This is a genomic window from Rhizobacter sp. (assembly GCF_032229685.1).
Taxonomy (GTDB): Bacteria; Pseudomonadota; Gammaproteobacteria; order Burkholderiales; family Burkholderiaceae_C; genus LMDS01.
The window spans coordinates 221,655-274,014 of record NZ_JAVTWP010000020.1 but is presented as its reverse complement, the minus strand read 5'-3'; the positions used below and the strand labels follow the sequence as shown (position 1 = coordinate 274,014).

General features: G+C 67.3%; 50 protein-coding genes, 1 other RNA gene, 1 pseudogene and 1 riboswitch (1 of these 53 running past the window's edge). Of the genes and pseudogenes, 31 read left to right on the top strand and 21 right to left on the bottom strand.

Going from position 1 to position 52,360, the window contains the following annotated elements; genetic code table 11:
* From AC30PD_RS09620 to kdpE, 8 genes are all read left to right on the top strand, one after another.
* On the top strand, positions 1–484 hold a 484-nt coding region (locus AC30PD_RS09620; RefSeq protein WP_489535432.1), incomplete at its 5' end, for an ABC transporter permease subunit.
* 18 nt (positions 485–502) lie between these two features.
* Positions 503–1,303, top strand: a complete 801-nt coding sequence (locus AC30PD_RS09615) for an ABC transporter ATP-binding protein (protein WP_489535431.1) — start codon at positions 503–505, stop codon at positions 1,301–1,303.
* A gap of 244 nt (positions 1,304–1,547) precedes the next feature.
* Positions 1,548–1,637, top strand: a complete 90-nt coding sequence (gene kdpF, locus AC30PD_RS09610; RefSeq protein ID WP_489535430.1) for a K(+)-transporting ATPase subunit F — start codon at positions 1,548–1,550, stop codon at positions 1,635–1,637.
* Positions 1,637–3,424 (top strand): potassium-transporting ATPase subunit KdpA, encoded by a 1,788-nt coding sequence (gene kdpA / locus AC30PD_RS09605; RefSeq protein WP_489535429.1) that lies wholly within the window; start codon positions 1,637–1,639, stop codon positions 3,422–3,424. The genes kdpF and kdpA overlap by 1 nt, the downstream gene beginning before the upstream one ends.
* An 8-nt stretch (positions 3,425–3,432) precedes the next feature.
* Positions 3,433–5,535 (top strand): potassium-transporting ATPase subunit KdpB, encoded by a 2,103-nt coding sequence (gene kdpB / locus AC30PD_RS09600; RefSeq protein ID WP_489535428.1) that lies wholly within the window; start codon positions 3,433–3,435, stop codon positions 5,533–5,535.
* 11 nt (positions 5,536–5,546) lie between these two features.
* On the top strand, positions 5,547–6,143 hold the full coding sequence (kdpC, locus tag AC30PD_RS09595; RefSeq protein ID WP_489535427.1) for a potassium-transporting ATPase subunit KdpC: 597 nt from the start codon (positions 5,547–5,549) through the stop codon (positions 6,141–6,143).
* A 9-nt stretch (positions 6,144–6,152) separates the two neighbouring features.
* Entirely contained in the window at positions 6,153–8,885 is a 2,733-nt protein-coding gene (gene kdpD / locus AC30PD_RS09590) for a two-component system sensor histidine kinase KdpD (RefSeq protein ID WP_489535426.1), read from the top strand.
* Between the two features lie 5 nt (positions 8,886–8,890).
* Positions 8,891–9,601, top strand: a complete 711-nt coding sequence (gene kdpE / locus AC30PD_RS09585; protein ID WP_489535425.1) for a two-component system response regulator KdpE — start codon at positions 8,891–8,893, stop codon at positions 9,599–9,601.
* Here the strand turns inward: kdpE and fdx are convergent.
* From fdx to uvrB, 8 genes are all read right to left on the bottom strand, one after another.
* Positions 9,595–9,933 (bottom strand): ISC system 2Fe-2S type ferredoxin, encoded by a 339-nt coding sequence (gene fdx / locus AC30PD_RS09580; protein WP_489535424.1) that lies wholly within the window; start codon positions 9,931–9,933, stop codon positions 9,595–9,597. The two genes, kdpE and fdx, sit on opposite strands and share 7 nt — an antisense overlap.
* Positions 9,934–9,948: 15 nt before the next feature.
* Positions 9,949–11,805 (bottom strand): Fe-S protein assembly chaperone HscA, encoded by a 1,857-nt coding sequence (gene hscA, locus AC30PD_RS09575; RefSeq protein WP_489535423.1) that lies wholly within the window; start codon positions 11,803–11,805, stop codon positions 9,949–9,951.
* A 4-nt stretch (positions 11,806–11,809) separates the two neighbouring features.
* A complete protein-coding gene (gene hscB, locus AC30PD_RS09570; RefSeq protein WP_489535422.1) occupies positions 11,810–12,328 on the bottom strand; it encodes a Fe-S protein assembly co-chaperone HscB in 519 nt (172 codons plus the stop codon).
* A 54-nt stretch (positions 12,329–12,382) separates the two neighbouring features.
* The gene (gene iscA, locus AC30PD_RS09565) at positions 12,383–12,706 is read right to left on the bottom strand and encodes an iron-sulfur cluster assembly protein IscA (RefSeq protein WP_489535421.1); all 324 of its coding nucleotides are present in this window, start codon (positions 12,704–12,706) and stop codon (positions 12,383–12,385) included.
* Positions 12,707–12,710: 4 nt separating this feature from the next.
* On the bottom strand, positions 12,711–13,127 hold the full coding sequence (gene iscU, locus AC30PD_RS09560; RefSeq protein WP_489535420.1) for a Fe-S cluster assembly scaffold IscU: 417 nt from the start codon (positions 13,125–13,127) through the stop codon (positions 12,711–12,713).
* 22 nt (positions 13,128–13,149) lie between these two features.
* On the bottom strand, positions 13,150–14,370 hold the full coding sequence (locus AC30PD_RS09555; RefSeq protein WP_489535419.1) for an IscS subfamily cysteine desulfurase: 1,221 nt from the start codon (positions 14,368–14,370) through the stop codon (positions 13,150–13,152).
* Positions 14,371–14,421: 51 nt separating this feature from the next.
* On the bottom strand, positions 14,422–14,955 hold the full coding sequence (locus AC30PD_RS09550) for a Fe-S cluster assembly transcription factor (protein WP_489535418.1): 534 nt from the start codon (positions 14,953–14,955) through the stop codon (positions 14,422–14,424).
* Between the two features lie 166 nt (positions 14,956–15,121).
* The gene (gene uvrB, locus AC30PD_RS09545) at positions 15,122–17,227 is read right to left on the bottom strand and encodes an excinuclease ABC subunit UvrB (RefSeq protein WP_489535417.1); all 2,106 of its coding nucleotides are present in this window, start codon (positions 17,225–17,227) and stop codon (positions 15,122–15,124) included.
* A 99-nt stretch (positions 17,228–17,326) separates the two neighbouring features.
* Here uvrB and AC30PD_RS09540 point away from each other — a divergent pair, with 99 nt between their 5' ends.
* From AC30PD_RS09540 to AC30PD_RS09520, 5 genes are all read left to right on the top strand, one after another.
* Positions 17,327–18,529: an amino acid aminotransferase gene (locus AC30PD_RS09540; RefSeq protein ID WP_489535416.1), complete on the top strand. Its 1,203-nt coding sequence runs from the start codon at positions 17,327–17,329 to the stop codon at positions 18,527–18,529.
* Positions 18,530–18,729: 200 nt separating this feature from the next.
* On the top strand, positions 18,730–20,079 hold the full coding sequence (locus AC30PD_RS09535; RefSeq protein ID WP_489535415.1) for a polyhydroxyalkanoate depolymerase: 1,350 nt from the start codon (positions 18,730–18,732) through the stop codon (positions 20,077–20,079).
* A 4-nt stretch (positions 20,080–20,083) separates the two neighbouring features.
* Complete coding sequence (gene rsxB, locus AC30PD_RS09530; RefSeq protein ID WP_489535414.1) at positions 20,084–20,656, top strand: electron transport complex subunit RsxB; 573 nt, start codon at positions 20,084–20,086, stop codon at positions 20,654–20,656.
* Positions 20,653–21,315: an endonuclease III gene (gene nth, locus AC30PD_RS09525; protein WP_489535413.1), complete on the top strand. Its 663-nt coding sequence runs from the start codon at positions 20,653–20,655 to the stop codon at positions 21,313–21,315. The genes rsxB and nth overlap by 4 nt, the downstream gene beginning before the upstream one ends.
* A gap of 48 nt (positions 21,316–21,363) precedes the next feature.
* Positions 21,364–22,005 carry a GAF domain-containing protein gene (locus AC30PD_RS09520; protein WP_489535412.1) on the top strand — a complete coding sequence of 214 codons (642 nt, stop codon included), beginning with the start codon at positions 21,364–21,366 and terminating at the stop codon, positions 22,003–22,005.
* Here the strand turns inward: AC30PD_RS09520 and AC30PD_RS09515 are convergent.
* From AC30PD_RS09515 to AC30PD_RS09470, 10 genes and pseudogenes are all read right to left on the bottom strand, one after another.
* Positions 21,962–22,528, bottom strand: a complete 567-nt coding sequence (locus AC30PD_RS09515) for a histidine phosphatase family protein (RefSeq protein ID WP_489535411.1) — start codon at positions 22,526–22,528, stop codon at positions 21,962–21,964. The genes AC30PD_RS09520 and AC30PD_RS09515 overlap by 44 nt on opposite strands.
* Positions 22,528–23,325 (bottom strand): adenosylcobinamide-GDP ribazoletransferase, encoded by a 798-nt coding sequence (locus AC30PD_RS09510; protein ID WP_489535410.1) that lies wholly within the window; start codon positions 23,323–23,325, stop codon positions 22,528–22,530. The genes AC30PD_RS09515 and AC30PD_RS09510 overlap by 1 nt, the downstream gene beginning before the upstream one ends.
* On the bottom strand, positions 23,322–24,365 hold the full coding sequence (gene cobT / locus AC30PD_RS09505) for a nicotinate-nucleotide--dimethylbenzimidazole phosphoribosyltransferase (RefSeq protein ID WP_489535409.1): 1,044 nt from the start codon (positions 24,363–24,365) through the stop codon (positions 23,322–23,324). Before cobT ends, AC30PD_RS09510 begins: the two co-directional genes overlap by 4 nt.
* Positions 24,362–25,828, bottom strand: coding sequence for a cobyric acid synthase (locus AC30PD_RS09500; protein WP_489535408.1), 1,467 nt, complete (start codon positions 25,826–25,828; stop codon positions 24,362–24,364). Before AC30PD_RS09500 ends, cobT begins: the two co-directional genes overlap by 4 nt.
* Positions 25,825–26,532, bottom strand: a complete 708-nt coding sequence (locus AC30PD_RS09495) for a Dph6-related ATP pyrophosphatase (RefSeq protein WP_489535407.1) — start codon at positions 26,530–26,532, stop codon at positions 25,825–25,827. Before AC30PD_RS09495 ends, AC30PD_RS09500 begins: the two co-directional genes overlap by 4 nt.
* Positions 26,532–27,245: pseudogene (locus AC30PD_RS09490) on the bottom strand (ABC transporter ATP-binding protein); the annotation flags it as partial. The pseudogene AC30PD_RS09490 and the gene AC30PD_RS09495, both read right to left, overlap by 1 nt.
* Before the next feature lie 53 nt (positions 27,246–27,298).
* Positions 27,299–28,315, bottom strand: a complete 1,017-nt coding sequence (locus tag AC30PD_RS09485) for a FecCD family ABC transporter permease (protein ID WP_489535406.1) — start codon at positions 28,313–28,315, stop codon at positions 27,299–27,301.
* Positions 28,315–29,190, bottom strand: coding sequence for an ABC transporter substrate-binding protein (locus AC30PD_RS09480; RefSeq protein ID WP_489535405.1), 876 nt, complete (start codon positions 29,188–29,190; stop codon positions 28,315–28,317). The genes AC30PD_RS09485 and AC30PD_RS09480 overlap by 1 nt, the downstream gene beginning before the upstream one ends.
* Entirely contained in the window at positions 29,187–29,756 is a 570-nt protein-coding gene (locus AC30PD_RS09475) for a bifunctional adenosylcobinamide kinase/adenosylcobinamide-phosphate guanylyltransferase (RefSeq protein WP_489535404.1), read from the bottom strand. Before AC30PD_RS09475 ends, AC30PD_RS09480 begins: the two co-directional genes overlap by 4 nt.
* Positions 29,757–29,759: 3 nt before the next feature.
* The gene (locus tag AC30PD_RS09470; RefSeq protein ID WP_489535403.1) at positions 29,760–31,664 is read right to left on the bottom strand and encodes a TonB-dependent receptor domain-containing protein; all 1,905 of its coding nucleotides are present in this window, start codon (positions 31,662–31,664) and stop codon (positions 29,760–29,762) included.
* Between the two features lie 72 nt (positions 31,665–31,736).
* Positions 31,737–31,987, bottom strand: a riboswitch (cobalamin riboswitch).
* 48 nt (positions 31,988–32,035) lie between these two features.
* Here AC30PD_RS09470 and AC30PD_RS09465 point away from each other — a divergent pair.
* The 5 genes from AC30PD_RS09465 to AC30PD_RS09445 all read left to right on the top strand — a co-directional run bounded on the left by AC30PD_RS09465 (position 32,036) and on the right by AC30PD_RS09445 (position 34,154).
* A complete protein-coding gene (locus AC30PD_RS09465) occupies positions 32,036–32,278 on the top strand; it encodes a cell division protein ZapB (RefSeq protein WP_489535402.1) in 243 nt (80 codons plus the stop codon).
* Entirely contained in the window at positions 32,275–32,592 is a 318-nt protein-coding gene (locus AC30PD_RS09460; RefSeq protein WP_489535401.1) for a cell division protein ZapA, read from the top strand. Before AC30PD_RS09465 ends, AC30PD_RS09460 begins: the two co-directional genes overlap by 4 nt.
* A 29-nt stretch (positions 32,593–32,621) precedes the next feature.
* A non-coding RNA gene (gene ssrS / locus AC30PD_RS09455) (6S RNA) lies at positions 32,622–32,802 on the top strand.
* Between the two features lie 60 nt (positions 32,803–32,862).
* On the top strand, positions 32,863–33,324 hold the full coding sequence (locus AC30PD_RS09450) for an EVE domain-containing protein (RefSeq protein ID WP_489535438.1): 462 nt from the start codon (positions 32,863–32,865) through the stop codon (positions 33,322–33,324).
* On the top strand, positions 33,321–34,154 hold the full coding sequence (locus tag AC30PD_RS09445) for a sulfite exporter TauE/SafE family protein (RefSeq protein ID WP_489535400.1): 834 nt from the start codon (positions 33,321–33,323) through the stop codon (positions 34,152–34,154). The genes AC30PD_RS09450 and AC30PD_RS09445 overlap by 4 nt, the downstream gene beginning before the upstream one ends.
* A gap of 38 nt (positions 34,155–34,192) precedes the next feature.
* Here the strand turns inward: AC30PD_RS09445 and AC30PD_RS09440 are convergent, their stop codons facing one another.
* Positions 34,193–35,242, bottom strand: a complete 1,050-nt coding sequence (locus AC30PD_RS09440; protein ID WP_489535399.1) for a sensor domain-containing diguanylate cyclase — start codon at positions 35,240–35,242, stop codon at positions 34,193–34,195.
* Positions 35,243–35,677: 435 nt separating this feature from the next.
* On the opposite strand from AC30PD_RS09440, the gene nirB reads away from it, so the two are divergent.
* From nirB to AC30PD_RS09380, 12 genes are all read left to right on the top strand, one after another.
* On the top strand, positions 35,678–38,146 hold the full coding sequence (nirB, locus tag AC30PD_RS09435; RefSeq protein WP_489535398.1) for a nitrite reductase large subunit NirB: 2,469 nt from the start codon (positions 35,678–35,680) through the stop codon (positions 38,144–38,146).
* A 34-nt stretch (positions 38,147–38,180) separates the two neighbouring features.
* Complete coding sequence (gene nirD, locus AC30PD_RS09430; protein WP_489535397.1) at positions 38,181–38,603, top strand: nitrite reductase small subunit NirD; 423 nt, start codon at positions 38,181–38,183, stop codon at positions 38,601–38,603.
* Positions 38,604–38,605: 2 nt separating this feature from the next.
* Positions 38,606–41,419, top strand: coding sequence for a nitrate reductase (locus AC30PD_RS09425; protein WP_489535396.1), 2,814 nt, complete (start codon positions 38,606–38,608; stop codon positions 41,417–41,419).
* 91 nt (positions 41,420–41,510) lie between these two features.
* Positions 41,511–42,464, top strand: a complete 954-nt coding sequence (ybiB, locus tag AC30PD_RS09420; RefSeq protein ID WP_489535395.1) for a DNA-binding protein YbiB — start codon at positions 41,511–41,513, stop codon at positions 42,462–42,464.
* Positions 42,461–43,237 carry a uroporphyrinogen-III C-methyltransferase gene (cobA, locus tag AC30PD_RS09415; RefSeq protein WP_489535394.1) on the top strand — a complete coding sequence of 259 codons (777 nt, stop codon included), beginning with the start codon at positions 42,461–42,463 and terminating at the stop codon, positions 43,235–43,237. Before ybiB ends, cobA begins: the two co-directional genes overlap by 4 nt.
* Before the next feature lie 54 nt (positions 43,238–43,291).
* Positions 43,292–44,422: a sterol desaturase family protein gene (locus tag AC30PD_RS09410; protein WP_489535393.1), complete on the top strand. Its 1,131-nt coding sequence runs from the start codon at positions 43,292–43,294 to the stop codon at positions 44,420–44,422.
* Complete coding sequence (locus tag AC30PD_RS09405; RefSeq protein ID WP_489535437.1) at positions 44,419–45,630, top strand: BaiN/RdsA family NAD(P)/FAD-dependent oxidoreductase; 1,212 nt, start codon at positions 44,419–44,421, stop codon at positions 45,628–45,630. Before AC30PD_RS09410 ends, AC30PD_RS09405 begins: the two co-directional genes overlap by 4 nt.
* Positions 45,631–45,752: 122 nt before the next feature.
* Complete coding sequence (rpsU, locus tag AC30PD_RS09400; protein WP_056468472.1) at positions 45,753–45,965, top strand: 30S ribosomal protein S21; 213 nt, start codon at positions 45,753–45,755, stop codon at positions 45,963–45,965.
* An 80-nt stretch (positions 45,966–46,045) separates the two neighbouring features.
* A complete protein-coding gene (locus AC30PD_RS09395; protein ID WP_489535392.1) occupies positions 46,046–46,492 on the top strand; it encodes a GatB/YqeY domain-containing protein in 447 nt (148 codons plus the stop codon).
* Positions 46,489–46,836 carry a protein tyrosine phosphatase family protein gene (locus AC30PD_RS09390; protein ID WP_489535391.1) on the top strand — a complete coding sequence of 116 codons (348 nt, stop codon included), beginning with the start codon at positions 46,489–46,491 and terminating at the stop codon, positions 46,834–46,836. The genes AC30PD_RS09395 and AC30PD_RS09390 overlap by 4 nt, the downstream gene beginning before the upstream one ends.
* 153 nt (positions 46,837–46,989) lie before the next feature.
* Positions 46,990–47,586, top strand: coding sequence for a TRAP transporter small permease subunit (locus tag AC30PD_RS09385; RefSeq protein ID WP_489535390.1), 597 nt, complete (start codon positions 46,990–46,992; stop codon positions 47,584–47,586).
* Positions 47,583–49,337 carry a TRAP transporter large permease gene (locus tag AC30PD_RS09380; RefSeq protein WP_489535389.1) on the top strand — a complete coding sequence of 585 codons (1,755 nt, stop codon included), beginning with the start codon at positions 47,583–47,585 and terminating at the stop codon, positions 49,335–49,337. The genes AC30PD_RS09385 and AC30PD_RS09380 overlap by 4 nt, the downstream gene beginning before the upstream one ends.
* A gap of 90 nt (positions 49,338–49,427) precedes the next feature.
* Here the strand turns inward: AC30PD_RS09380 and AC30PD_RS09375 are convergent, their stop codons facing one another.
* The gene (locus AC30PD_RS09375) at positions 49,428–50,510 is read right to left on the bottom strand and encodes a TRAP transporter substrate-binding protein (protein ID WP_489535388.1); all 1,083 of its coding nucleotides are present in this window, start codon (positions 50,508–50,510) and stop codon (positions 49,428–49,430) included.
* A gap of 102 nt (positions 50,511–50,612) precedes the next feature.
* Complete coding sequence (gene pmbA, locus AC30PD_RS09370) at positions 50,613–52,013, bottom strand: metalloprotease PmbA (protein WP_489535387.1); 1,401 nt, start codon at positions 52,011–52,013, stop codon at positions 50,613–50,615.
* 86 nt (positions 52,014–52,099) lie between these two features.
* On the opposite strand from pmbA, the gene yjgA reads away from it, so the two are divergent.
* On the top strand, positions 52,100–52,360 hold the 5' portion of the coding sequence (gene yjgA, locus AC30PD_RS09365; protein WP_489535386.1) for a ribosome biogenesis factor YjgA. 309 nt of this gene lie beyond the right edge of the window; only the first 261 of its 570 coding nucleotides appear in the window; it begins with the start codon at positions 52,100–52,102; its stop codon lies beyond the right edge, outside the window.

The window sequence follows — 52,360 nt, the reverse complement described above, 5'->3', positions numbered from 1 at the left end:
CAGCATGCTGTCGCCGTTGATCAGCCTGCTGCGGCCGGTGTCGCCGCTGGCGTGGCTGCCGATCGGGCTGCTGGTGTTCAAGGCCGCCAACCCGGCTGCCATCTGGACCATCTTCATCTGCTCGATCTGGCCGATGATCATCAACACGGCCGTGGGTGTGCAGCGTGTGCCGGCCGACTACATGAACGTGGCGCGTGTGCTGAACCTGAGCGAATGGAAGATCGTCACCAAGATCCTCTTCCCTTCGGTGCTGCCCTACATGCTGACCGGTGTGCGCCTGAGCGTGGGCACCGCCTGGCTCGTGATCGTGGCGGCCGAGATGCTGACCGGCGGCGTGGGCATCGGCTTCTGGGTCTGGGACGAGTGGAACAACCTGAACGTGATGCACATCCTGATCGCCATCTTCGTGATCGGCGTCGTCGGCATGTTGCTCGAGTGGCTGCTGGTGTCGGTCGCCAGGCGCTTCAGCTACGACGAAGTCTGACTTCAAGGAGCCCCCGCCATGAAAAACTTCATCGAAGTGCAGAACGCCGAGATGGTGTTCACCACCCGAAAAGGCCACTTCCACGCGCTGCGCGAGATCGACCTCACGGTCGCCCAAGGCGAGTTCGTCACCCTGATCGGCCACTCGGGCTGCGGCAAGTCGACGCTGCTCAACCTGATTGCCGGCCTGACGCTGCCGACCAGCGGCGTGCTCTTGTGCGACAACCGCGAAATCGCCGGCCCCGGCCCGGAACGCGGGGTGGTGTTCCAGAACCATTCGCTGCTGCCCTGGCTCACCTGCTTCGAGAACGTGCACCTCGCGGTCGAGCGGGTCTTCGGCCCGACCGAGAGCAAGGCGCAGCTCGACGAGCGCACCAGAAGCGCGCTCGGACTGGTCGGCATGGGCCACGCGCTCACCAAGCGCCCGCACGAGATCTCGGGTGGCATGAAGCAGCGCGTCGGCATCGCCCGTGCGCTGGCGATGGAGCCGAAGGTCTTGCTGATGGACGAGCCTTTCGGCGCGCTCGACGCGCTCACCCGCGCCCACCTGCAAGACGAGCTGCTGAAGATCGTGCTGCGCACACGGAGCACCGTGGTGATGGTGACGCACGACGTCGACGAAGCGGTGCTGCTCAGCGACCGCATCGTGATGATGACCAACGGGCCGGCAGCCACCATCGGCGAGATCCTGTGCGTCGACCTGCCGCGGCCGCGCAACCGCGTCGAGCTGGCCGAAGACAGCCGCTACGTGCACTTCCGCAAGGAGGTGCTCGAATTCCTCTACACCCGCCACGGGCACGTGGAAAAGCAGGTGGCTTGAGCGCCATGGTGGCGTGGTTCTTCTGATCGCGCTTCGTTTACGCCGCGTTTACAGCGCTGCGCCCCACATTTAGACCATTGTTTCGCGGCGGTTCCTAAGCTCTCTCCATCAAAAGGAGAGCTCGATGGACCTGGTCTGGATTCTTGCCTTCGTGGCCTTGTGCGCGTGCACGGGCGCCCTCGTGTGGGCTTGTGGCGTGCTGTTGCAGCCCGCCGCGAGCTCGCGTCACTGAACGGAGCCTGACATGGTCGGCATGTACTGGCTCGGCGCTGCGGTGACCTTGTTCCTGCTCGTCTACCTCGTCATCGCGCTGGTCCGCGCAGAGGAGTTCTGATGAGCACCCAGATGATTCTTCTGCTCGGCGGCTACGTGACCGCCGTGCTCTTGCTCGCCCTGCCCATGGGGCGGTGGCTGGCGGCAGTGGCGCAAGGCCGCCTGCCACGCCTGCAGCGTTTCGACACGGCTGTGCTGCGCGCCTGCGGCGCATCGCCCGAGCGTGAACAGGGCTGGCGTGACTACGCGCTGGCCCTGCTGGCGTTCAACATCGTCGGCGCGATCGTGGTCTACGCATTGCAACGCCTGCAAGGTGTGCTGCCGCTGAACCCGCAGGGCTTCGGCGCCGTCTCGCCGGACTCGTCGTTCAACACCGCGATCAGCTTCGTCACCAACACCAATTGGCAGGGCTACGCCGGTGAATCGACGATGAGCTACCTGACCCAGATGCTCGGGCTCGCGGTGCAGAACTTTCTGTCGGCCGCCACCGGCATGGCCGTGGCGTTCGCGCTGATCCGCGGCTTCGCGCGCCACGCGGTCGACACGCTCGGCAACTTCTGGGTCGACGTGACCCGCATTACCTTGTACGTGCTGCTGCCGCTGAGCTTCGTGTTCGCGCTCGTGCTCGCCGCGCAAGGCGTGGTGCAGAACTTCAAGCCCTACACCGACGTGGCCCTGACCGAACAGGTGGCCTACAGCGAAGCCGGCCAAGCGGGTGCCGACGGCAAACCGACGCAAGTTACCAAGACCACGAGCACGCAGACCCTGCCGATGGGCCCGATCGCTTCGCAGGAAGCGATCAAGATGATCGGCACCAACGGCGGCGGTTTCCTGAACGCCAACTCGGCGCACCCGTTCGAGAACCCGAACGCCTGGACCAACCTGCTGCAGATGCTGGCGATCTTCCTGATCCCGGCCGGCTTGTGCCTGGCGTTCGGCCAGATGGTCGGCGACAAGCGCCAGGGCTGGGCGCTGCTGATCGCGATGACGCTCATCTTCACGGCGGCTGTCGTCGCGATCATGTTGGCCGAGCAGGCCGGCAACCCGAAGATCGCCGCGCTCGGTGTCGACCAGGTCGCCAGCCACCTGCAGTCGGGCGGCAACATGGAAGGCAAGGAAACACGCTTCGGTGTCGCCGCCAGCGCCTTGTTCGCGGCCATCACCACGGCCGCGTCGTGTGGGGCCGTCAACGCGATGCACGGCTCGTTCACGCCACTCGGCGGTGCGGTGCCGATGTTGCTGATCCAGCTCGGTGAAGTGGTGTTCGGTGGCGTCGGCTCGGGCCTGTACGGCATGCTGGTGTTCGCCGTGCTCACGGTCTTCATTGCCGGGCTGATGATCGGCCGCACCCCGGAGTACCTGGGCAAGAAGATCACGCCGACCGACATGAAGCTGGTGTCGCTCGCGATCCTGGCCACGCCGCTGCTGGTGCTTGCCGGTACGGCCGTCGCCGTGTCGCTCGACGTCGGTCGCGCCGGCATGCTGAACCCCGGCGCGCAAGGCTTCTCGGAAGTGCTGTACGCGTTCTCGTCGGCCGCCAACAACAACGGCAGCGCCTTCGCCGGCCTGTCGGCCAACACACCCTTCTACAACGCGATGCTCGGCCTGGCGATGTGGTTCGGTCGCTTCGCCGTCATCGTCGCGGTGCTCGCCATCGCCGGCTCGTTGGCGGCGAAGAAGCGTGTTCAACGCATCGGTGAAGACGGCAACGTCACCGCCATGGCCACGCACGGCCCGCTGTTCGTCGTGCTGCTCATCGCGACCGTGATGCTGGTGGGCGCGCTCACCTACGTGCCGTCGATCGCGCTCGGCCCGGTCGTCGAACACCTGAACCTGTACACCCGCTGAAAGACGCCATGACAACCGCGACTGCGTCCCCGACAAAGCCCCGACACGCCGGCCTGTTCTCACCAGAACTGGTGAAGCCGGCACTGCGTGATTCGTTCGTCAAGCTGAACCCGCGCCTGCAATGGCGCAACCCGGTCATGTTCGTGGTCTGGATCGGCGCGTTGCTGATCACCGGTCTCTGGCTGCAAGCCTTGTTCGGTACCGGCGAAGCGCCCGCCTGGTTCATCGGTGCGAATGCGCTGTGGTTGTGGTTCACCGTGCTCTTCGCCAATTTCGCCGAAGCGCTGGCCGAAGGCCGCAGCAAGGCGCAGGCGGCGAGCTTGCGCGGCTTGAAGAAGCGCGGCATCGCCAAAAAGCTGCAGGAGCCGAGGCACGGTTCTTCGTGGATTCCGGTCGAGACCGACGAGTTGCGCATCGGCGCGGTGCTGTTGGTCGAAGCCGGCGACACGATGCCTTGCGACGGCGAAGTGATCGAAGGTGTGGCCTCGGTCGACGAGAGCGCGATCACCGGCGAGTCGGCCCCGGTGATCCGCGAGGCCGGCGGTGACTTCTCGTCCGTCACCGGCGGCACGCGGGTGCTCTCGGACTGGATCGTCGTGCGCTGCACGGTGAACCCCGGCGAGACCTTTCTCGACCGCATGATCGCCATGGTCGAAGGTGCCAAGCGCCGCAAGACGCCGAACGAGGTGGCGCTCACGATCCTGCTGGTCGCGCTGACACTGGTGTTCCTGATGGCCACCGTCACGCTGCTGCCCTACTCGCTGTATTCGGTCGACGCGAACAAGCTCGGTGCGCCGGTGAGCATCACCGTGCTGGTGGCGCTGCTGGTGTGCCTGATCCCCACCACCATCGGCGGCCTGCTCTCGGCCATCGGCGTGGCCGGCATGAGCCGCATGCTGGGCGCGAACGTGATCGCCACCTCGGGCCGTGCCGTCGAAGCAGCGGGAGACGTCGACGTGCTGCTGCTCGACAAGACCGGCACCATCACGCTCGGCAACCGCCAGGCATCGAGCTTCATCCCGGCGCCGGGCGTGCCCGACCGGGCGCTGGCCGACGCGGCGCAGCTCGCGTCGCTGGCCGACGAGACCCCCGAAGGCCGCAGCATCGTGGTGCTGGCGAAGAACAAGTTCAATATCCGCGAGCGCGAGATGGTGGGCAAGGACGCGAGCTTCGTGCCGTTCACCGCGCAGACGCGCATGAGCGGCGTGAACTGGCAAGGCCGGCAGATCCGCAAGGGCGCGGCCGACGCGATCCGGCGCTGGCTGGAAGCGAACGGCACGAACTTTCCGGTCGAAGTGACCCGCGCCGTCGAAGACACGGCTCGCCGTGGCAGCACGCCACTGGTGGTGGCCGAGATCGACGGCAACCGCGCCACCGTGTTCGGCGTGGTCGAGCTCAAAGACATCGTCAAGGGCGGCATCAAGGAGCGTTTCGGCGAACTGCGCCGCATGGGCATCAAGACGGTGATGATCACCGGCGACAACCAACTCACCGCCGCGGCGATCGGCGCCGAAGCCGGTGTCGACGACGTGCTCGCCGAAGCCACGCCCGAAGCCAAGCTCGCATTGATCCGCAGGTACCAGGCCGAGGGTTACATGGTGGCGATGACCGGCGACGGCACCAACGACGCACCCGCACTGGCGCAAGCCGACGTGGCGGTGGCGATGAACAGCGGCACGCAGGCGGCCAAGGAAGCCGGCAACATGGTCGACCTCGACAGCAACCCGACCAAGCTGATCGAGGTCGTCGAGATCGGCAAGCAGATGCTGATGACTCGCGGCTCGCTGACCACGTTCTCGATCGCCAACGACGTGGCCAAGTACTTCGCGATCATCCCGGCCGCCTTCGCCACCACCTACCCGCAGTTGAATGCGCTGAACGTGATGGAACTGGCTTCGCCTTCGTCGGCAATTCTCGCGGCGGTGATCTTCAACGCGCTGGTGATCGTGGTGCTGATCCCGCTCGCCTTGCGCGGCGTGGCCTACCGCGCGCTCGGTGCCGCGGCGCTGCTGCGGCGCAATGCGCTGGTCTACGGGCTGGGCGGGTTGATCGTGCCTTTCGTGGGCATCAAGATCATCGACCTCCTGCTCGTCGTGTTGCACCTGACGTGAGGAGACCTGCCATGAATCCCGTGATGCAAACCCTGCGGCCTGCACTCTCCGTCTTTGCCTTGCTCACAGCGTTGACCGGCGTCGCCTACCCGCTGCTCGTGACCGGCATCGCGCAGGCCGCGTTCCCGCACGAAGCCAACGGCTCGCTGATGCGCGTCGACGGCAAGCTGGTCGGCTCGTCGCTGATCGGCCAGTCGTTCAGCGCGCCGAAGTACTTCTGGGCTCGGCCGTCGGCCACTTCGCCGATGCCGAACAACAGTGTGGCTTCGGGCGGCTCGAACCTCGGCTCCAACAACCCGGCGCTGCTCGATGCCGTGAAGGACCGCGTGGCAGCCTTGCGCAGCGCCGACCCCGGCAACACAGGGCCGGTGCCGGTCGATCTGGTCACAGCGTCGGGCAGCGGCCTCGACCCCGAGATCAGCCTGGCCGGCGCGCTGTACCAGGCGCCGCGCGTCGCCCGCGCGCGCGGCATCGCTGAAGCCGCGGTGCGTGCGCTGATCGAAGCCCACGCGAACCACACGGCGCTGGGCGTGATCGGCGAGCCGCGGGTGAATGTGCTCGCGCTCAATCTCGCGCTCGACGGCAAGCGCGCCGAGCGCAGCCGATAGACTGGCTTCATGACCGAGGCTCGCCCCGACCCCGACGAGTTGCTCGCGCGCACGCAGGCCGCCGAGCAACGCGCGGCGCGGGGCCAGCTCAAGATCTTCTTCGGTGCCTCGGCTGGCGTCGGCAAGACCTACGCGATGCTCAAGGCGGCGCAGCGCCTGCGCGAGCAGCATGTGGACGTGGTCGTCGGCATCGTCGAAACCCATGGCCGCAGCGACACGGCAGAACAGCTGGTCAGGCTGGAGCAACTTCCGCTGCGCGAGGTGCCGATCAAGGGCCGGCTGCTGCGCGAGTTCGATCTCGACGCCGCCCTCGCCCGCCGCCCTGCTGTGCTGCTGGTCGACGAACTCGCCCACAGCAATGCGGCCGGCTCGCGCCACCCCAAACGCTGGCAAGACATCGACGAACTGCTCGCCGCCGGCATCGACGTGATCAGCACGGTGAACGTGCAGCATCTCGAGAGCCTGAACGACGTGGTCGGTGGCATCACCGGCATCCGCGTGCACGAGACCGTGCCCGACCACGTGTTCGACCAAGCCGAAGAGGTGGTGCTCGTCGACCTGCCGACCGACGACCTGTTGCGGCGCCTGAAGGAAGGCAAGGTCTACCTGCCCGAACAGGCCGAACGCGCGGTGCAGAACTTCTTCCGCAAGGGCAACCTGATGGCGCTGCGCGAACTCGCATTGCGCCGCACCGCCGACCGGGTCGACGACGAGGTGCGCAGCTACCGGCGCGAACAGGGTGGCGCCGAAAAGCGCCCGTCCGGTATCGACGCCGATGCCTTGCTGGTGTGCGTGGGGCCGCACCCCGGCGCCGAGAAGATGGTGCGCACCGCCAGCCGACGGGCAGCCCGCAGCGGCGCGCCGTGGCACGCGGTGTACGTCGAGACGCACAAGCTGCAGAGCCTGCCCGAAGCGCGGCGCCGCGGCATTCTGCGCACGCTCAAGCTCGCCGAGTCGTTGGGGGCGACGACCGCCACGCTCAGCGGGCAAAGCGCTGCGCAGGCCGCGGTTGCCTACGCGCGTGAACATCGGCTCGGCAGCATCGTCGCGACGCGACCACCCCACACGCCGAGTTGGCGCAGGCTGTGGCGCGGCAGCTTCGGCGATCAGGTCAGCGCTCTGGCGCCGGACATCGAGCTGACGCTGCTCGCCCCGGCCGGCGAAAGCCACGGCACGCCCGCCGCCCCGGCGGCGTCGGCAGGCCCGAACGAGCGCCCGAGCCTGTGGCCGGGCTACGCGTGGGCGTTCGCATCGTGCGCCGCTGTGACGGCCATCGCCACACCCTTGCTGCAGTACTTCGACGCGGCCAACATCGTGATGCTGTTTCTGCTCGCGGTGGTGCTGGTCGCGGTGAAGTTCGGCCGCCGCCCTGCCCTCGCATCGGCCGTGCTGAACGTGGTCGCCTTCGACTTCTTCTTCGTGCAGCCGCGCTTCTCGTTCGCGGTGCACGACGTTCAGTACCTGCTGACCTTCGCGGTGATGATGGTCGTGGGCCTGGTCGTGGGCCAGCTCACCGCGTCGCTGCGTTACCAGGCCCGCGTGGCGCGTTCCCGCGAAGAGCGCGCACGCAGCCTGTTCGAGATGGCGCGCGAGCTCGGCACGGCGCTGGTCGCTGAGCAGGTGGCGCAGATCGGCGACCGGGCGATCGAATCGGCATTCCGCGCCAAGGCCTGCGTGCTTTTGCCCGATGCGAACGAACGGCTCGTGATCGCTTCCGCGGGTGTCGGCGAGACCCCCGTTCTCGACCTCGGCCTCGCACAGTGGGCCTTCGACCACGCCGAAGCTGCTGGCAGCGGCACCGACACGCTGCCCGGCAGCAGCCTGCTCTACGTGCCGCTGAACGCACCGATGCGAACCCGCGGCGTGATCGCGATCGAAGCGGCGAACCCGCGGCTCTTGATGATCCCCGAGCAGCGGCAACTGCTCGACACCTTCGCCGCGCTCGTCGCGATCGCGATCGAGCGCGTCCACTTCGTGACCGTGGCGCAGGAAACGCTGGTCTCGATGGAGTCGGAGCGTTTGCGCAATTCCTTGCTCGCCGCGCTGTCGCACGACTTGCGAACGCCGCTCACGGCGCTCGTCGGCGCTTCTGAAACCTTGTCGCTCGCCCTGGCCCGCGAAGGCTCGGCGCGCGCCGGCGACGCACGCAGCATCGCCGAGCAAGGCTTGCGCACGGCGCAGTTGGTCAACAACCTGCTCGACATGGCGCGGCTGCAGGCCGGTGCAGTGGCCCTGCGGCACGACTGGCAGTCGCTCGAAGAACTCGCCGGGAGCGCCATTCGTTCGATCGAACCGGCGTTGGTCGCGCACCCGGTTCGGGTGCTCTTGCCCGATGACCTGCCTCTGCTCTATGGCGACGGCGTGCTGCTCGAACGCCTGCTGGCCAACCTGTTCGAAAACGCGGCGAAGTACACGCCCGCCGGAACACCGATCACGCTGACCGCACGCCACGCCGGTGCGCAAGTGGTGGTCGAGGTCGGCGACGAAGGCCCGGGCTTTCCGCCCGGCGACACCGAAGTGCTGTTCGAGAAATTCGCGCGTGGCGACAAGGAATCGCGCACGCCGGGCGTGGGCCTGGGCCTGGCGATCTGCCGCGCCATCGTGCAGGCGCACGGCGGCACGATCGGTGCGAGCAACCGGGCAGCGCCCGGGCACGGCGCCGTGCTGCGCTGGACGCTGCCGTTCAAGCCGGTGCCCGAGATGCACGAAGGCGCAGAAGCAGCGCCGCCGCCATCACAATGACGACGATGGACAACCCGGCCCGCATCCTCGTCGTCGAGGACGACCCGCTGATCATTCGCTTCGTGCGCCAGGCGCTCGAAGAAGAAGGCCACCAGGTCTGGGACACCGACACGCTCAAGCGTGGCCTGATCGAAGCCGGCACACGCCGGCCCGACCTGCTGATCCTCGACCTCGGCCTGCCCGATGGCGACGGCGTGAACCTGCTGCGCGACCTGCGCGGCTGGAGCAGCTTGCCCGTGATCGTGCTGTCGGCACGCGGCGGCGAGGCCAGCAAGATCGAAGCGCTCGACGCCGGTGCCGACGACTACCTCGTCAAACCCTTTTCAGTCGGCGAACTGCTGGCACGCGTGCGCGCCGCCTTGCGCCGCCGCGACCGCGCGGGCTCGCAGGCCACGAGCGTGGTCCAGTTCGGTGACTGCGAAATCGACCTCGCGCGCCGCCAGGTGCGCCGCAGCGGCGAGCACGTTCACCTGACCCCTGTGGAATACAGGCTCGCCGCGGCGCTGATCAGCCGCGAGGGCCAGGTGCTGACGCATCGGCAGCTTCTGCGCGAGGTGTGGGGCCCGGCGAGCGTGGAACACAACCACTACCTGCGCATCTACCTCGGCCACCTGCGCCGCAAGCTCGAAGCCGACCCGGCGCGGCCGGCGCACTTTCTCACCGAAACCGGAGTGGGCTACCGCTTCGTGGCACTACCGACGACCAAGCCTCAGTGATTTTCCTTGGCGTGGTTGATCGTGTACTTCGGTATCTCGATCGTCACGTCCTGCTGCGCCAGGATCGCCTGGCAAGAAAGCCGTGACTGCGGCTCCAGGCCCCAGGCGCGGTCGAGCAGGTCTTCTTCACTTTCGTCGGGCTCGCCGAGCGAAGCGAAGCCCTCGCGCACGACCACGTGGCAGGTGGTGCACGCACAACTCAACTCGCAGGCGTGTTCGATGTTGATGTGGTGCTCGAGCAGCGCTTCGCAGATCGAAGTGCCGGCGGGCGCGCTGATCTGCGCGCCGGCGGGGCAATACTCGGCGTGAGGAAGGATCTTGATGGTGGGCATGGGTCAGGGTCGGGTTCAGACGTCTTCGACGCGGCGGCCGGCGAGCGCCAGGCGAATGCTGCGGTTCATGCGCTCGGCCGCAAACGCTTCGGTGCCTTTGGCAAGTGCTTCCACCGCCGCGTCGATCTGGTGATGGTCGCTGCCATCGCGGCTCGCCTGCAGCGCCACCAGCAGCTCGGCCACCTGGGCCTGTTCGGCTTCTGACAGCAAGTCGCCATCGGCCGCCAGCGCGGCACGCGTGGCGAGCAGCATGCGTTCGGCTTCGACACGAGATTCGCGCAGGCTGCGCTCGACCATGTCTTGCTCGGCGGTGCTGAAACTCTCGGTCAGCATGCGCGCGATCTCGTCGTCGCCCAGGCCGTAGCTCGGCTTGACGGTGATCGCGGCCTCGACACCGGAGGTTTCTTCGCGCGCCGTCACGTTGAGCAACCCGTCGGCATCGACCTGGAAACTCACACGAACCCGGGCCGCACCGGCCACCATCGGAGGAATGCCGCGCAGCTCGAAGCGCGCCAGCGAGCGGCAGTCGCTCACGACCTCGCGCTCGCCCTGCACCACGTGGATCGCGATCGCCGTCTGCCCGTCCTTGAAGGTCGTGAAGTCTTGTGCGCGCGCGGTCGGGATCGTGCTGTTGCGCGGGATGATGCGTTCGACCAGCCCGCCCATCGTCTCGAGCCCGAGCGACAGCGCAATCACGTCGAGCAGCAGCAACTCGTCAGCCCCGGCGTTGCCAGCGAGCGCGTTGGCCTGGATTGCGGCGCCGAGTGCCACGACTTCGTCGGGGTTCAGGTTCGTGAGCGGCGCCTGCCCGAAAAATTCGCCAACCGCCGCCTGCACCATCGGCATGCGGGTCGAGCCACCGACCATCACGACGCCCTTCACGTCGGCCTTGTCGGTCTTCGCGTCGCGCAACACCTTGCGCACGCTGGCCAGGGTGCGTGCGATCAGCGGCTTCGACATCTCGACGAATTGCTCGCGCGTGACACGCTGCGAGAGTTCGCCGCCGTTCAGCGGGCAGGCCAGCGTGGCGTGGTCGGCGGCCGAGAGTTTTTCTTTCGCGGCGCGCGCGGCCACGAGCACCGCACGCTTGTCTTGCGGCGTGCTGGCCGCCAGGCCCGCCGTTGCCAGCGCCCAGTCAGCGAGCAGCGCATCGAAGTCGTCACCGCCCAGCGCCGAATCACCACCTGTCGCGACCACTTCGAACACACCCTTCTCCAGCCGCAGCAGCGAGATGTCGAAGGTGCCCCCGCCGAGGTCGTACACCGCGTACAGGCCTTCGGAGCCGTTCTCCAGGCCATAGGCGATCGCGGCGGCGGTGGGCTCGCTGATCAGGCGCAGCACGTTCAGGCCGGCGAGTTTGGCGGCGTCTTTCGTGGCCTGGCGTTGTGCGTCGTCGAAATACGCGGGCACGGTCACGACCGCACCGAACACGTCGTCGTCGAAGGTGTCTTCGGCGCGGAAACGCAGCGTGGCGAGGATCTCGGCCGACACCTCGACCGGCGACTTCACGCCGCCGACCGTGTTGATCTGCACCATGCCCGGCGCGTCGACGAATTCGTAGGGCAGCTTGTCGCGGCCTTCGATGTCGTGCAAACCACGGCCCATGAAGCGCTTCACCGAAACGATGGTGTTGCGCGGGTCGGTGGCGGCTTCGGCGAGTGCCGCCGCGCCGATCTGGCGTTGGCCTTCGGGCAGATAGCGCACGGCCGACGGCAGGATCACGCGGCCCGCGTCGTCGGGCAGGCATTCGGCCACGCCGTGGCGCACCGCAGCCACGAGAGAGTGCGTGGTGCCGAGGTCGATGCCGATCGCGATACGGCGCTGGTGCGGGTCGGGTGCGCCGCCGGGTTCTGAAATCTGGAGGAGAGCCATGGGGCTATTGTCCCAGCGCGTCGAGACGCTGATCGATGTCGTGCGCAAAGCGCTCGCTGAACATGAGGGCTCTGACCTGCTGCGCGGCGGCGGCGTGGTCGTGGGTGGTGTCGAGTGTCTGTTCGAGCCGCGCCAAGCCATCGCGGCGATGGCGCCTCAACTCTTCGTGCAGCGCCTCGACCGCGTCGACACCGCGCGCCTCGTCGAGCGCCTCGCGCCATTCCATTTGCTGCATCAGAAAACCCGCCGGCATGGCCGTGTTGCTTTCGGCTTCGATGGGCGCACCGTTCAACTCGCACAGGTAGGCCGCGCGCTTCAGCGGGTCCTTGAGGCGCTGGTAGGCCTCGTTCACGCGCACGGCCCACTGCATCGCCACGCGCTGCGCGGCCGCGCCTTGCGCCGCGAACTTGTCGGGGTGCACTTCGGTCTGCAAGGCGCGCCAGCGCGTGTCGAGCGCGCCCGGGTCGAGCGCAAAGCGCCGGGCCAGACCGAACAGTTCGAAATCGTCACTGTCGAGTTTCATGAACAAAAAAATGCGCGACCGTGGCCGCGCGTTTTCCTCGTTGAGGCAGCGTCGTCAAACGCGGAACGACTCTCCGCAACCGCAGCGGTCTTTCTCGCGCGGGTTGTGGAACTTGAAGCCTTCGTTCAGGCCTTCGCGCACGAAGTCGAGCTCGGTGCCGTCGATGTAGGGCAGGCTTTTCGGGTCGACCAGCACCTTCACGCCGTGGCCTTCGAAGATCACGTCTTCAGGCGCGAATTCGTCGGCGTATTCGAGCTTGTAGGCCAGGCCAGAGCAGCCGGTGGTCTTCACGCCCAGGCGCACACCCACGCCCTTGCCACGCTTGCCGATGTAGCGCGTGACATGGCGGGCCGCCGCTTCGGTCAGGGTAACGGCCATGGAATCAATGCGCCTTTGCTGCAGCGGCGCTGGCCGCCCCGGTCGTCTTGGCCTTGTAGTCGTTCACTGCGGCCTTGATCGCGTCTTCGGCCAGGATCGAGCAGTGGATCTTGACGGGCGGCAGCGCCAGCTCTTCGGCGATGTGCGTGTTCTTGATCGTCAGCGCTTCGTCGAGCGACTTGCCCTTGACCCACTCGGTCACGAGCGAGCTCGAAGCGATGGCCGAACCGCAGCCGTAGGTCTTGAACTTCGCGTCTTCGATCAGCCCGGTTTTCGGGTTCACCTTGATCTGCAGTTTCATCACGTCGCCGCACGCGGGTGCGCCGACCATGCCGGTGCCGACGGTGTCGTCGCCCTTGTCGAAAGAACCCACGTTGCGCGGGTTTTCGTAATGCTCGACCACTTTTTCGCTGTATGCCATGTCGTACTCCTGAACTATTTTTTTAGTGCTCAGCCCACTGGATGGTGCTGATGTCGATGCCTTCCTTGTGCATGTCCCAGAGCGGCGACAGGTCACGCAGCTTGGCGACACGGTCTTTCAAGGTGGTCACCACGTAGTCGATCTCTTCGACGGTCGTGAAGCGGCCGATGGTCATGCGCAGGCTCGAATGCGCCAGTTCGTCGCTGCGGCCGAGCGCGCGCAGCACGTAGCTCGGCTCCAGGCTGGCCGACGTGCAGGCCGAGCCCGATGACACCGCAATGCCCTTGATGCCCATGATCAGCGACTCGCCTTCGACGAAGTTGAAGCTCATGTTCACGTTGTGCGGCACGCGCTGCTCGGCGTGGCCGTTCAGATAAGTCTGCTCGATGTCTTTCAGGCCGTTGATCAGGCGCTGCTGCAGCATGCGGACACGGTCGCGCTCTTCGTGCATTTCGAGCTTGGCGATGCGGAACGCCTCGCCCATGCCGACGATCTGGTGCGTGGCCAGCGTGCCCGAGCGCATGCCGCGTTCGTGGCCACCGCCGTGCATCTGTGCTTCGATGCGCACACGTGGCTTGCGGCGCACGTAGAGCGCGCCGATGCCCTTGGGGCCGTAGGTCTTGTGCGAGGCCAGGCTCATCAGGTCGACCGGCAGGCTCGCCAGGTCGATGTCGACCTTGCCGGTGGCTTGCGCGGCATCGACGTGGAAGATGATGCTGCGCTCGCGGCACATCTTGCCGATGGCCACGATGTCCTGGATCACGCCGATCTCGTTGTTCACGAACAGCACCGAAACCAGGATCGTGTCGGGGCGGATCGCCGCCTGCAGCTTGGCCAGGTCGACGAGGCCGTCTTCCTGCACATCGAGATACGTCACCTCGAAACCCTGGCGCTCCAGTTCACGCATGGTGTCGAGCACGGCCTTGTGCTCGGTCTTCAGCGTGATCAGGTGCTTGCCGCGGGTCTTGTAGAACTGCGCCGCGCCCTTGAGCGCGAGGTTGATCGATTCGGTGGCGCCCGAAGTCCACACGATCTCGCGCGGGTCGGCCCCGACCAGCGCGGCCACATGCTCGCGCGACTTCTCGACGATGGCCTCGGCTTCCCAGCCCCACGCGTGGCTGCGCGACGCCGGGTTGCCGAAGTGCTCACGCAGCCAGGGGATCATCGCGTCGACGACGCGCTGGTCCACCGGCGTGGTGGCGCCATAGTCCATGTAGACGGGGAAGTGCGGGGTCATGTCCATGAGGGGGTCGCCCCGGCGAAGCGGCAAAGCCGCGCCGCCGGGCTGGCTGATTTACTTGTTGAAGGCTGCCCCGAGCGCGAACACCGAGTTCGGCGCGGTGATCTTGATCGGCTTGACCACGGGCTGCGACGAGATCGCGCGCTTGACGGGGTGCTCTTCGATCGACACGCCCTTGGCGATCTGCTCGTCGACGAGCTTGCGCAGCGAAACCGAGTCGAGAAACTCGATCATCTTCGAGTTCAGGCTCGCCCACAGGTCGTGAGTCATGCAGCGGCCAGAGTCGTCGCCCATGCAGTTTTCCTTGCCGGCACAGCCGGTGGCGTCGATCGGCTCGTCGACCGCCACGATGATGTCGGCCACGGTGATCTCTTCAGCCTTGCGACCGAGCGAATAACCGCCGCCCGGGCCGCGCGTGCTCTCGACGAGCTCGTGGCGGCGCAGTTTGCCGAACAACTGCTCCAGGTACGACAGCGAAATCTGCTGGCGGCCACTGATGGCGGCCAGGGCAACCGGCCCGGAGTGCTCGCGCAGCGCAAGGTCGATCATGGCAGTGACCGCAAAACGGCCTTTGGTGGTCAGACGCATTCAATTCTCCTAAAGCCTGGGTGGACAGAGCAGCTAAGAACACTTTCAGCCGCCCGACCATCTCGGTGAGGGATAACCCTCGAACTAACCCGAGTAGATTGGTCGAGTATAGCCGAAGCCGAGTAATTCGGTCGGGATGGGGCGGGTTAGTTCCCCTGACTTCGACTCAGGCTTGAATCGGCACCACGTTGTCGCCCCCTGCTGCACCGAACGCCTGCTCACGCAGCAGCGCCAGCTGGTCGCGTACCCGCGCCGCCTTTTCGAACTCGAGGTTCCGGGCGTGGTCGAGCATCTGCTTCTCGAGCAGCTTGATGCGCTTGCCGAGGTCTTTTTCGCTCAGCGCTTCGATGGCCAATGCTTCGTTGGTCGCCTTCAGGTCGTCCTTGGCGCCCTTCTCGCTGTACACGCCGTCGATCAGGTCACGCACCTTCTTCACCACGCTGCGTGGCGTGATGCCTTCGGCCAGGTTGTGGGCGATCTGTTTCGTGCGGCGGCGCTCGGTCTCGTCGAGCGCCTTGCGCATCGAGTCGGTCACCTTGTCGGCATACAGGATCGCGCGGCCGTTCAGGTTGCGCGCCGCGCGGCCGATGGTCTGGATCAGGCTGCGCTCGGAACGAAGGAAACCTTCCTTGTCGGCGTCGAGGATCGCCACCAGCGACACCTCGGGGATGTCGAGCCCCTCGCGCAGCAGGTTGATGCCGACGAGCACGTCGAAGGTGCCGAGCCGCAGGTCGCGCAGGATCTCGACGCGCTCGACGGTGTCGACGTCGCTGTGCAGGTAACGCACCTTCACCCCGTTGTCGCTCAGGTAGTCGGTGAGCTGCTCGGCCATGCGTTTGGTCAGCGTCGTGATCAGCACACGCTCGCCGGCGTCGACGCGGACGCGGATCTCCTGCAGCACGTCGTCGACCTGGTTCGTGGCCGGCCGCACCTCGACCTCGGGGTCGACCAACCCGGTCGGCCGCACCAGCTGTTCGACCACCTGCCCCGCGTTCTGCTGCTCGTAGGTGGCGGGCGTGGCCGAGATGAACATCACCTGGCGCATCTTCTTCTCGAATTCCTCGAACTTCAGCGGCCGGTTGTCGAGCGCGCTCGGCAGGCGAAAGCCGTATTCGACCAGCGTGGTCTTGCGCGCGCGGTCGCCGTTGTACATGCCGCCGAACTGGCCAATCAGCACGTGGCTCTCGTCGAGGAACATCAGCGCGTCGTCGGCCAGGTAGTCGACCAGCGTCGACGGCGGCTCGCCCGGCGCGGCGCCCGACAAGTGGCGCGTGTAGTTCTCGATGCCCTTGCAGTGGCCGATCTCCTGCAGCATCTCGAGGTCGAAGCGCGTGCGCTGCTCGAGCCGCTGCGCTTCGACGAGCTTGCCGTTGGCCACCAGCTCGGCCAGCCGCGTGCGCAACTCGTCCTTGATGGTGGCGATCGCATCCACCACCTTCTCGCGCGGCGTCACGTAGTGGCTGCTGGGGTAGACGGTGAAGCGCGGGATCTTCTGGCGGATGCGCCCGGTCAGCGGGTCGAAGAGCTGCAGCGACTCGACCTCGTCGTCGAACAGTTCGATGCGGATCGCGAGCTCGGAATGCTCGGCCGGGAACACGTCGATCGTGTCGCCACGCACGCGGAACGTGCCGCGGCTGAAGTCGGTGTCGTTGCGCTGGTACTGCATGCGGATCAGCTGCGAGATCACGTCGCGCTGGCCCGCCTTGTCGTGCACGCGCAGCGTCATCACCATCTGGTGGTACGCGCTCGGGTTGCCGATGCCGTAGATGGCCGAGACGCTGGCCACGATCACCACGTCGCGACGCTCCAGCAGGCTCTTGGTGGCCGAGAGGCGCATCTGCTCGATGTGCTCGTTGATCGCGCTGTCTTTCTCGATGAACAGATCGCGCTGCGGCACGTAGGCCTCGGGCTGGTAGTAGTCGTAGTAGCTGACGAAGTACTCGACCGCGTTCTTCGGAAAGAACTCGCGGAACTCGCTGTACAGCTGCGCCGCCAGCGTCTTGTTGGGCGCGAACACGATCGCCGGGCGGCCCATGCGCGCGATCACGTTGGCCATGGTGAAGGTCTTGCCCGAGCCGGTCACGCCCAGCAGCGTCTGGAAGCTCAGCCCGTCGTTCAGGCCTTCGACCAGTTGTGCGATGGCAGCCGGCTGGTCACCCGCCGGCGGGTAAGGCTGGTACAGCTGGAACGGGGAATCGGGGAAGCTGACGAACGTGCCTTCGGGCGCGGCCGCAGCGGCATCGGGTTCGATCACTTCGGACAGCTCGGCCATGGCAGATAAAATCTCCGGGTTACCTCTAGGTGCCAGCGCACAGCGCAACCGCACACGTTAACGCAAACGCTCTCGCCCATCTACTGACAAGGACTGACCATGTCTTCGCTCTTCGCCGCCGTTGAAATGGCCCCCCGCGACCCGATCCTCGGCCTGAACGAGCAGTTCAACGCCGACCCGAATCCGGCCAAGGTCAACCTCGGCGTCGGCGTGTACTTCGACGAAACCGGCAAGCTGCCGCTGCTCAAGTGCGTGCAGGAAGCCGAGAAGATGATGATGGAAGCGCCCAAGGCAAGAGGCTACCTGCCGATCGACGGCATTGCCGCCTACGACAAGGCGGTGCAGGGCCTCGTGTTCGGCGCCGACAGCGCGGCCGTGAAGGCCGGCCGCATCGCGACCGTGCAGGCGCTCGGCGGCACGGGCGGGCTGAAGATCGGTGCCGATCTGCTCAAGCGCCTGAACCCCGGCGCCAAAGTGCTGATCAGCGACCCGAGCTGGGAAAACCACCGCGCGCTGTTCGAAGGCGCCGGCTTCGCGGTCGAGTCGTACGCCTACTATGACGCGGCCCACCGCGGCGTCGACTTCGACGGCATGCTCGCCGCCCTGAACGGCGCGGCGCCCGGCAGCATCGTCGTGCTGCACGCGTGCTGCCACAACCCGACCGGCTACGACATCTCGCTCGACCAGTGGGCTCAGGTGATCAAGGCGGTGGCGGCACGCGGCCTGGTGCCCTTTCTCGACATGGCCTACCAGGGCTTCGGCGAAGGCATCGCGGAAGACGGCGCCGTGGTCGGCCTGTTCATGGCCGCCGGGCTCGACTTCTTCGTCGCCACCAGCTTCTCGAAGAGCTTTTCGCTCTACGGCGAGCGTGTCGGCGCACTCAGCGTGGTCTGCGCCTCGAAAGACGAAGCCGACCGCGTTCTGAGCCAGTTGAAGCGGGTGATCCGCACCAACTACTCCAACCCGCCCACCCATGGTGCACAGGTGGTGGCGATGGTGCTCACCACGCCGTCGCTGCGGGCGATCTGGGAAGAAGAACTCGCCGGCATGCGCGTTCGCATCAAGCAGATGCGCGTCGCGCTGCAAGACAAGCTGGTGGCCGCCGGCGTGAAGCAGGACATGAGCTTCATCACTCGCCAGAAGGGCATGTTCAGCTACTCCGGGCTGGGCAAGGAGCAGATGCAGCGCCTGCGCAACGAGTTCGGCATCTATGGCGTCGACTCGGGCCGCATCTGCGTCGCCGCGCTCAACGGCAAGAACATCGACGCGACCGTAGCGGCCATCGTCAAGGTCTCGGTCTGACCGGCAGCGCGGCTGCATTCCATTGCAGCCGCGCCACCCCGCCCCGCCGAAACAGGCACCAGAGTGGCCCGAATGTGCACTGATTCGGGTTTGCGCGGACTTTCGCGCGCCTGCAAGATCGTGCGCACCGACTAGAATGCTGCATTGCACCAATAGTCCGCCCGGCATGGCCGGCGCCGATTCACTCACCGGGTCTTCCGATGCTGTATCAGCTGTATGAATCGCAACGTGCGTTGCTGAGCCCGTTCGCGGAATTCGCGAGCGCCACCTCCAAGCTGTACAATCACCCGCTCTCGCCGTTCGCGCACACGCCCGGCGCCCAACGTGTTTCGGCCGGGCTCGACCTGATGCACCGGCTCTCGAAAGAGTATGAAAAGCCCGAGTTCGGCATCAACTCGGTCAAGGTCAACGGCGTCGACGTGGCCGTGCAGCAGCAGGTGACGATCGACAAGCCGTTCTGCCGGCTGCTGCGTTTCAAGCGCTTCACCGACGACCTGCCGATGCTCACGCGCATGAAAGACCAGCCGACGGTGCTGGTCGTGGCGCCCTTGTCGGGCCACCACTCCACGCTCTTGCGCGAGACCGTGCGCGAGCTGTTGAAGGACCACAAGGTCTTCATCACCGACTGGACCGACGCGCGCATGGTGCCCGTCGGTGCCGGCGCTTTTCACCTCGACGACTACATCGCCTACGTGCAGGAGTTCATCCGCCACATCGGGCCCGAGGTGAACGTGATCTCGGTCTGCCAGCCCACCGTGCCGGTGCTCGCCGCGATCTCGCTGATGGCGAGCAACGGCGAGACCACGCCACGCACCATGACGATGATGGGCGGCCCGATCGACGCGCGCTTGAGCCCCACCGCCGTCAACAACCTGGCCACGAACAAGCCCTATTCCTGGTTCGAGAGCAACGTGATCTACCGCGTGCCGACCAACTTCCCCGGCGCCGGGCGCGCGGTCTACCCGGGTTTCCTGCAGCACACCGGCTTCGTGGCAATGAACCCCGACCGCCACATGAGCTCGCACTACGACTACTTCCTGGATCTCGTGCGTGGCGACGACAGCAGCGTCGAGTTCCACCGCGACTTCTACGACGAGTACAACGCGGTGCTCGACATGCCCGCCGAGTACTACCTCGACACCATCAAGACCGTGTTCCAGGACTTCGCGCTCGTCAACGGCACCTGGAAGGTCGGCGGCCAGCTGGTGCGCCCGCAAGACATCAAGGGCACCGCGCTGCTGACGATCGAAGGCGAGCTCGACGACATCTCGGGCGCCGGCCAGACCCGCGCCGCGCACGGCCTGTGCACCGGCATCCCGAAAGAGCGCCAGTTCCATTACGACGCGATCGGTGCCGGACACTACGGCATCTTCTCGGGCCGGCGCTGGCGCGAAAAGGTCTACCCGACCGTGCGCGAGTTCATCGCCAACCACCAGGGCGCTGCGGCCGCGCCGAAGAAACGCGCGCCCAAGGCCATCGCCGCGCCCACCCCACGAAGCGCTGCGCCCAAAGCAGCGCCTGCCAAGAAGGCCGTGCGCCGGGCGCGATAAGGCCGTGACGCCGGGCGACATCGCTGCGCTCGCGGCGGCGCTCGACGCGGCGCTGCCGCAAACGCAGTGCACCCGCTGCGGTTACCCCGACTGCCGCCGCTACGCCGAGGCGATCGCTGCCGGCGAAGCCCCGATCAACCAGTGCCCGCCCGGGGGTGCTGAAGGCGTCACGCGGCTGGCGCGCATCGCCGGCCTGCCGGAGCTGCCTCTGAACCCGCAGAACGGCGTGGAAGCCCCGCGCCAGCTCGCCGTGATCGACGAAGCCTGGTGCATCGGTTGCACGCTGTGCATCAAGGCCTGCCCGGTCGATTGCATCGTGGGCGCACCGAAGCAGATGCACACCGTGATCGATGCACAGTGCACCGGCTGCGAGCTGTGCCTGCCGGCCTGCCCGGTCGACTGCATTTCACTCGTGCCACAGACCGGCTCGCGCACCGGCTGGGCCGCGTGGAGCGAACCGCTCGCGTTGGCCGCACGCGAGCGCTACGGCTTTCGTCAATTCAGGGTCGAGCGTGAAAGGACGGAAGCGGAACAGCGACTGAACCAAATGTCGCCCAGCCAGAGCCGACGGCCATGAACGACGCCAACGTCTACAACTTCTTCGCCACACTGCGCGCCGCGAACCCGAGCCCGCAGACCGAGCTCGAATACACCAGTGTGTTCGAGCTGCTGGCCGCCGTGCTGCTGTCGGCCCAGGCCACCGACGTGGGCGTGAACAAGGCGACGCGCCGGCTCTTCGTCGTCGCGAACACGCCGGCGCAGATCGTCGCGCTGGGGCTCGACGCGCTCACCGAACACATCCGCACCATCGGCCTGTTCCGCAACAAGGCGAAGAACCTGCTCGAAACCAGCCGGATCCTCGTCGAGCGCCACGGCTCGCGGGTGCCGCGCACGCGCGAGGCGCTCGAAGCCTTGCCCGGCGTCGGCCGCAAGACCGCCAACGTGGTGCTCAACGTGGCGTTCGGCGAGCCGACCATGGCGGTCGACACGCATCTGTTCCGCCTGGGTAACCGCACTGGGCTCGCACCGGGTGCGAACGAGCTGGCCGTCGAGAAGAAGCTGCTCGAGCGCATCCCGGCCGAATTTCTGGTCGACGCGCACCACTGGCTGATCCTGCATGGCCGCTACGTCTGCCAGGCGCGCCGGCCGCTGTGCGAACAGTGCAGCGTGCTGCGCTACTGCGACACTGGCCCGGCGTTTCTGGCCGAGCGTGGCGTCGAGCCAAGCGTGTCTTAGTGGCGCATAAATGCTGTTCGCCGCGCAGGTGCCGTTTCATAATTCGCCATGGGTGAGCAAGAAGACCTGCAGGTGATTTCGGGGCGCCTCGAACGCGGCGAGATCGACAGCGCGCAGTTCCTCGAGCAGTTCACCCGCTTCGTCGCCACCCAGATCGGCTGCTCGCGGGCAGGGGTGCGTGTTTTTGTCGACACCGCCGAAGGCCGCGCCTTGCGAAGCGTCGCGATGTTCGACGCCGTTCAAGACCGCATGGTCACGGCCGTCGACATGCTGGGCGCCGGCAGCGGCCCGTACTTCGAGCACCTGTTGCGCGACGGCTTCGTCTCGGTGCCCGAAGCGCAGGCCGATCCGATCACGGCCGTCTTCATGGCCGGCTACCTGGGGCCGTCCAACGTGGCCTCGTTGATGGACATGTGTTTCGCCGTCAACGGCGAACTCTTCGGCACCTTCAGCTGCGAGCAGACCGGTGCGCCGGTCGAGTGGTCACAGCGGCAGATCCAGTCACTGCGCAAGATCGCGGCGCGCGCCAGCCTCACGCTGATGCACGTGGTCAGCGCCACCGTCGACACTGCGCCCGGCGCGCTCTGGGAAACGAGCACGCCGAACCGGCTGACGACGATGCCGATGCCGCTCGACCTGATCGAGGTCAAGGACCCGGGCGCGCCAGCAACACCCGGGTCGAGTAGCTGACAGCGCCCGGCCACTCGGCAGCGCTCGGCGCGCGCGAATCGCAGCGCTGCAGCCAGAGTGCCGCGCTGATCCAGCCGGCGTGACCCACCACGCTAGTTGGCGCTGCAGCGGCGTGCAGTTCGGCCAGCAGCGTGCCGCAACGCGACAGTAGTGCCGAGACCGACTCACCGCCGCCCGGCGCGAGTTCTGCGAAGGCTTCACACCAGGCACCGACGGCATCGGCGCCGATCGTGTCCCACGCCCGCCCGTCCCACTCGCCAAAGTCCATCTCGTCCAAGCGTGCATCGACGCGGTGTTGCCAGCCCCAGCCCGCAAGAACGCGGCCGACGCTCACCGCGCGCTGCAGGCGCGAGGTGAGCACCACACGCGGCGCGCCCTGCTGGCGCGCCCAGCGGCGAATCCGGTGCGCCAGGCGCTTGGCCTTGCGGCGGTCGACGCGCGCGTCGGTGCGGCCGATGCAACGGCCTTGCACGTCGATCGGCTTCGGGTGCCGCCACACCGCGAGTTCTGCCGTGCCGGCCATCAGGCGCCTGCCACACCCAGCCAGGCCAGCAAGGCCGCCAATTCGGTGAGCTGCTGCGTGGCACCGAGCGTGTCGCCGGTGTAGCCGCCGAGGCGCTGGCGGAACCAGCGCGTGCACCAGGCCGCCACAGCCACCACCGCCATCAGCCCGATCACGACTGCCGCCGGCACCGCCGGCTCGTGCCAGCGCTGCGCCGCCCAGACCAGCACCAGGCACAGCATGAACACCCAGCCCAGGGCCACGCCGAGCCCGGCGGCCGAGATGCGCTGCGCGAGCGGCTTCGCCTTGGCATGCTCCACGTCGCCGGCATACGGCAAACAGCGGATCAGTGCGACCGCCGCGGCGCGGCTGGCCGTGTGCGCGAACAACAGGGCCGGCACGGCCAGCGCCAGCGGCAAGGCCGTCAGCGTGGCGGCCTTCAGGCCCAGCATCAGCACCAGCCCCGCCGCGCCGTAGGTGCCGATGCGCGAGTCCTTCATGATGACGAGCGCCCGTTCGCGGCTGACACTCGCACCACCGCCGAGCGCGTCGCAGGTGTCGGCCCAGCCGTCTTCATGGAATGCCCCCGTGAAAAGCAAGGTCGCCGCCATCGACAAGCCAACCGCCACGGCGGGCGTAAACAACACCTCGCCCAACACAAGCACGAGCGCCGCGAGGGCGCCCACCAGCAGGCCGACTGCCGGGAAGTGCCGCGCACTCTGGTTCAGCCACTCGGGTTCGAAGCCGACCCACGCCGGGCTCGGCACGCGCGTCAGGAACTGCAGCGCGACGAAGAAGAGGCGCAGTTCGTGGATCACGGGCTCTCGCGCTTCGACACACCGGCCGACTCGAAACTGGCCATCTCGTTCAGCAGCCGCACCGCGCTCACGATCAGCGGCCAGGCCAGCACCGCGCCCGAACCTTCACCCAGCCGCAGGCCGAGGTCGAGCACGGCCTGCACGCCGAGGTGCTGCAGCATCAGGCGGTGCCCCGCTTCTTCGGACCGATGCGCGAACACGCAGTAGCCCAGCAGCTCGGGGGTGATCGTCGCGGCCACCAACACCGCCGCCCCGGCGATGAACCCGTCGACGACGACGAACCGGCGTTCGCTCGCGGCCTGCAACGCGGCGCCGGCCATCATCGCGATCTCGAAGCCGCCGAACGCCGCCAGCGCTTCGAGCGGCGTCTGCGCCAGCGCGTGGCGGTCCAGCACCGCGCGCAGCACCTGGCGTTTGTGCGCCAGGCCAGCGTCGTCGAGGCCGGTGCCGCGGCCGACGCAGGCGCTGATGTCGGCGCCTGCCAGCCGGGCCAGCAACAAGGCCGCGCTCGAGGTGTTGCCGATGCCCATCTCGCCGAGCAGCACCACATTGCCGGGCAGGCCACGAACGACAGCGCCGCCGCTGCGGATTGCCGCTGCGCACTGCGCGTGGGTCATGGCTTCGCCCTTCGAGGCATCGGCCGTGCCGAGGCCGATCTTCCGGTCGAGCAAGCCCGGGCGTGCAGCGAAGGTGTGGCGCACGCCCGCATCGACCACGGTGAGGGCCAGGCCGTGCTGACGCGCCAGCACGCTGACGGCGGCATCGCCCGCGAGAAAGTTCTCGACCATCTGCCAGGTCACGTCGCTCGGGTAGGCCGACACGCCTTGGGCGGCAAGGCCATGGTCGGCGGCGAACACCAGCACCTGCGGTTCGCGCAAGAGGGGTTGTTCGGTCTGCTGGACGAGGCCGATCTGCAGTGCCAGCGTTTCGAGCCGGCCGAGCGCACCCAGCGGTTTGGTCTTCTGGTCGAGCCGATGTTGCAGGCGCCGTGCAAGCGCACCGTCCTCGACCGGCGCGATCGGCGCAATGAGATCGTTCATGTCGTGCCCTCGGCGAGACGCATCAACGAGCCGGGCTCGAAGCGGGCGTCGATGAAATCGGCGAGGCCATCGAACACGGCATCGAGCGGCCTGAACGTGGCGCCGAAGAGCACGCGCATCACGTCAGCCGACTCGAACAGACCATGCGCGTACACGCCCAGCACCGTGCCCCGTTGCCAGCCGATGGCTTCGCCTTCGTGGTTGCGCAAGGCCGCCACCGCGGCGGCGTGCGCCCGGGTCTGGCCGCAGCGGATCTCGTAGCCGTCGAACGCGACTCCGGCGAGCGCCGACCAGTTGCCCTCGGGCGCATCGAAGCGCGCACGCGTATGGCGCAGTGACTTTGCCGCCTCGAAGTGGGTGTCGATAGGCAGCAACGACAGCCCGTCGCTCCGGCCACCCGCGTGGCCTTCGATTCCGTGCGGGTCGAGCAGTTGGCACCCGAGCATCTGCAGGCCGCCACAAATGCCCAGCACCCGCCCTCCTCGCGCGGCATGGCGCTGCACAGCCTCGCCCATGCCAGTGGCGCGCAGCCACTCGAGGTCGGTGCCAGTGCGCTTGGAGCCGGGCAGCACGATCCAGTCGGCACCATCGAGCTCGGCCGCACTTCGTGCCCAGCTCAGACGAACACCCGTGCAGTGGCGCAGCGGCTGAAACTCGTCGAGGTTGCTGATCTGCGGGTACGCCACGACCGCAACTCGAACGCCGCCTTGCGCGACGCCGCTTATGCCGTCGAAGACGCCGTCTTCTTCAGGCAGACCGTGGCCGCGCCACATCGGCAAGACCGCGAGCGTGGGCACGCCCGTGAGTTGCTGCAACTGCTCGGGGCCGGGCGCGAGCAAGGCTGCATCGCCGCGAAACCGGTTCAACACATAACCCCGAATCAGCGCGCGTTCCGCCGCCGGCAAGAGCTGGTGCGTGCCGTAGAGGTGGGCGAAAGCGCCGCCACGGTCGATGTCGGTCACCAGCAGGCAGGCGGCGCGGGCGTGCAAGGCCGTTCGCATGTTGACGTAGTCGCTCGTGTGCAGGTTGATCTCGGCCGGCGAGCCCGCCCCTTCGATCACGACCAGGTCGTGTTCATTCCTCAACGCGTCGAGCGCGTCGCGTGCGTGCGGCCACAAGTGCTCGCTGCGCTCGCGCCAGGGCACGGTGGCGAGATCGGGGCGCACCCGGCCCATCACGACCACCTGGCTGCCCGTGTCGTTCTCGGGCTTGAGCAGGACCGGGTTCATGCGCACCTCGGGCAGCGCACGCGCAGCCAGCGCCTGGAAGTACTGCGCGCTGCCGATCTCGCCCAGCGCACCCTCGGTGGCCGGCACCACGCGCGCGTTGTTGCTCATGTTCTGCGCCTTGAAAGGCGCAACCTTCAACCCTTGCCGCGCGTACCAGCGGCACAACGCCGTCGCGAGCCAGCTCTTGCCGGCGCCGCTGGTCGTGCCCAGCACCATCACGACGCGCGCGGTCATGGCCAGCCCGGCGAGGCAACCCGGTGCCACGCGGGCACGAACGTCTGAAAGACGAACTCGGTCGGCGCCCAGGGTGGCACCGATCGCACACGGCGTTGCGCGGCGTTTTGAATTGGCAGCTCGTGCGCGAAACCGGGGCCACCGAAAACGAAGGTGTGGAACTCGCCGTCCTCGCCACACGGGCACACGCCTTCGGGCAGGCGAGCCAGAAAGGCGGCGTCGTAGTCGACACCACAGAAGCTCGCGTCGAGCCAGCGTGTGTCGACGCAGACGGTGCGGGCGCGAATGCCGCGCGCAACGATCTCTTCTGCCAGCGCAGCGCGCGGCTGCCCCCAGAGCGGGAACACGGCGAGCAGGCCGGCGCGTTCGCATTCCGGTTCGATCCAGTCGCGGTGGGCGGCGAGGTCGATGTCGCCGAACACCATGTGCGTGTGGCCGCTGTCGCGCAGGCTCCGCAAGGCCGAACCAAAAGCCTGCGCGTACTCGCCCGGGGCCACGTTCACCGGCAGCCATTCACCGCCGATGGCGCACAGCTGCGCTTCGACCAGCGCCGGCGGCAAGGCGTGTGACTTGCTTGTGCCGTCGGCATCGCACATCGTCACGAAGCTGGTCACGGCCAGCCCTTGTTCGCAGGCGCGCAGCCAGGCCAGGCAAGAGTCTTTGCCGGCGCTCCAGCTGATGGCGGCTCGGGCTTGTGTCTGCATCACAGCTCCAGATGCGGCACCGCGACCCAGCGCGATTCGAAAGGCACGATGCGGATCGCGCTGCCAAACACATTCACCAGCGCTGTGTGCAGCGCCGCGTGGTCGCGCGAACCTGCGGCGACGATGCGGCCGCGGTCCATCACGATCAGCCGGTCGGCGAGCAGCGCGAGCGACAGGTCATGCAACACGCTGACCACGGTCACGCCGGCGCGCACCTGGCGCTGCACGAGCCGCACCAGCGCCACCTGGTGGGGCGGGTCGAGGTGCGTCGTGGGTTCGTCGAGCAGCAGCCAGGGTGCGTCGACCGCGAGCGCGCGGGCCAACAGCACGCGCTGCCGCTCGCCGCCCGACAGCTCGTGCAGTCGGCGCTGTTGCCAGGCCGTGCATTCGGCATCGGCCATCGCCCGGTCGACACGGGCTTCGTCTTCGGCCGTGGGCGCCGTGAACAAGCCGAGCCGCGGCAAACGCCCGAGGTGCACGACCTCACGCACCGTGAGTTCGCCGCTGGCTTTGCCCTGCTGCGCCAGCCATGCCATCTGCATCGCACGCTCGCGCGGCGGCCACAGCGCGAGTGGCTTGCCGTTCAGCTGCACTTCGCCGGCATCGGGTTTCTGCAAGCCCGCGAGCACGCGCAGCAAGGTCGACTTGCCAGCGCCGTTCGGGCCGACGATGGCCGTCCAGCCGGGTTGCAAGGCCAGGCTGACACCGGCCAGCGCCTGCGTGCTGCCGAGCCGCACACTCAGGTGGTGGGCAGTCAACGAGGCCGTCATGACACCCGCCGGTGCAGCAGCCAAACCAGGTATCCGCCGCCCAGCAAGGCGGTCAGAACACCGACCGGCACTTCCTGCGGCGCGATCAGTGTGCGTGCGAGCACGTCGGCCATCAGCAGCAGCGTGCCGCCGGCGGCCGCACTGGCCACCAGAGTGAAGCCATGGGTGGCCGGCGCAAAGCGGCGCACCAGGTGGGGCGACACGAGGCCGACAAAAGCGATCAAGCCCGACTGCGACACCGCCAGCCCGGTCGCCAGTGCCAGCGCCGTCACGAGCGCCAGCCGAATGCGTGGCAGCGCCAGGCCGAGGCTGAGTGCGCTGTCGACGCCGAGCGTCAGCGCGTCGAGCGTGCGTGCGAGCCGCCAGCTCACCGGCAGCGTGAGCGCCAGGCCGATGGCGAGCGCGACACAACTGCTCCAGCCCAGAAAGCCGGTGGCGCCAAGCATGAACGCTTGTTTGCCGCGCAAGGCGTCGGGTGCGGCGGCGGTGACAAGATCGTTCACCGCCGAGAGCACCACGCCGACCACCACGCCGGCCAGCAGAAGACGCGAGGTCTGCTGCGCCCCACGAGCCAGCGCCAGCGTGAGCATGACACCGAGCAAGGCGCCCAAGAAGGCTGCGCCGACCAGCCCGAAGCGGGCCAGCGCGTCGGCCGTGGCCAGGCTGATGGCGTGGCCGCCGAGCGCGCTGGCGGCGAGCACCAGAACCACGCCGAGCGAGGCGCCCGACGCCGAACCGAGCAGGTACGGGTCGGCCAGCGGGTTGCGGAACAGGCCTTGTGCCACCGCACCGGCCAGACCGAGCAGCGCACCCGTCAACCACGCACCCAGGGTTCGTGGCGCGCGGATCTCGCCGATGATGAGCGCGCCGTCGGGCCCGCTCCAGGTGCGCAGCAGATCCCGCCACGACCAGCCTTCGCTGCCGGCCGCCAGGCCCGCAGCGAGCAGCAGCAACGTGAGCAACGCCAGCCCAAGGGCGAGGCGCTGGCGGCGCTGGCGGTCGGGCTCGTGCATCAGCGCACTTTCGAGATCGCGACCAGGCAGTCGGCCAGCGCGAGTGCGGCTTCGCCCATGCGCGGGCCGGGCCGGATCAGCAGTTCGTAGCGGTCGACGCCGAAGCCGCAGCTGTGCCCGGCCTTGAGCGCACGCAGCGTGGCCCAGCCCGGGCGGCGTGGCATGTCGGCGAGGTTGCGGTCGTTGGCCATCACGATGTCGGGCTGCAGGCGCACCACGTATTCCGGGTTCAGCTTGGGGAACGGCCCGAGCTCGGCCGGCACCGCGTTGGCCAGGCCGAGGCGGGCCAGCGTTTCGCCGATGAACGAGCCGGCGCCGGCCGCATAGGGCGTGGCGTCCACCTCGAAGTACACCTTGCGGCCGCGCAGCGCAGGCGGCACACGCTCGCTGGCGACCTGCATATCGCGTTCGATCGCAGACGACACCCGATCGGCTTCGGCCGGTGTGCCGAGCATCAGCGCCAGCAGCACGAGGGTGCGTTTCACGTCGGCGTGGTCACGCGATTCGAGCACCAGCACTTTCAGGCCGAGCGCTTCGAGCCGGTCGATCACGCGGGCGGACGCCGAGAGCAACACCACGTCGGGCCGCAGCGCCACGATGCGCTCGATCTGCGCGTCGTCGAGGCCACCGAGCTTGGGCAGTGCGATCACGCTGACCGGTGAATTCGAGAACCGGTCGGTGCCGACCAAACGCGCGCACGCACCGAGCGCACACACGCTTTCGGTGAGAGACGGCAGCAGGCTCACGATGCGTTGCGGAGGCGCCGGCAGCACGAGCGTGGCGCCGCGGTCGTCGCGCAATGTGATCTGGGCCACCGCGAGCATCGGAAACAGCAACGCAGCCAGCAGGGCGACAGAGGCAAAGCGCGTTTTCATGCGGCAGCTCGTTTGACCGGCACTTCGATGCCGGCCACCATCAGCGTCACGTTCGTGCAGGTGGCTGCCACCGACTGGTGCAACCAGCCGAGGCCGTCGACAAAGGCGCGCGCCTCGGGCGAGATCGGCGAGACGCCGAGGCCGATCTCGTTGGACACCAGCAGCACCGGGCCGCGAGCGGCCCGCAAAGCGGCGCAGAGCGACTCGCGCGCGTCGGCCCAGCCGGCCGGCGGCAACACGCTGCCGGCCACCGGCATCACGAGGTTGGTCCACCACAAGGTCAGGCAGTCGATCACCACCAGGCGCTGCGGCGCGCTGTGCTCGCGCATGGCGCCTGCCAGGTCGAGTGGCACTTCGAGCGTGCCGAGACCGGGCACGTGAGAAGCGCGATCGGCCTTGTGCCGGCCGATGCGCGCGCGCATCTCGTCGTCGAGAGCCTGCGCCGTGGCCAGCAGCAAGGCCGAGTGGCCGGGCCGCGCGAGCCACGCCACGGCACGCGCTTCGGCGCAGCGCGACTTGCCGCTGCGCTGGCCACCGAGGATCAACTCATGCGCGGCCACGGGCACCGCTCACAGGCCGCGGCCGTCGAAGCGCACACCGATCCAGGCCTGGCGGCCGAGCGCCTGGTAGTCGCGCGTCGGCTCGTAGTCGCGCCCGGTCGCGTTCAGCAGCTTCGCTTCCAGTTGCCATTGCGGTGCGAAGCGCCAGCGCGCGCGCAGGTCGAGGGTTTCGTAGCTGCCGAGCCGCCTGTTGCCTTCCGGCCGTTCGCCCACCGCGAGCAGCGCGGCGCCAAAGCTGTACGGTCCCATGTCGTAGTCGGCGCTGAGGCTTTCCTGGTGTGCCGCGCGGCGGGTCAGCCGGGTCTTCGCATCGGTGTCTTGTGCGTCGAGCACATCGAGCGTGGCGGCGACGCGCAGGCTGCCGAAGCGGTGCGAGCCCGACAGCGTGGCGCCCTGCATGCGCGCGTTGCCGATGTTGCGCGCACAACCGAAGGCATAGGCCGGGTCGGCCGGGCAGTTCGGCGGCGTGGGGTCGGGCTCGTAAGCGATCAGATCGCGCACGCGGTTGCGGTACACGCTGGCGGCGAGTTCGCTGCCGGCCTCGCGCCAGGTCAGCCCCAGCTCGATGCTGCGGCCACGCTCGGCGCTGACGCTGTCGACGCCGTAGCCGGGGTAGTACAGCTCGTTGAAACTCGGCGCGCGGAAAGTGTTGCCGGCCAGGGCGCGCACGCGCGTGTTCTTCGCGACCTCCATGCTCCAGCCAAGCCGCCCGGTGGTGTTGTTGCCGTAGACGGAGTTGTTGTCGTGGCGCACGTCGGCTTGCAGCACGTGCGCGCCGAACTGGCCGGTGTATCCGAGCACGAGCGCGTTGTTGTCACGCTTCACGTGGGCGACATAATCTTCGCCCTGGGCCTTCTCTCGCAGGTGTTCGTAGGCGAAGACGAGCTGCTGGCCGGCCAGGGGCGTCCAGGCGTTCTGCCAGGTGAACTGCTCGCGCTGGGTGCGATAGCGTGACTTCACCGTGCCTCCGCTGACCAGGTCGTCGTCGTTGTGGGCGAGTTGAGCACTGGTCGTCCAGGCCGGCGTGATCACGCCGCGGTAGTCGAGCGACACCACGTCGTTCTTCAGCTTGCCGCGGAAGTCTGGCGTGGCGTCCTGGTTGAAACCGTTGGAGGCCAGGAACTCGCTGGCGTCGTACTGCGAATCGAGCTTGGCGTGGTTCCAGCTCAGGCCGATGCGGTGACCGGCCGCCGGCGTGTAGCCGAGTTTGAACAAGGCGCTGTCGCGCTTGTAGCCGTCACGGTCGGGGTTGTAGTTGCCGAACTGATCACCCGGCCGCAAGGCGGAGACGCCGCGGCTGCTGTCGCGCGCCAGCGAGACGGCGTAGTCGAAGCCCTGCTGCGCGCCGCTGACCCCGAGGCCGGCTTCGTAGGAATGGTATGAGCCGACCGCTGCGTTGGCGTTGACGCGCGGGGCGCCTTCGCCCTGCGTGGTGAAGATCTGCACCACGCCGCCCACCGCGTCGGCACCGTAGAGGCTGGAGCCCGGCCCGCGCAGCACTTCGATGCGCTCGATCTGCGCGAGGCTGATGCCCTCGAACTGGGCCTGCCCGAGGGTGGCAGAACCGATGCGCACACCGTCGACCAGCACGACCACGCTGTTCGAGGCCGCGCCGCGAATGAAGGTGCTCGAACTCTTGCCGGGGCCGCCGTTGCGGCCGAGCTGCAGGCCGGCTTCGCGGCGCAGCAGGTCTTCGATGGAATCGGCGGTGCTGGATCGGATGCGCTCGGCATCGATCACGACCACGTCGGCGGTGACGCGGTCGAGTGGCTGCGGCTCGCGGCTGCCGCTCACGACGATGGGTTGCAGCGTGGTCTGAGCCGAAGCGGTTGCCGCAAAAGCGGCGAGCAGGCACAGGCAGATCGGGCTGACGGCAGCCCGGGGCGCGCGTGGCGCCGAGAGAATGGAACGCATGGATGAATGACCCGGAACAGATGCAAACCACCCGCTTCCCCGCGGGTGCCTGCGGTATGAACGCGGCCCGAGGGCAGCGTCCGCGTGTTGGCCGGTATCCGGGCTGGCGGAACGACCCTGGCGACCTTCCCGAAAGCGCGAGCCTTCAGTGGTGTGTGCGCAAGAGCTGAAGCGCGCTCCGCGAGGAGCTTTGCTTCGTCCGCCGTACCGTTGCGGGGGCAGCGCAGATTCGGTTGCCACGACTGCACGTGACTTCCTTCTGCTTCCCGTTTAACTGTGTCGACATGAACGCCGACACGGGCACCAACGCGCTCATTGTAAGCAGAGGCGACGCCTACAATCGCGGTTCTCGCCACGCCAGATCCCAAGCCATGTCGAAGATCGAAGAACTCGCCGACCGGGTCGAGCGCCTGCTTTTGCGCCACGAGGAACTGCAACGCACCAACGCGCTGCTCGAACAACAGCTCGGCACCGTGACCCACGAACGCGACAACCTGCGTTCGCGACTGAACGCGGCGCGCAGCCGGATCGATGCCCTGCTCGAACGCCTGCCCACCGAACAAGCGCCCGACGCCATGGCCACCGAACCCGACGGCACCGGGAGCAGCACATGAAGCAGATGGAAGTCACGATCCTCGGGCAAAGCTACATCCTGGGTTGCCCCGACGGCGGCGAGAGCGCCCTGCTCGAAGCCGTGAACAACGTCGACAAGGAAATGAGCGCGATCCGCGACGGTGGCAAGGTGAAAGCACGCGAGCGCATCGCCGTGCTGGCCGCACTGAACCTGGCGTACGCGCTGGCCGCCAGGCCGCCGGCGCGGGCCGCGGCGGCGGCAGCGAGCGGTGCCGGTGCCGGCAGCGATGTCGACGTCGACGCGCTGATCCGCCGCCTCGATCGGGCCCTCGGCGCCGATGGTCAATTGCTGTGACCGAAACAGCGCGCCCGCGTAGAATGAATTCGTCCGTCGCATTCGCGTGAGCTTTATATTTCCTTGAACCGATGCTCTTACGAGCAAGGGCTTGGAACATCGCTCGGCTGGTGTGATCGTCTCGCGTCAGATGAACCCGAAGCCCGGCTGACCTCGCCCACCTGAACTGCCTGGGTTCAGGAATGCGGCTCACGGCTCGCGGCGGACACCTTATTTGAACCAGACCAGAAGTTCCGAAGCGTGAACACACGCTCGCAGCAGGGGGCAACGATGTACTGGCTGATGAAGAGCGAGCCTTCGGAGTGCTCGATCGACGATCTCGCCGAAGCGCCGGCTCAGACCGTGCCCTGGGTCGGGGTGCGCAACTACCAGTCGCGTAACTTCATGCGCGACGACATGAAGATCGGCGATGGTGTGCTCTTCTATCACTCGAGTTGCCCAGAACCTGGCGTGGCCGGCCTCGCCACCGTGGCGAGTGCGGCCTACCCCGATGAAACCCAGTTCCAGCCGCGCAGCCCCTACTTCGACCCACGATCGGGCCATGCCGCGCCACGCTGGGTGCACGTCGACGTGAAGCTCGAGCGCAAGACGCGTCTGCTGTCGCTCGCGCAGATGCGTCTGGCGCCCGAACTCGCGACGATGCAGGTGCTGCGGCGCGGCAACCGGCTGTCGATCACGCCGGTCACGCCCGAAGAATGGTCGGCAGTGCTCGCGCTCCTGGGGCCTGGATGAGCTTTTTCGCCGAGGGTTCCGGGCTGGGTTGGCAGATCATCGTCGAGTTGTTGTTGCTGGGTTCGATCACCGGCTTCTTGGCCGGGCTGCTCGGCATCGGCGGCGGCATGCTGATGGTGCCTTTCGTGACGCTGCTGCTGTCGTCGAAGGCGGTTGCGCCGCAATACGTCGTGAAGATGGCGGTCGCCACCTCGCTCGCGACGATCCTCTTCACGTCGATCTCTTCGGTGCGCGCGCACCACCGGCGCGGCGTCGTGCGTTGGGACGTGGCGCGCCTGCTCGCGCCCGGCATCGTGCTCGGCTCGCTGCTCGGCGCGCAGGTCGCCAAGGCCCTGCCCGCGCAGGTGCTGGCCGTGCTGTTCGCGGTTTTCATCAGCTATTCGGCCACCCGCATCTTCCTGAAAAAAGCACCGAAGCCAACCCGGCAGTTGCCCGGGACGGCCGGCATGCTGGCCGCCGGCGGTGTGATCGGCACGCTCTCGGCGCTGGTGGGCGCCGGTGGCGCTTTTGTCTCGGTGCCGTTCATGACCTCACGCAACGTGCCGATCCACAACGCCGTGGCGACCTCATCGGCGCTGGGCCTGCCAATCGCCTTCGGCGGGACGGTCGGCTACGTGTACGCCGGCTGGTCGCTGCCCGACATGCCGGCCGGCACCCTCGGGTTCATCTACCTGCCAGCGCTGCTGACGATCGCGGCGGCCAGTGTGCTCACCGCGCCCATGGGCGCACGCGCCGCGCACCGGCTCGATGTGGGGCAACTCCAGCGGGCCTTCGCGGTGCTGCTGTATGCCCTCGCCGGCTACATGATCTACAAGGCTTTCAACGGCTGATGAGATGGGGCACCGGAAACCGGCGCTGGCCCGAGTGCTCAAGCCGCGCCGAGTTCGAAGCGGATGCTCGCCAGCGCCACGTGGTTGCCGCCCCGCTTGCGCGCCTCGGCAAGCGCCAGTTCGGCCGCGCCCATCAACTCGTCTTCGGTGTGCGCGGTGTGCGGGAAGCTCGCCACGCCCATCGACACGGTGAAGCCGAGATCGCGCCCGTCGAGCACGACGATCTGCGTGGCGCACTGCCGGCGCAGGCCCTCCATGCGCGAATGCGCGGTGGCCAGGCCCACGCCCGAGAGCAGCACCGCGAAGCGGTCTTCGTCGAGCCGGCACGAAGCGTCCATCGCCCGGGTGTTGCCACGCAGCAGGCGGCCGAGCGCTTCGAGCACACGGGTGCGCGCTTCGCTGCCGAGCGCGCGCACCGCGTCCGAGGCCGGGTCGAGCGCGATCGACACGAGCGCGAATTCACGGTGCTCTCGTGACGACAGGTCGACCTCGCGGCGCAGCTGATCGTCGAAGTGCAAACGCAGGTAGAGGCCGGTGGCGCCGTCACGCAGCGACTGGTCCTGGGTCTCGCTGCGCAGTTGTTCGGCCGCCACTTGCTGCGCTTCGATCTGCAGCAGCGCCTGCGCCAGTTGTTGTTCACGCTGGTGAGAGGCGGTGTTCTCGACCCACACCGACAGAAGATGCGAAGCCGCGGCACCGTCGGCACGCGGCACCACGACGCGGGTAACACTGAACTCGCGCTTCAGGCCGCGGCTTTCGAGCCGGTGCTCGCTCAGCGTGGGCGCCGCCTGCGCCAGCGCGGCCTGCTCGGCACTGCGAAAGGTGGCGGCCGGCCCCGGCGCCAGCAGGTCGGCGTCTGACAGCCCGACGAGTTGATCGGCCGGGCGGTCGAGCAACTCGGCCATGCGCCGGTTCACGTGCAGGTAACGCCCGTGCGCCGCGTCTTTCACGGCCAGCAGAACCTCGACACGGTCGAGCAGCTCGAGCAAGGCACCGCCGAAGGCGACCGGGTCAGCGCCCGTGGCGGCGCAAAGCTCGCGGGCCAGATCGGCGCGCGCAAGCGGTGTGGACGTAGTCGACTCGATCATGAACTCACAGTGAAGGCGCAACGCGGTGCCCGCGACACCGTTCTTTTGATCTTGGTCTTGGGCACTGCGCTTGGCAAGCGCAGCACAAGAGAAACGTGTTGTAACCCCCTAATTTGATGAAATCTTCACGCGCTTTTTGCAGGTGCGGTGGGCCGGGGTCGCCTCGGCGCGGCCTGCGGTCGCCCGAAAACGATGCCCTCGGCTGCACCGCCATCGGGCCCAGCCCGCAGATGGAAACGCCGTCGACGTCAAAACTCTGAAAGTGACTCACCGTCTCGGTGCATTGTTTATCTGACGCCTCGCGCCATCCGAGTTGCCTGCCCATCGACGGTGCGCTGCTGCACCGCAACATCACATTCGCTCGACCCCACGCTGGCACCTTGTTTGCGTTCTTTTTGGGCCGAAAGCCGCACGCCCGCGGCCGGGGACCGCCTGATGAAGAAGATGAAGCTCGTGATGATCGGCAACGGCATGGCCGGCGTGCGCACGCTCGAAGAACTGCTGAAGATTGCCCCCGATCTGTACGACATCACCGTGTTCGGCGCCGAGCCGCACCCGAACTACAACCGCATTCTGCTCAGCCCGGTGCTCGCCGGCGAGCAGACGCTCGAAGAGATCGTTCTCAACCCACTGGCCTGGTACGAAGAAAACAACATCAGGCTGCACCTGGGCAAGAAGGTCGCCGAAGTCGACCGCCGCCAGCGTGTAGTGCGCGCCGCCGATGGCACCGAAGAAGAGTACGACCGCCTGCTGATCGCCACCGGCTCGAACCCTTTCATCTTGCCGGTGCCGGGCAAGGACCTCGACGGCGTGATCGCCTACCGCGACATCGCCGACACCAACACGATGATCGAAGCCGCCGCGAAGTACAAACACGCGGTCGTGATCGGCGGTGGCCTGCTCGGCCTGGAAGCCGCCAATGGCCTGATGCTGCGTGGAATGCAGGTGACCGTGGTGCACATCATGCCGTGGCTGATGGAGCGCCAGCTCGACGAGGTGGCGGGCAAGCTGCTGCAGAAGTCGCTCGAAGACCGTGGCCTCAAGTTCCTGATCGGCGCGCAGACGCAGGAGTTGGTCGGCGGCAAGGACGGGCGTGTGATGGCCGTGCAGTTCAAGGACGGCATGGAGATCCCCGCCGACCTGGTCGTGATGGCCGCCGGCATTCGCCCCAACACCGAACTCGCGGTGAAAATCGGCTTGCACTGCGGGCCGCAGAACCGCGGTGGCATCGTCGTTTCCGACACGATGCAGACCATCACCGACCCGCGCATCTACTCGATCGGTGAATGCGCCGCGCACCGCGGCACCGTGTACGGCCTGGTCGCACCGCTCTTCGAGCAGGGCAAGGTCTGCGCGACGCACCTGGCCGAGTTCGGCATCGGCCGCTACACCGGCAGCCAGACCAGCACCAAGCTCAAGGTGACCGGCATCGACCTTTTCAGCGCCGGCAACTTCACCGGCGCGGCCTCGGGCCGCGCGGAGGACAGCGACTGCGAAGAGATCGTGATGAGCGACCCTTACGGCGGCGTCTACAAGAAGCTCGTCATCAAGGACGACAAGTTGATCGGCGCCTGCCTCTATGGCGACACGGTCGACGGCAGCTGGTACTTCAAGCTGCTGCGCGACGGCCGCTCGGTCAGCGACATTCGCGACAAGCTGATGTTCGGCGAGTCGAACATCGGCGACGTGGGCCACGAAGGCCACAGCAAGGCCGCCGCCATGCTCGACAGCGACGAGGTCTGCGGCTGCAACGGTGTCAACAAGGGCACGATCTGCAAGGTCATCAAGGAAAAGGGCCTGTTCACGCTCGAAGAGGTGCGCAAGCACACCAAGGCGAGTGCGTCGTGCGGCTCGTGCACCGGCCTGGTCGAGCAGTTGCTGATGTTCACGGCCGGCGGCGACTACTCGGCCACGCCGAAGAAGAAGGCCATGTGCGGCTGCACCGACCACAGCCACGGCGAGGTGCGCGAAGCCATCGTCGCGCAGAAGCTGCTCACGATCGACGGCGTGTACAAGACACTCGGCTGGCGCACACCCAACGGCTGCTCGAGCTGCCGCCCCGCCGTCAACTACTACCTGATCAGCAGCTGGCCCAAAGAGGCGAAAGACGACCCGCAGTCGCGCTACATCAACGAACGCAGCCACGCCAACATCCAGAAAGACGGCAGCTACAGCGTGATCCCGCGCATGTGGGGCGGCGAGACCACCTCGAGCGAGTTGCGCCGCATCGCCGATGCTGTCGACAAGTACAAGATCCCGACCGTGAAGGTCACCGGCGGCCAGCGCATCGACCTGCTCGGCGTGAAGAAGGAAGACCTCGTCAACGTGTGGAAAGACATCGGCATGCCGAGCGGCCACGCCTACGCGAAAGCACTGCGCACCGTGAAGACCTGCGTCGGCAGCGAGTGGTGCCGCTTCGGCACCCAAGACAGCACGCAGATGGGCAAGGACCTGGAACGCGCCATGTGGCGCATGTACGCACCGCACAAGGTCAAGTTCGCGGTCAGCGGCTGCCCGCGCAACTGCGCCGAGGCCGGCATCAAGGACGTGGGCATCATCGGCGTCGACTCCGGCTGGGAGATGTACGTGGCCGGCAATGGCGGCATCAAGACCGAGGTGGCGCACTTCTTCGTCAAGCTCAAGACCGCCGCCGAGGTGCTCGAATACACCGGCGCGTTCTGCCAGCTCTACCGCGAAGAAGGCTGGTACCTGGAACGCACGGTGCACTACGTGAACCGCGTCGGCCTCGACCACGTGAAGAAGAAGATCCTCGAAGACGCCGCCGGGCGCAAGGCGCTCTGGGAAAGGCTGCAGTTCTCGCTCGACGGCGAGCCCGACCCGTGGTTCGAGTTCGACAAGGCTTCGGTCGACACACGCCAGTTCCAGGCGCTCGCCGCGGTCTGAACTTCTTCCACGAACCGCACCGAGCCGACACGCCATGAGCGACTGGAAACCGATCTGCCTCGTCACCGACATCCCCGTGCTCGGCGCCCGCCGCGTTGCGCGCGCCGCGGGCATTGCCGTGGCGGTGTTCCGCAACAGCGAAGACAAGGTCTTCGCGCTGCTCGACCGTTGCCCGCACAAGGGCGGGCCGCTGAGCCAGGGCATCGTGTTCGGCGAAAGCGTGGCCTGCCCGCTGCACAACTGGTCGATCGGCCTGGCCGATGGCTGCGCCAAGGCGCCCGATGAAGGCTGCACCGTGCCCTTCACCGTGAAGGTCGAAGCCGGCCAGGTCCACCTCGACCGCACCGAACTCGCCACGCTGGCGCTCGACCTGGTTGCGCCCAAGTGCGGGCCAGGTGCTTCCACCGGCGCGCTCGGCGACGCCAGCTTCGACGTTCAGGCGCCGCACACGGCGTGAACATGGCTGCAACGGCGCCGCCTGCGGCGCGTGAATCGCGCTCGACCTGCCCGTACTGCGGCGTGGGCTGCGGCGTGATCATCGAAGCGCACGGCGCGCAGATCACCGGCGTGCGTGGCGACCCCGACCACCCCGCGAACTTCGGCCGGCTGTGCACCAAGGGCAGCACGCTGCACCTCACGGCAAGCCAGCACATCACGATGCAAACGCGTTTGCTGCAGCCCCAGCTGCGCGAGCGGCGCGACGCCGAGCGCAGCGTGGTCGGCTGGGACCACGCGCTCGGCACCGCGACGAGTCGCTTCGCCGACATCATCCAGACCCACGGCCCTGACGCGGTCGGCTTCTACATCTCGGGCCAGTTGCTGACCGAGGACTACTACGTCTTCAACAAGCTCGCCAAGGGCCTGGTCGGCACCAACAACGTCGACACCAACTCGCGCCTGTGCATGAGCAGCGCTGTGGCGGGCTACAAGCAGACGCTGGGCGCCGACGCCCCGCCGGCCTGCTACGACGACCTGAACCACGCGTCCACGCTCTTCATCGCCGGCTCGAACACCGCCTTCGCGCACCCGATCCTGTACCGCCGTATCGAAGACGCGAAGCGTGCCAACCCCGCGCTGCGCACCATCGTGGTCGACCCGCGCAAGACCGAAACCGCCGAGGGTGCCGACCTGTTCCTGCAGATCCTGCCCGGCACCGACGTGGCGCTGTTCAACGGCATGCTGCACGTGATGCTGTGGGAAGGCTGGGTCGACAACGCCTACATCGCCGCCCACACGAACGGGTTCGATGCGCTGAAGACGCGGGTGCGCGAGTTCACGCCCAAGGACACGGCGCAGATCTGCGGCATCCGGGAAGCCGACCTGGTACAGGCAGCACGCTGGTTCGCGGGGCTCGACGATCTGGCCCCCGGCGCGTCACGCAAGCCGGTGCTTTCGCTCTATTGCCAGGGCCTGAACCAGAGCAGTGCCGGCACCGCCAAGAACGCAGCCTTGATCAACCTGCACCTGGCCACCGGCCAGATCGGAAAGGCCGGCGCCGGGCCGTTTTCGCTCACCGGGCAACCGAACGCGATGGGCGGGCGTGAAGTCGGCGGCTTGGCGAACCTGCTCAGCGCGCACCGTGATCTGTCGAACCCAGCACACCGCGCCGAGGTGGCGCGCCTGTGGAACGTGGCCGACGTGCCTTCGAAGCCAGGCAAGACGGCGGTCGAGATGTTCGAAGCCGCAGCCGACGGCGAGATCAAGGCGTTGTGGATCGCCTGCACCAACCCGGCCCAGTCGATGCCCGACCTCGCCACCGTGCGGCGTGCGCTCGAACGCTGCGAGTTCGTCGTCGTGCAGGAGGCTTTCGCCACCACCGCCACCTGTGCGTACGCCGACCTGCTGCTGCCCGCCACCACCTGGGGCGAAAAGCAGGGCACGGTGACAAACAGCGAACGCCGCATCAGCCGCGTGCGCGCCGCGGTGCCGGCGGCCGGCGAAGCGCGTGACGACTGGCAGATCGCCGCCGAGTTTGCGCGCCGGCTCGAAGCGACACTGCGGCCCGATGCACCCAGCGGCTTCGCCTACACAACACCCGAAGCGGTCTGGAACGAACACCGCGAATCGACCCGCGGGCGTGACCTCGACATCACCGGGCTCAGCTACGCGCAGCTCGACGTGGCGGCGCAGCAATGGCCTTTCGCCACCGGCGCCGCCGTGGGCAAGGCGCGCCTCTACGAAGACGGCGCGTTCCCGACCGAAGACGGCCGGGCCCGATTCGTCGACACGCCCTACGTGAAGCTGGCCGAACCGCGCGACGCACGTTTTCCGTTCTCGCTCAACACCGGGCGGTTGCGCGACCAGTGGCACGGCATGAGCCGCACCGGGAGCATCGGCTGGCTGTTCGGCCACGTGCCCGAGCCGCAGATCGAGTTGCATGCGCAGGACATGGCGCGCCTGAAGCTCGCCGAGGGCGACCTGGTGCACGTCACCTCTCGGCGCGGTTCGATCGTCTTGCCGGCCAGCGCCAGCGCGCAGATGACACCGGCGCAAGCGTTCATCGCAATGCACTGGGGCGAAGAATTCCTGTCGGGCAGCACCAGCACCGGTGCGCGCGCAGCCGGTGTGAACGCGCTCACATCCCCGGCGTTTTGCCCGAGTTCGAAACAGCCCGAGCTGAAACACGCGGCCGTGAAGATCCTGAAGGCCGAGTTGCCCTGGAAGCTGCTCGGCGTGGCCTGGCTCGACGACGCGGCCGCCTTGCGCGCACGCTCGCAACTCGCGCCGCTGATGGCGGCGTTCCCTTTCGCGACCTGCGTGCCTTTCGGCCGCGAGCGCAGCGGCGTGCTGTTTCGCGCCGCCGCTTTCGAGGCCGTCGGCGACGAACTGATCGCACGCATCGAAGCGGCCTTGGGCCTCGACACGCACGAAGTGCTGCATTACGCCGACAAGCGCCGCGGCCAGCGCCGCAGCATGCGTCTGGCCACGGTGAATGGCGACAAACGCCTCGAAGGTTTTCTGCTCGCCGGCGACATCAGCGCACAGGCCTGGGTCAAACCGCTGTTGCAGGACGAATTGCCCGCCCAGGCCTATGGCCGTTTGCTGCTCGTGCCGGGTGGCCAGGCGCCGGTGGCACTGGTGTCGCGTGGCAAGCAGGTCTGCAGTTGTTTCGACGTGAGCATCACCCAGATCGACAGCTTGCTGGAAACGGCCACCGGCAACGCCGATGCACAACTCGCCCAGCTGCAAGACCAGCTCAAGTGCGGCACCAACTGCGGCTCTTGCGTGCCCGAACTCAAACGCCTGGTGCAGCAGCGCCATCAGGTCGCCTGACCCGCCCGTCACCGAACGCAAACTGCAAGCCCTTGTTGCGAGCACGCGTTTGCGGGCCTGAAAATTGCGATTCTCCGCACGAGGAAGCAGCATGGCGATCGCAAACTACATCAGGGAAATCGGCCGCGGCAAGGAAGGCGCCCGTTCGCTCACCCAGGTGCAGGCACATGACCTGATGAGCCAGGTGCTCGACGGCAGCGTGAGCGATCTCGAGATCGGTGCTTTCGCGCTCGCGATGCGCATCAAAGGCGAGTCGATCCCAGAACTGGCGGGTTTTCTGGAAGCCGCGCACGCACGCTGCATCCCGATCGTGCCCGAGGGCCCGAGCGTCGTGCTGCCGTCGTACAACGGTGCGCGCAAGTTGCCCAACCTGACCGCCCTGCTCGCCCTGCTGCTCGCGCAGGAAGGCGTGAAGGTGCTGGTGCACGGCCCGATGCTCGACGCCGGGCGCGTGAGCACCGCCGAGATCTTTCACGACCTCGGTCTGCCTTTTGCGAGCAATGCCGAAGAGATCGACAACGGCTGGGCACGGCGCGAGCCGGTGTTCATCGCCACCGAACACCTGTGCCCGCCGCTGGCGAAGCTGCTGCAAGTGCGGCGTGTGGTGGGCTTGCGCAATTCGGGCCACACCATCGCCAAGCTGCTGGCGCCCTGCCGCAGTGCGGCTACGGTGCGCGTCGTCAACTACACCCACCCCGAATACGCGACGCTGCTGACGGGCTTTCTGGGCCACACCGCGGCCGATGCGGTGCTCTTGCGCGGCACCGAAGGCGAACCCGTGGCCGACCCCCGCCGTGCGCCGAAGCTCGATGTCTTCATCGGCGGCCAGGCGCGCGTCGACCTGTCGCATGCGGCGCACGAAGGCGTGCTCACCGAGTTGCCGCTGCTGCCGCGCTCGAACGACGCCGCCACCACGGCGCGCTACATCCAGTCGGTGGTCAGCGGCGAGAAGCCCGCCCCCGCGCCACTGACACGCCAGGTCGAGTGCCTGATGCGCACGCTGGCGGCCGCGGGACAGCCCGCGCCCCGGGAGCAGACCGCATGACCGACGAGCTTTCCACGGGCCACGTGGCACTCGTCGGCGCCGGCCCGGGCGACGCCGATCTGCTGACCTTGAAGGCGGTGCGCTTGATCCGCCGCGCCACCGTCGTGCTGGCCGACGATCTGGTCAGCGATGCAGTGTTTCGCTTCGTGCGTCGCTCGGCGCGCCTCGTGCACGTCGGCAAGCGCGGCGGCTGCGCGAGCACGCCGCAGGACTTCATCGAAAGACTGATGGCCGCCGAGGCGCTGAAGGGTGAACGCGTGGTGCGGCTCAAGGGCGGCGACCCGTTCATCTTCGGGCGCGGCGGCGAAGAGGCCGAGCACCTGCGCGCGCAAGGCATCGAGGTCGAGGTGGTCAACGGCATCACCTCAGGCCTGGCCGCGGCAACGGCACTCGGCGCGCCGCTCACGCACCGCGACCACGCGCACGGCGTGATCTTCGTGACGGCCCATGCACGTGAGGGCGGCGCGCCGCTCGACTGGCCCACGCTGGGCGCGGCCGCAGCACAGGGCCTCACGCTCGTGATCTACATGGGGGTGGCGGCGGTAGAAGGCGTTCAGGCCGGCCTGCTGCGTTCGATGCCAGCGGCCACCCCGTCGGCCGTGGTGCAGAGCGTGAGCCTGCCGCAGCAACGCCACGCGGTGTGCACGCTCGAAACGCTGGCGAAGACGACACGCGAGCGGGCCCTGGCCAGCCCGTCGATCATCATCGTCGGCGACGTTCTGCGCGGCTTGCAGACGCTCGCTTCGAGCCGCGCACACGGGCGGGCAGCCTGATTCCGCACCGGCGCCGGCCCGCATAATGCGCGCCAAAACCCAGGGGCGGCGCGCATGAAGGAACTCGACAAACTCAACCAGCTCACCGAATCGCACGGCGCCCTGCGCCCGGGCAAGGGGCTGATCACCGGCGTGATCGCGCTGTCGCTCGCGATCCTGTGTTTCCTCGGTGTGCTGGCCTTCCACTTCCCCGAGTACCTGACCACGCCGCAACTGCGCAAGTCGTACAACGTCGAGGTGTTGCGACAGGTGATGTTCTGGGCCATGGTGGTGGCCGGCGCGTTGTCGCTCATCAACGTGATCAGCGGCCGTGCGCGCTGGCTGGCGCTGGCAGCTTTCGTGCTGATCGGCCTGACGCTGGCGCTCGGTGGCCACAAGGTACCGGTGAACGACTTCGCCGACGACACGCCCTACATCGGCCTCGACTGGTTCATCCTCGACCTGCTGGGCTCGACACTGATCTTCATCTTCATCGAGAAGCTGTTCGCGCTGCGCAAGGACCAGCCGGTGTTCCGCCCCGAGTGGCAGACCGACTTCCACCACTTCATCGTCAACCACATGGTGGTGGGTTTCGTGCTGCTGGCCACCAACCTGCTGGTGCACAAGCTGTTCGGCTGGGCCGCGAACGACGGCATCCGCGGCTGGGTGCAGAACCTGAACTTCTTCGTGGCCGTGTTCCTGATCGTGCTGGTGGCCGACCTGGTGCAGTACTGGACGCACCGCGCGTACCACGAAGTGCCGCTGATGTGGCGCCTGCACGCGGTGCACCACAGCGTGAAGAGCATGGACTGGCTGGCCGGCTCGCGCCAGCACATCCTCGAGCTGATCATCACGCGCACGCTGGTGCTGGCACCCATCTACGTGCTCGGCTTCAGCAAGGAAGTGATCGACACCTACATCGTCATCGTCGGCTTCCAGGCGGTGTTCAACCACGCGAACGTGAGCGTGCGGCTCGGCCCGCTGCGCTACGTGATCGTGACGCCGAACTTCCACCACTGGCACCACTCGCAGGACGACGAGGCCATCGACAAGAACTACGCCGCGCACTTCGCTTTCCTCGACCACCTGTTCGGCACCGCGGTGCAGTCCGACCGTGCCTGGCCCGAGCACTATGGCGTGGTGGGCGACTACGTGCCCAACGGCTTCTTCAAGCAGCTGGCGTTCCCGTTTCGGTGGAAGGGGTGAATGTCGATGCGGTGATCGTCGGCGCCGGCGCCGCCGGGCTGCATTGCGCCGGCATCGCCGGGCAGCTCGGGTTGAAGGTGCTGCTCATCGACCATTCGCCAAAGGTCGCCGAAAAGATCCGCATCTCGGGCGGCGGCCGCTGCAACTTCACGAACCGCGACACGACGCCTGCGAACTTCATTTCGGCCAACCCGCACTTCTGCCGCTCGGCCCTGGCGCGTTACACGCCGCAAGACTTCATCGGCCTGTTGCAACGCCACCGCATCGGCTGGCACGAGAAGCACAAGGGCCAGCTCTTCTGCGACGACAGCAGCGAGCAGGTCATCGAGATGCTGTTGCGCGAGTGCGAACAAGGCGGCGTGACACGCTGGCAGGGTTGCGCGGTGAAGGCCGTGCGTTCGACTGCACCAGGCTTCGAGTTCGACACCGATCGTGGCCCCGTGCGCGCTGCTCGTCTCGTCGTCGCGACGGGTGGCCTGTCGATCCCGAAGATCGGCGCCACCGACTTCGGCTACCGGCTCGCGCGCCAGTTCGGGCACCGCATCGTCGAGACCCGCCCTGCCCTCGTGCCGCTGACCTTCGACCCGGTGAGCTGGGCGCCCTTCGCGGCGCTGTCGGGCGCGGCTCTCGAAGTGAAGATCGAAACCGGCGCCGGCAAGACACCGGCCGCCTTCACCGAAGACCTGCTCTTCACCCACCGGGGTCTGAGCGGGCCGGCCGTGCTGCAGATTTCCAGCTACTGGGCCGAAGGAACGCCGATCCGCGTCGACCTGGCGCCCGGGCGTGACCTGAAGGCCTTGCTGGGGGCAGCGAAGAACGCTTCCAGGCGCCAGTTGGCGAACGAACTCGGCGAGCTGATCCCGAAACGCCTGGCCGACGCCTGGCTTGCCGCCACCCCGGAACTGGCTCAGCGCCCCATGCCCGACCAGCGCGACCGCGATCTGGCCGACCTGGCCGGCCGCCTGCAACGCTGGGAGCTCAAACCCCAGGGCACCGAGGGCTACCGCAAGGCCGAAGTCACCGCCGGGGGGGTCGACACCCGGCAACTCAGCTCGCAAAGCCTCGAAAGTGCCCGCTTGCCGGGCCTGCATTTCATCGGCGAGGTGGTCGACGTGACCGGTTGGCTCGGCGGCTACAACTTCCAGTGGGCCTGGGCCAGCGCCGCAGCCTGCGCCCGGGCCATGGCGGCCGCATTGCACACCGCCTGAGCCCGGGCTATAATCGATGTTCTTTGCCGAGCTCGCGCGCCTTTGCAGGCGCAGTCTGGTGAAGAAGTTTCAACCCCGCGCAGCGACGAGCCACGCGGCCTACCCCAAGATCCAACCTCTACATGACTACGATTCGCGTCAAAGAAAACGAGCCATTCGACGTGGCACTGCGCCGCTTCAAGCGCACCATCGAGAAGCTCGGCCTGCTGACCGACCTGCGTGCCCGCGAGTTCTACGAAAAGCCCACCGCCGAGCGCAAGCGCAAGAAGGCTGCGGCCGTGAAGCGCCACTTCAAGCGCGTGCGCAGCATGCAGCTGCCGAAGAAGCTGTTCTGATTCAGCGGCGCTGAGCCTTCCGGCTCGCACCCACAAGCCCGCGCCTTGCGGGCTTTGTCATTTCTGCCTTGGGAGTTCGCATGACCCTGAAAGACCGGATCACCGAAGACATGAAGGCCGCCATGCGTGCGAAAGACTCGGCGCGGCTGCTGACCATCCGCGGCCTGCTCGCAGCCTGCAAACAACGCGAAGTCGACGAGCGTGTCGTGCTCGACGACGTAGCGGTCATCGCCATCGTCGACAAGCTGGTCAAGCAGCGCAAGGACTCCATCACCCAGTTCGCAGCCGGCAACCGGCAAGACCTGGTCGACAAGGAAAGCGCCGAACTGCAGGTGCTCGAGGCCTACCTGCCGCAACGCCTGGGCGCCGAAGAAGTGGCCGCCGAAGTGGCGAAGGTGGTCGCCGAGCTGGGTGCCGCCGGCCCTGGCGACATGGGCAAGGTGATGGGCGCGGTGAAGACCCGGCTGGCCGGCAAGGCCGACATGGGCCTCGTGTCCGCTGCCGTCAAGAAGGCCCTTGCACCATGAGCAGCGCACCGCCAGTCCAGCAATTGAGCGCCGACGTGTGCGTGACGGGGCAACTCGACGTGGCCGAGATGGCCTGGGCGGCCAGCGCCGGTTTCAGGAGCGTGATCAACAACCGGCCCGACTTCGAAGGCGGGCCCGAGCAGCCCACGAGCGAAGCGATGCAGGCCGCCGCCTCGGCCGCCGGGCTGAGCTATGCCTGGCTGCCGGTCGAGCCCGCAGTGCAGACGCCCGAGCAGATCGCACGCTTTGCCGCCTTGCTGAACGAATTGCCCAAGCCGGTGCTGGCTTTTTGCCGCAGCGGCGCACGTTCGGGGAAGCTGTTCCGGGCCGCCACGGGCCAGTGATGGCCTGCGGGCCAGGCGGGCGCGCCTGCAGGCCGCCGCGCTAGGGCTTACACCGCCCGTTCGGGCGAGTTGGCCTGCCTAGAATCGCGCGAGTCGCGGGCGGGCTGAACAGGCACGACCCCATCCCCCTCAAGTCTTGAACGTGGAGGCGCCGTGCGCGTGCTGATCCTGATTTCCCAAGCGATAGATCGTTTCAGCGAGTGGGTGGGCCGCTGGGTCGGCTGGCTCGTGCTTGCCGCGGTCTTGATCAGCGCCGGCAACGCGGTCGTGCGCAAGGCCTTCGACTGGAGCTCCAACGGCCTGCTCGAGATCCAGTGGTACCTGTTCGCCGCCGTCTTCCTGCTGGCCGCCGGCTACACACTGCTGCGCCAGGAGCACGTGAAGATCGACGTGATCTCCGGGCGCTTCAGCAAACGCACCCAGATCTGGATCGACATCATCGGCATCTGCTGTTTCCTGATGCCGTTCGTGATCGTGGTGATCGACCTGTCGATGCCGCTCGTGATCCGCGCTTATCAGATGCACGAAATGTCGAACAACGCTGGCGGCCTGGTGCGCTGGCCGGTGTTCGCCCTGCTGCCTGCGGGCTTCGCGCTGCTCGGTGTGCAAGGCCTGTCAGAACTGATCAAGCGCGTCGCGTTCCTCAAGGGCATGGGGCCCGACCCCACGGTGCGAAAGCTGGTCAAGACCGCAGAAGAAGAACTGGCCGAATTCGTTCGTGCCCAGGCTGAAAAGGCAGCACAGAAATGATCGCCTTCATCTCCGCCAACATGGCGCCGATCATGTTCGCCAGCCTGATCGTGTTCCTGCTCTTCGGTTACTCGGTCGCGTTCTCGCTCGCAGCCTGCGGGCTGTTCTTCGGCCTGGTCGGCATCGAACTCGGACTGCTGCCCGAATCGCTGATGCAGGCGCTGCCGCTGCGCATCTTCGGCATCATGCAGAACGACACGCTGCTGGCGATTCCGTTCTTCACCTTCATGGGCCTGATCCTCGAGCGATCTGGCATGGCCGAAGACCTGCTCGACACCATCGGCCAACTCTTCGGCCCGATCCGCGGCGGCCTGGGGTATGCGGTCATCCTCGTCGGCGCGATGCTGGCGGCGACCACCGGCGTCGTCGCCGCGTCGGTGATCTCGATGGGCTTGATCTCGCTGCCGATCATGCTGCGTTATGGCTACGACCGGCGTGTGGCCAGCGGCGTGATCGCCGCATCGGGCACGCTGGCGCAGATCATTCCGCCGTCGCTGGTGCTGATCGTGCTGGCCGACCAACTGGGCAAGAGCGTGGGCGACCTGTACAAGGGCGCCTTCATTCCCGGCTTCGTGTTGACGGGCATGTACGTGGGCTACATCTTCGTGCTCAGCCTGATCAAACCGGCCATGGTGCCGGCGCTGCCACCCGAGGCGCGCACGATCAAGGAAGACGACGGCTCCGCCGGCCTGCGCTCGCTGGCCGTGCTGCTGCTGATCGCGGTCTGCTGCTCCGTGCTGTTCGCGAAGTCACGGCCCGCCACGATCGCCACCGACGAGTTGATCGTCACCTCGATGTGCGTCGGCGTCGGCGTGGCCTTCGTGCTGTCGCTGATCAACCGTGCGCTGGGGCTGAAGCTGCTGTCGCGCATGGCCGAACGGGTCACCTTCGTGCTGATCCCGCCGCTGGCGCTGATCTTCCTCGTGCTCGGCACGATCTTTCTCGGCATCGCCACGCCGACCGAAGGCGGCGCGATGGGCGCTGTCGGCGCGCTGGTGATGGCGTTCTCGCGGCGCCGGCTGAGCCTGCGGCTGATGCGCCAGGCGATGGACAGCACGACCAAGCTCTCGGCCTTCGTGCTGATGATCCTGGTCGGCTCGACCACCTTCAGCCTGTCTTTCCAGGCCGTCGACGGCGCTATCTGGGTAGAGCACCTGCTGACCGGCCTGCCGGGTGGTCAGCTCGGCTTCCTGATCGTCGTCAACATCCTGATCTTCATTCTGGCTTTCTTCCTCGACTTCTTCGAGCTGGCCTTCATCATCGTTCCCTTGGTCGGCCCGGTGGCGGCCAAGCTCGGCATCGACCTCACGTGGTTCGGGATTCTGCTGGCCGTGAACATGCAGACATCCTTCATGCACCCGCCGTTCGGGTTTGCGCTGTTCTACCTGCGCAGCGTGGCTCCCACGGACGACTACGACGACAAGGTGACGGGCCGGCGCATCGGCAAGGTCACCACCGGCCAGATCTACCGGGGCGCGATACCGTTCGTGATCATCCAGGTGGTGATGGTCGCCATCGTGATCGCGTTCCCGGGCATGGTGACCGGCAACGCCGACAAGCAAGTCCAGATCGACACCGACAAGGCGTTCCAGGACCTGCGGCAGAACTCCGGCCGAGCCGAAGCCGCCGACCCGCAAGCCGCCAGTTCCGCTGCTCCGGCGGCATCCGGGGCCGCGACGTCGGGTGAGGCCGACGCAGACCCGATGAAGGCGTTGATGGAGTCGATGGAGCGCAACGCGCCCAAGAAATAGGCGGGCTGAAGTGGCCGGTGCGACGCCGGCCACGACCAAAGAAAAAGCCCCGCAACCGCGGGGCTTTTTGCTTTCAGGCGCCGTGGGCCGTCAGAGCTTTTGCGACTGCATGAAGTCGTCGAAGCCGGCTTCGGTGAAGCGGAACCACAGGTTCTGCTCGCGGCGGAAGGCCGAGTAGTCTTCGTAGATCTTCTTCCAGGCCGGGTTCGTGCCGCCGAGTTCGCTGTAGAGCGCCATCGCTTCCTTGAAGGCCGTTTCCATCATGTCTTTCGGGAAGCGGAACAGCTTCGTGCCGTTGCCGACCAGCGTCTTCAGCGCGGCCGGGTTGCGGGCATCGTACTTGGCCTGCATGTCGACGTGGGCATAGGCAGTGGCCGCCTCGACGATCGCCTTGTACTCCGGGGTGAGCCCTTCGTAGGCCTTCGTGTTGATGAAGAAGTCGAGTTGCGGGCCGCCTTCCCACCAACCCGGGTAGGCGTAGTTCGGAGCCACCTTGTACAGGCCGAGCTTCAGGTCGTCGTACGGGCCGACCCATTCGGCAGCGTCGATCGTGCCCTTCTCGAGCGCCTGGTAGATTTCGCCACCCGGGATGTTCTGCGGCACGCCACCGATGCGCTCGATCACCTTGCCACCGAAGCCGCCGATGCGGAACTTCAGGCCCTTCACGTCGGCCAGCGACTTGATTTCCTTGCGGAAGAAGCCGCCCATCTGCGCACCCGTGTTGCCACCGGGGAAGTTGACGATGTTGTACTTGGCGTAGAACTCGCGCATCAGCTTGAGGCCGTTGCCTTCGAACATCCACGCCGTCATCTGGCGCGAGTTCAGGCCGAACGGAATGGCGCAACCCAGCGCGAACACCGGGTCCTTGCCGAAGAAGTAGTACGGCGCGGTGTGGGCCACCTCGACGGTGGCGTTCTGCACACCGTCGACCACGCCGAACGGGGGCATCAGTTCGCCTGCCGCGTGGGTGGTGATCTGGAACTTGCCGCCGGTCATGTCGCTGACCTTCTTCGCGAACACTTCGGCTGCGCCGTAGATCGTGTCGAGCGATTTGGGGAAGCTCGACGCCAGGCGCCAGCGGATGGCGGCTTGTGCGTGCACGATCGCGGGTGCGGCACCCGCTGCGAGCACACCGGCGATGCCGGCACCGTGAACGAAGGAACGACGCTGCATAAAGATCTCCTGTGGGAAAAGCGGGCCGATGATCGGCGCGTCGCATTCTAGAAGTGGCCGGCGGCCGCCCCCAACGGGAATTACCCGTGCGAGACGGCTCGCTCAGGAGCCGGCGATCTTCATCCGCTCGATCAACACCGAGCCGATGGTCTTGCTGCCCATCGTGTAGGCATCGGCGCCGACCGCGGCGATGCCCTTGAGCATCTCGCGCAAGTTGCCGGCGATCGTGATTTCGTGCACGGGGAACTGGATGCGCCCGTTCTCGACCCAGAAGCCGGCCGCGCCGCGCGAGTAGTCGCCGGTCACGTAGTTCACGCCCTGCCCCATCAGCTCGATCACGAACAGGCCGCGGTGCAGTTTCTTCAGCATCGCATCCAAGTTGTCGCCCGCGGCGGTGAGGCGGCTGGTGAGCGCCAGGTTCTGCGAGCCGCCAGCGTGCCCGGTGGTGCGCATGCCGAGCTTGCGCGCCGAGTAGGTCGACAGGAAATAGCCCTGCACCACCCCGCCCTTCACCACGCTGCGCGCGGTCGTGCGCACGCCTTCGTCGTCGAACGGCGAACTGCCTTTGCCGCGCGGCACGTGCGGGTCTTCGAAGATGTCGATGTGTTCGGGCAGCACCGGCTTGCCCAGGCTGTCGAGCAAGAAGGTCGACTTGCGGTACAACGCGCCGCCGCTGGTGGCCTGCACGTAGGCGCCGAGCAGGCCGGCCGCGATGGTCGACTCGAACAGCACCGGCACCTCGCAGGTCTTGATCTTGCGCGACTTCAGACGCGAGAGCGCCCGCTCCGACGCGTAGCGCCCCACGGCTTCGGGCGCCGCCAGGTCGTCGGCCGAACGCATCGAGGTGTACCAGGCGTCGCGCTGCATGTCGTCGCCACCGCGCGCAGGCGTCGAGGCGATCGGTGCGACCGACAGCGAATGGCGCGAGCTCGCATAACCCCCGCCGAAGCCCCGGCTGTTGCCGGCGTAGAAATGCGACTGTTGCGCCGAGACGCCGGCTCCTTCGGAATTGGTGATGCGGCGGTCGACGCCGAGCGCGGCCGCTTCGCAGCGCAACGCAAGCTGCATCGCGGCCTCGGCGTCGATGGCCCACGGGTGGAACAGGTCGAGGTCGGGTTGTGCCGCCGCGCCCAGCGCCATGTCTTCCGCGTCGGGCAGGCCGGCGGCCGGGTCTTCGGCGGTGAAGCGGGCGATGTCGTGCGCGGCGCGCACCGTCTGCTCCATCGCAGCGCGCGAAAAGTCGGAGGTGTTGGCGTTGCCTCGGCGCTGGCCGACGTAAACCGTGATGCCCAGCGACTTGTCGCGGTTGCGCTCGACGTTCTCGACCTCGCCCTTGCGCACCGACACCGACAACCCCACGCCTTCCGACACTTCAGCGGCCGCGTCGCTCGCACCGAGCGAGCGCGCAAACGCCAGCGCGTCTTCGACGTATTGCCGGAACTGATCGCGCGAATAGGCGAAGCCGGAAGGCGAAATCGGGCCGGTCGAAGCGGGGGTGGGCATGGGCTGGGTTGAACCGTGGTGATGGCGCGCTGCGCAGGGAAGGTGCACGACTATGATACCGACCGCCCTCCCTGCACCGAACGCTCATGCCCGCACCGCACCCGAACGACAACGACGAGGCCTCTGGCGCCGAGCCTTCGGCCGCGCCGCTGGCCGAGCGGCCCAGCAAGACACGGCGCAAGGCCGATTCGCACGAGTTGCAAGACCTGGGCGAAGCCGTCGTCGCGCTGCCCGACGAGCGCCTGGCCAACCTGGGCATGTCGGAATCGCTGCTCGACGCCATCCGCGCCTACAAGAAGACCCGCACCTGGGAAGGCAAGCGCCGCCAGATGCAGTACATCGGCAAG

What these genes read in the sequence shown, in the direction of transcription:
- AC30PD_RS09615 (WP_489535431.1), top strand. Translation starts at nt 503, where the DNA reads ATGAAAAACTTCATCGAAGTGCAGAACGCCGAGATGGTGTTCACCACC.
- kdpF (WP_489535430.1), top strand. Translation starts at nt 1,548, where the DNA reads ATGGTCGGCATGTACTGGCTCGGCGCTGCGGTGACCTTGTTCCTGCTC.
- kdpA (WP_489535429.1), top strand. Translation starts at nt 1,637, where the DNA reads ATGAGCACCCAGATGATTCTTCTGCTCGGCGGCTACGTGACCGCCGTG.
- kdpB (WP_489535428.1), top strand. Translation starts at nt 3,433, where the DNA reads ATGACAACCGCGACTGCGTCCCCGACAAAGCCCCGACACGCCGGCCTG.
- kdpC (WP_489535427.1), top strand. Translation starts at nt 5,547, where the DNA reads ATGAATCCCGTGATGCAAACCCTGCGGCCTGCACTCTCCGTCTTTGCC.
- kdpD (WP_489535426.1), top strand. Translation starts at nt 6,153, where the DNA reads ATGACCGAGGCTCGCCCCGACCCCGACGAGTTGCTCGCGCGCACGCAG.
- kdpE (WP_489535425.1), top strand. Translation starts at nt 8,891, where the DNA reads ATGGACAACCCGGCCCGCATCCTCGTCGTCGAGGACGACCCGCTGATC.
- fdx (WP_489535424.1), bottom strand. Translation starts at nt 9,933, where the DNA reads ATGCCCACCATCAAGATCCTTCCTCACGCCGAGTATTGCCCCGCCGGC.
- hscA (WP_489535423.1), bottom strand. Translation starts at nt 11,805, where the DNA reads ATGGCTCTCCTCCAGATTTCAGAACCCGGCGGCGCACCCGACCCGCAC.
- hscB (WP_489535422.1), bottom strand. Translation starts at nt 12,328, where the DNA reads ATGAAACTCGACAGTGACGATTTCGAACTGTTCGGTCTGGCCCGGCGC.
- iscA (WP_489535421.1), bottom strand. Translation starts at nt 12,706, where the DNA reads ATGGCCGTTACCCTGACCGAAGCGGCGGCCCGCCATGTCACGCGCTAC.
- iscU (WP_489535420.1), bottom strand. Translation starts at nt 13,127, where the DNA reads ATGGCATACAGCGAAAAAGTGGTCGAGCATTACGAAAACCCGCGCAAC.
- AC30PD_RS09555 (WP_489535419.1), bottom strand. Translation starts at nt 14,370, where the DNA reads ATGGACATGACCCCGCACTTCCCCGTCTACATGGACTATGGCGCCACC.
- AC30PD_RS09550 (WP_489535418.1), bottom strand. Translation starts at nt 14,955, where the DNA reads ATGCGTCTGACCACCAAAGGCCGTTTTGCGGTCACTGCCATGATCGAC.
- uvrB (WP_489535417.1), bottom strand. Translation starts at nt 17,227, where the DNA reads ATGGCCGAGCTGTCCGAAGTGATCGAACCCGATGCCGCTGCGGCCGCG.
- AC30PD_RS09540 (WP_489535416.1), top strand. Translation starts at nt 17,327, where the DNA reads ATGTCTTCGCTCTTCGCCGCCGTTGAAATGGCCCCCCGCGACCCGATC.
- AC30PD_RS09535 (WP_489535415.1), top strand. Translation starts at nt 18,730, where the DNA reads ATGCTGTATCAGCTGTATGAATCGCAACGTGCGTTGCTGAGCCCGTTC.
- nth (WP_489535413.1), top strand. Translation starts at nt 20,653, where the DNA reads ATGAACGACGCCAACGTCTACAACTTCTTCGCCACACTGCGCGCCGCG.
- AC30PD_RS09520 (WP_489535412.1), top strand. Translation starts at nt 21,364, where the DNA reads ATGGGTGAGCAAGAAGACCTGCAGGTGATTTCGGGGCGCCTCGAACGC.
- AC30PD_RS09515 (WP_489535411.1), bottom strand. Translation starts at nt 22,528, where the DNA reads ATGGCCGGCACGGCAGAACTCGCGGTGTGGCGGCACCCGAAGCCGATC.
- cobT (WP_489535409.1), bottom strand. Translation starts at nt 24,365, where the DNA reads ATGAACGATCTCATTGCGCCGATCGCGCCGGTCGAGGACGGTGCGCTT.
- AC30PD_RS09500 (WP_489535408.1), bottom strand. Translation starts at nt 25,828, where the DNA reads ATGACCGCGCGCGTCGTGATGGTGCTGGGCACGACCAGCGGCGCCGGC.
- AC30PD_RS09495 (WP_489535407.1), bottom strand. Translation starts at nt 26,532, where the DNA reads ATGCAGACACAAGCCCGAGCCGCCATCAGCTGGAGCGCCGGCAAAGAC.
- AC30PD_RS09485 (WP_489535406.1), bottom strand. Translation starts at nt 28,315, where the DNA reads ATGCACGAGCCCGACCGCCAGCGCCGCCAGCGCCTCGCCCTTGGGCTG.
- AC30PD_RS09480 (WP_489535405.1), bottom strand. Translation starts at nt 29,190, where the DNA reads ATGAAAACGCGCTTTGCCTCTGTCGCCCTGCTGGCTGCGTTGCTGTTT.
- AC30PD_RS09470 (WP_489535403.1), bottom strand. Translation starts at nt 31,664, where the DNA reads ATGCGTTCCATTCTCTCGGCGCCACGCGCGCCCCGGGCTGCCGTCAGC.
- AC30PD_RS09465 (WP_489535402.1), top strand. Translation starts at nt 32,036, where the DNA reads ATGTCGAAGATCGAAGAACTCGCCGACCGGGTCGAGCGCCTGCTTTTG.
- AC30PD_RS09460 (WP_489535401.1), top strand. Translation starts at nt 32,275, where the DNA reads ATGAAGCAGATGGAAGTCACGATCCTCGGGCAAAGCTACATCCTGGGT.
- AC30PD_RS09450 (WP_489535438.1), top strand. Translation starts at nt 32,863, where the DNA reads ATGTACTGGCTGATGAAGAGCGAGCCTTCGGAGTGCTCGATCGACGAT.
- AC30PD_RS09445 (WP_489535400.1), top strand. Translation starts at nt 33,321, where the DNA reads ATGAGCTTTTTCGCCGAGGGTTCCGGGCTGGGTTGGCAGATCATCGTC.
- AC30PD_RS09440 (WP_489535399.1), bottom strand. Translation starts at nt 35,242, where the DNA reads ATGATCGAGTCGACTACGTCCACACCGCTTGCGCGCGCCGATCTGGCC.
- nirB (WP_489535398.1), top strand. Translation starts at nt 35,678, where the DNA reads ATGAAGAAGATGAAGCTCGTGATGATCGGCAACGGCATGGCCGGCGTG.
- nirD (WP_489535397.1), top strand. Translation starts at nt 38,181, where the DNA reads ATGAGCGACTGGAAACCGATCTGCCTCGTCACCGACATCCCCGTGCTC.
- AC30PD_RS09425 (WP_489535396.1), top strand. Translation starts at nt 38,606, where the DNA reads ATGGCTGCAACGGCGCCGCCTGCGGCGCGTGAATCGCGCTCGACCTGC.
- ybiB (WP_489535395.1), top strand. Translation starts at nt 41,511, where the DNA reads ATGGCGATCGCAAACTACATCAGGGAAATCGGCCGCGGCAAGGAAGGC.
- cobA (WP_489535394.1), top strand. Translation starts at nt 42,461, where the DNA reads ATGACCGACGAGCTTTCCACGGGCCACGTGGCACTCGTCGGCGCCGGC.
- AC30PD_RS09410 (WP_489535393.1), top strand. Translation starts at nt 43,292, where the DNA reads ATGAAGGAACTCGACAAACTCAACCAGCTCACCGAATCGCACGGCGCC.
- rpsU (WP_056468472.1), top strand. Translation starts at nt 45,753, where the DNA reads ATGACTACGATTCGCGTCAAAGAAAACGAGCCATTCGACGTGGCACTG.
- AC30PD_RS09395 (WP_489535392.1), top strand. Translation starts at nt 46,046, where the DNA reads ATGACCCTGAAAGACCGGATCACCGAAGACATGAAGGCCGCCATGCGT.
- AC30PD_RS09390 (WP_489535391.1), top strand. Translation starts at nt 46,489, where the DNA reads ATGAGCAGCGCACCGCCAGTCCAGCAATTGAGCGCCGACGTGTGCGTG.
- AC30PD_RS09380 (WP_489535389.1), top strand. Translation starts at nt 47,583, where the DNA reads ATGATCGCCTTCATCTCCGCCAACATGGCGCCGATCATGTTCGCCAGC.
- AC30PD_RS09375 (WP_489535388.1), bottom strand. Translation starts at nt 50,510, where the DNA reads ATGCAGCGTCGTTCCTTCGTTCACGGTGCCGGCATCGCCGGTGTGCTC.
- pmbA (WP_489535387.1), bottom strand. Translation starts at nt 52,013, where the DNA reads ATGCCCACCCCCGCTTCGACCGGCCCGATTTCGCCTTCCGGCTTCGCC.